We start from the raw sequence: 57671 nt of genomic DNA on the forward strand, positions 1-57671 counted from the left end.
ATCCAGTGCAATGGCATCTGCAATTAATTCAGGAATTAGTGATATCACTAACCCATCTAATAGTGCTGAAGCTACTAGTACATTTGCTAATCTGGATTCTGCAATCGTTAGCAGCATTAACGGTATTTCTTCATCTGCCAGTTCTTATTCAACGATTTTAAATAATAATCTGTTTAACGCTAGTAATACTAGTTATCCAATCGTTGCTAGTAGCGTCGTTAATATTTACAGTAGCGCTGACAGCTATCAAAATAGTTTAAACTCAGTTATTAGTTCGATTAATACTAGCAAGGCCTCAAATACAGGTTCTTCTGCATCTTCAGCTAATGCTATTGCATCGAATGCTTCTAATGAAGCTAACTCTGCTAATAGTGCCGCTGCATCGATTGCTTCTAAATTCCCTAATAATGCATCGATTAATAGCTCAGCTGCATCCATCGCTTCAATTGCTAGTGCTGCTAATTCCGATGCTAGCGCTGCATCAAGTGCCGCTAGTGCTGCTAGTTCCTTGGCATCTCAAGCAGCTAGTGCAGCTTCTGCTGGTAATAATTCATCTGCTAGCAGCATGAATTCAGAAGCATCAATTGCTGCCAGTACTGCTAGCTCTGCCGCTAACGACGCAAGCAGCAAAGCCAATGCTGCATCAGCAGCAAATAACTCATTAGCTTCACTTGCTTCTTCTGCCGCATCCGTTGCTTCTAAGACTAGCTCTGATGCCAATTCAGCAGTTTCATCGGCTGATAGTGCTTCAGCAGCTGCTTCGAGTGCAGCTACTGGATCGGAAAACGGCGCATCCGATGCATCGAATGTCGCTTCACGGGCTAGCTCCGTTAGTTCAGATGCATCTTCAGTTGCATCTAATCGTTCTGCTGCTAGTTCAGCCGCTTCTTCAGCTAATCAAGATGCTAGTGCAGTTAGTTCAATGGCATCTAAAAATCCAGATAATTCAGCTGTGAAGAGTGCGAACTCAGCTGCTAGTTCGGCTGCTTCCGTTGCTAATTCCGCTGCTTCTGATGCAGCCAGTGCTAATAATGATGCTTCAAATGCCAACAGTGTTGCTAGTTCAGCCAAAAGTGCGGCTAGTTCGGCAGCTGCTGTGGCCAGTTCTGCTGATATCGTTGCTCATTCAGCATCTGCTGCTGCTAGTGCTGCTGCTGCTAGTGGGGATTCATCAGCTGCTTCTGCTGCAATCAGTTCTGCTCAATCAGCTGCTTCTGTTGCTAGTTCTGCTGCTTCCGTTGCATCCAATGCTAATGATTCTGCTGCCTCCGCTGCTTCTGCCGCCAATTCAGCTTCCACGAGAGCTTCAAATGATTCTGTCGTTGCCTCGAGTGCTAATTCTGTTGCATCAAGCGCTGCTTCTGCTGCATCCAGTGCCCTCTCATCAGGAATTTCTAGTGCCAATAGTGCGGTTAGTTCTGCAGGATCAGTTGTCTCATCCGCTTCGAGTGCAGCTTCAAGTGCTGCTAATGGTGCTAATGGTGACAGTCAATCAGCAAGCGCTACATCATCTCAAGCCAGTTCTGATAGCTCTACGGCAAGCGCTGCTGCTAATAGTGCCGCTAACGATAGTTCTGCAGCCGCTTCAATCGCATCTAAGTATCCAAACAATTCATCAATTGCCTCTGAGGCTAGCGCTGCTTCCAGTGCCGCTTCAGTTGCATCATCAGCAGCTAAGGTAGCTAGCTCGGCTTCTGACGTTGCATCCAGTGCATCATCAGCTGCTGCCAGTGCTAGTGCTGTTGCATCTAGTGCCAACGCTGATGCTAGTTCCGCAAAAAATGACTTTTCATCCGCTGCTTCTGCTGAATCATCCGCAGCTCAGGCAAATGATAGTTCTGCTGCTAGTTCTGCCGCCAGTGCTGCTTCATCAGCTGCTAATCGTGCTAGTTCTGATGCCTCTGTAGCAAACTCAGCATCTGCTGATGCTAGCGCTGCAAATAGTGCTGGTAATTCAGCTGCTTCAATTGCATCTAGTGCTAATAGCGTTGCTAGTGACGCAGCTAGTGTTGCTAGTTCTGCTGCCAGTGCTGCCAATAATTCGAACAGTGTATCATCATCTGAAGCTGCTTCTAACGCTAGCTCAGGGAATAGTGCCGCATCCAGTGCTAGCGCCGCTACTTCATCAGCATCGAGTGCAATTGTGCCATCAAGTGCAGTTAGCGCGAATGCTTCCAGTGCTGATAGCTACGCTAAGGTTGCCAGTTCCGCTAATAGTGGGGCCAATTCTTCCACCAGCCTTGCAGATAGTAAGACTGATGTATTGAATAGCTATGCATCTCAATTCCCAGCTAACTCATCGATCGCTAGTCAAGTCGCTGTTGCCAGTTCTGCTGATTCAATTGCTCAATCTGCTAATTCAGTTGCCGCTAGTGCTAACAGTGATGCTCAATCAGCTAAATCAGTTGCTGATTCGGCAGCTAATGAAGTTAGTCAACAAGATTCAGTCGTTTCATCCGCTGCGTCCGTTGCTAACTCTGCATCTAGCGCTGCTTCATCATACTACGCGGCTGGTAACACTAGTTCTGGAAACTCTGCTGCTGCTGTTGCTACTAAGGCTGCCAGTGATGCTAGTTCTGCTGTTGTTAAGGCTCAATCAGATTCAGCAAGTGCTAATTCTGCCGTTTCAGCTGCATCGATTGCTGCTTCAAATGCTGAGTCAGCATCTTCCGTTGCTGCCAGCGCTGAATCAGTTATCGATACAGCATTATCAAGTGTTGCAAGTGCTGCTAATAGTGCTAACAGTGCTGCCAACTCTGCATCGGCAGCTAATTCAGCTGCTTCCAGTGCTAATAGTGTTGCTAGTTCTGCTAACTCCACTGCTCAAAGTGCTAGTTCAGGAGCTACGAATGATTCTTCATCCGCTAATAGTGCTTCATCACAAGCAGCTTCAAACAATAGTGCTGCCAGTCAAGCGGCCTCTGCTGCATCGACCGCTAGTTCAATTGCATCTAGTGCTGGTAAGCCAGACTCATCGATCGCAAGCGATGCTTCAACCGCATCCAGTGCCGCTAGCGTTGCATCCAGTGCCGCTTCTGAAGCAAGTAAGCAAAGTGCATCTGCATCATCAGCCAGCGCTGCCGCATCTAATGATGCTTCGACTGCATCGAGCGCAGCTAGTCAGGCTAGCGCAGATAGTTCAACTGCTTCTAGCGCTGCCAGCGTTGCCTCCAGTGCGGCTGCCAACGGTGATAGCTCAACTGCATCTGCCGCAAATAGCGCTGCTTCGAGTGCTGCCAGTGATGCATCTAAGGCTGCTTCAACCGCTAGTTCGGCTGCTTCGGCTGCTAAATCTGATTCAGCAAATGCCTCCAGCGCTGCCAGTGCTGCTCAATCTGCTAACTCAGTTGCTAGTTCAGCCAACAGTACCGCTAGTTCCGCAGCTTCAGATGCTCAATCCAAGGCTGCCAGCTTAGTTCCATCTAATAATACTTTGAATCCAGATCGCGCATCGAGTGCTGCTGCTGATGCGAGTGCTCATGCTAATAATGCTGGAAGTTATGCTTCGGTTGCAACATCTGCTAATAATGGTGCTCAATCCAATAGTGACAAGACTAATTCAGCAAGTGCTGCTGCTAATTCTGCAGCTTCGACCACTAGTTCGATCGTTAGTCACTATCCAAACAATTCCGCAATTAACAGCTTGAACAGTAGTGCCCAAAGTGCTAGTGCTGTTGCTTCATCAGCAAGTTCTGATGCAGCAGCTGCTGGGGCTTTAGCAAGTTCTGCTGCTTCTGTAGCCCACTCTGCTGCATCAGTTGCAAGTAGCGCCGCTAGCGTCGCTAATTCCGCAAACGCAGTTGCCCAATCAGCAAAGAGTGCGCAACCTTACGATTCCGCTGCTGCTGAATCCGCTGCCAATTCTGCTGCCAGTGCTGATAGCAATGCCGCCAGTGCTGAAAGTGCTGCTAGTGCCGCTGCCTCAGCTGCCATCTCTGCTTCCAATCGGGCTAATAGTGATTCAGAAGTTGCCAGTTCCGCTGCTTCCGTAGCTAGTTCTGCTGCCTCAGCAGCTACTTCGATTGCAAATGCTAACTCCTCAGCAAATGCATCAGCTAATTCAGCTGCATCAAATGCCGCTAATTCAGCTAATAGCAATGCATCAAGTGCTTCAAGTGCTGCATCAGGAGCTTCAAATGATGCCTCAAAGGCTTCGAGTGAAGCTAGTGATGCCTCAGCAGCTGCATCTAAGGCAGCAAGCATGGCAAGCAACGTTCCAGGAGCTCAATCTGGTGCAAGCACAGCATCTAGCGCAGCAAGTGCAGCTAACTCAGCTGCTAGTGCTGCAAGTAGCAATGCAAGTAAGGCATCCAGTGCTGCTAGTGAAGCTAGTGCCGCTGCCAGTGATGCATCCAGTGCCGCTAGTGAAGCTAGTTCAGCATCTGCTGCTGGCGATAGCTCCGCTGCAAGCAGTGCTGCCTCAAAGGCTGCAAGCGATGCAAGCAAGGCAAGCAGTGCCAATAGTACCGCTAATTCAGCATCTAGTGCTGCAGCGAGTGCTGCATCAGAAGCATCTAATGATGCCTCAATTGCCTCGAGTGCGGCTAATTCAATTGCATCTAGCGGGGCAAATAACCCTGGTAGTGCTTCGAGTGCCGCTAGCTCCGCTTCTGCAGATGCTAGTTCCGCAGCAAACGACGCTTCTAAGGCTAATAGTGATGCTTCCAGTGCCGATAATGACGCTAATAATGCTTCATCAGCAGCATCTAAAGCATCTAGCATGGCAAATAATGTGCCAGGAGCTAGTTCAACGGCAAGTATTGCATCCAGCGCTGCTTCGACTGCTAGTTCTGCAGCCAGTGCTGCAAATAGTAACGCTAGTGTTGCCTCGAGTGCTGCTAGTGCTGCTAGTGCTGCTGCCAATGATGCAAGTAATGCTGCCAGTGAGGCTAGTTCAGCTTCCGCTGCTGGCGATAGTGCTGCAACTAGTTCAGCTGAGTCTAGGGCTGCTAGTGCTGCATCGAATGCCGCTAGTGATTCAAACAATGCTAAGTCAGCTGCTAACGCTGCATCTAGTGATGCCTCGATCGCCTCGAGTGCTGCTTCAACTGCCTCGAGTGCCGCTAGTTCGATCGCATCCAGTGCTGCATTGAATCCTGGGAGCGCAAGTAGCACGGCTAGTTCAGCATCTGCTGATGCTAGCTCCGCTGCTAATAACTCTAATAATGCTTCTAATGCTGCTAAAAGTGCTTCAAACGATGCAAGTGGTGCATCCAGCGATGCATCCAAGGCTGCGAGTGCTGCTAGTCATAACCCAGATGCTAGTTCAAATGCATCTAAGGCCTCGAGTGCTGCAAGTGCCGCTAGTTCGGCCGCTAGTGCTGCAAATAGCGATGCCTCTCAAGCATCTAGCGCTGCATCAACTGCTAGCTCCGCTGCTAGTGATGCAAGTAAGCATGCCAGTGAAGCTAGTTCAGCATCTGCCGCTGGCGATAGCTCTGCAGCTAGTGCTGCTGCATCATCTGCAGCCAACGATGCAAGCAAGGCTGCTAGTGCTTCAAACGATGCAAGCAAGGCCGCAAGTGCTGCATCTAGTGAGGCATCCAATGCAGCCAGTGCTTCTAATGCAGCTAGTTCAGCTGCTAGTGCTGCCATTGCCAGTGATCCAAATAGTAGAGCTAGTGTTGCCAATGTTAATATTAGCAACTACGCTTCAGTTGCGAATGCAGCTAGTGTTGCTGCTAGTCAATACGCTAGTGCTGCTAATAATGATGCCAGCTTTGTTAACAGTGTTGCGAGTGCTAATCCAGTTTCATCAGCATTGTCCCTAGCTAATGTTGCTAACACGGCTTCAGCGGCTGCAAATAATGCTAATAATGCTGCAAGAAGTGCTGCTGCGGTTGCTAATAGTATTTATAGTTCGGCTGTGAATGAATCGCAGGCTGCTAGTTCAGAAGAGTCCCTTGCTAATTCTGCATACAGTGCTGGAAACAGCAGTGCTGGAAGTTCATACATGGCTTTAGCCGCTTCATATGCTAAGAATGCAGAATCGCTTGCTAGTGTTGCTTCTAGTGCTACTTCCGTTGCTGAAATTAATTCATTTAATGCAAGTAACGCAGAAAGTACTGCTTCATCAGCAGCTAATGCTGCCAAGGCCTTCATTGTTAGCTCAGGTACTAATAATGGTGGTTACGTTCCATCTGGTTCAACTGGTAGTTCAGCCGCTAGTGGTAGTGCTAGTTCATCAACATCTAGTTCAAACACCAGCAGCGCTCCTGCTAGTGCTGATTCATCAGATGCAAGCACTGCATCATCTGCTGCTAGCATGGCATCATCTGCTGCTTCTTCTGCACAGAACAACCCACAGGATTCATCTGCAGCTAGTGCAGCTGCTAGTTATGCTAGTCAAGCTGCAAGTGCTGCTAGTCAGGCTGAAGCTGCAGCAAGTGCTGCTAAGAGTGCCGCCAGTGCAGCCGTTAACCAGATGAATAGTGGGAACTCCACAGCTGCTAGTTACTTTGCTAACATCGTTAATTCAGCTAATGGGCAAGAGAGTTTCTTTGCCTCAATGGCTGCCAGTTATGCAAGTTTAGCTATTAGTGCTGCTAATAAGGCGCAGGGGAGTTCAGCTAGTTCTACCGTGGCTAGTTCTAGTGCAGATAGTTCTAGTGCAGCCGATTCCAATGCTGAATACGAAGCTGGTTTGAAGGCTGGATATGCTACTACCTCTGTTTCACGGAGTAATCTTCGTGGTAAGTCTGAAGCATATCGGAGAGGTTATGTACAAGGATTCGATAATCGTTTGAAGAATAAGCCACTTCATATCCAAGTTACCAATACGATCTATAAACACAGCAAGGATGTCTTTACCACGGGCAATCGAGGTAAAAAGCTTGCACGTAAGGTTCGTGAAAAACAACAACAGTTTAAGGTCCTTGGAATTTCGGTTAATAAAAACGGCTTAGTTCGTTACATTGTTAAGGGTGGATATGTAACTGCAAATCCAAAATTCGTAATGAATGCTTATTACCAAGAATCAGATCTTAATGATGCTAAAACGATTAAGGTCAGAGTAATTAACTCAAAGGGTGTCTACACTTATAAGACCCTTAAGTTTACTAAAAATGCACGGATAAATTATCTTAGAAAGAGTAAAGTTAATTACAGTATTTCTAAGGTAGTTCCTTATCAATCAATTACTCGTTTTAAAACTAGTGCGGGTCATTACCTAACAACTAACAAACGATTTATTGAATTTGATAATGAAAAATAATGCTTCTAAATAAAAACCAGATAGGGTCTAGACTTTATCAGAATGTGTTTTAGGTGAAGGGCTGTCGGAATTAATCCGATTGCCTTTCACCTTTTTTGTTTAATGTGAAATAAAAAAACTTCTTTAATATTATTAAAGAAGTTTTGAATTTCATATGATCATTGAAACCTCATAAAACATTAGGCACTAATCAATATGATTATAGTATTCAATTGAGGGGTGATTATCCTTAACGACCATTTTGGTAATACTACCATTCAGAATTGGTTTTGAAATATCAAAGTCACTATATTGTTCGGTGACCCAACGAATGATACTACCATGAGCCGTAACTAAGACGTTATCACCATCACTAGCATGCTCTAAAATTCGTTTTAAGCCAGGTTGAAAGCGTGCTCGAATCATATCATCGTCTTCAGCTTGGTTATATGGATCAGCCTTGCGAATAAGGGTTGCGGTCCCCCCCATTCCTAGCTTTTTAAGCATTTCACTAAAATCATTAAAACCTTCTGGTCCACCAATAACGTGCCATGCTTGACCGCTATCGTTTCCTTCAAAGTAACCAAAGTTTTCCTCACGAAAAGCCTTGTCCAATAATGGTTCTTTTACATCACTTGGGTTTTTAGCTAAAATATGACGACCTGTATTAGCAGCTCTTGGTAGGTCACTTGAATATGCGGCATTAAAATTAATATTTTTAAGCCGTTCACCAGCATTATCAGCATCTGCAATTCCCTTTTTAGTTAATGGGGCATCAATAATTCCTTGAATGCGATTATAATAGTTTAAATAAGTTTGACCATGACGAACAAAATATATGTTTACGGTTGTCATAAATATCCTCCTCAGTAATGCTAATTAATACCTTAATTTTATCATATTTAATGATGAAAGTTATTAATTGTGATTTTACAGCGTTTTAGTTTGTTATTAGCTGAAATTGTGCTAAAATATTTATTCAAGTTTTGAAGTTAGGAGATAAAAAAATGGCTGACTCGATTAAAGAATATGAACAGCATCACTTAGATATAGTAGAAGATGAAATCAGAACCCAAAAGCACAAATTTGAGATTAGTGCTAAAAAAGCAGAAAACGATGAAACGGCGATTCAGGATAACTTTTATAATGACGTCCGCGTTAATACGGGGACCTATAGTGGCTTAATGGATACCTCTATTTCGATTAGACAACAACAACAGTTATTAGACGAACGGCAAAATAGTTGGAATAATGCCACTTTCCAAATCGAAAAATTAAAACGGCTCCAAGAACGTCCATACTTTGCGCGACTTGATATTCGCGAGAATGGTGAAGATCACGATGAAACCATCTACATTGGCCTAGCATCGTTATCAGACGCTCCTGATCATTACTTGATTTATGATTGGCGGGCACCCATCTCCAGTATTTACTATGAAAACAAGTTGGGAGAAGTGCAGTATGTAGCTCCTGATGGTGAACAAACTGTTGATGTAAAGCTCAAACGGCAATTCCAAATTGAAAATGGTAAAATTAAAACGATTTTTGATACCGATGCAGCAATTGGTGATCAGCTTTTGTTAAATAACTTGAGCAATCAGTCCAGCACTAAGATGAAGAGTATTGTTACTACGATTCAAAGGGAACAAAATCAAATCATTCGTGACACTAAGTCTAATTTACTATTTGTTCAGGGGGCTGCAGGTTCTGGAAAAACGGCTGCGGTCTTACAACGAATTGCGTTTTTACTATATCGTTATCGGGGAAAACTTAATTCTTCACAAGTAATTTTATTTTCACCAAATCAACTGTTCAATGATTATATTAACCAGGTCCTCCCTGAATTAGGGGAACAAAACATGGTTCAGATGACTTATTACCAATACGCCAGCCATCGGTTACCCCATTTAGCAGTGGAAAACCTTTCCCAACGCTTTTTAGAAGATAATTCTGGGGCCACCCATAAACGTAAAATTAATGATTTTAAAAGTAGTCTGCCTTATTTTGAGGCGGTCACCAAGTATGCTGAGGCATTGAATCATTCTGGAATGCGCTTTAGAAACATTAAATTTCGTGGTGAAATTTTGTTCAGCAAAGAGATGATCCGCGACATTTATTATGGTTTTAACAATTATTATAACCTACGAAACCGCATTGATGGGACCCGCGAAGCCTTAGTGAAGCGGTTGAACAACCGCATTAAGTCTGAAATTAAGACCAAGTGGGTGGAAAATGCGATTCAAGACCTAAGCGATGAACAAATCAGGACCCTGCGGATGGGCCACCCAGATGACTTTGCCGACCATAATGCAGAGTATCGGTTCTTAGCAAAGCATATTGTAATTGGTGCGTTTAAAAAGATCCATAAACAAATCATTCATAATCGTTTTTTGAGTATTAACCAACAAACGGTTGATATGCTAAGAAAAATCCCTAAATTAATCGATTTAAGCAAGAATAATATTAACGAGGCAGAATGGAAGGCGGGCATTAATTCAACGATTAAGGGCCTTAAGAATGGCCAAATTTCAATGGCTGACGTATCACCATACTTGTACCTATATGATAAGATGACTGGTCGCCACGTTAATCGTGATATTCGATACTTCTTTATTGATGAAGTCCAAGACTACACGCCGTTCCAGATTGCGTTTTTAAAGTATAACTTCCCACGGGCTAAGTTCACGTTGCTAGGTGACTTGAACCAAGCTATTTTTACCCATGAAAATAGCCGCAGCATGATGAAGGACTTAGCAATTATGTTCGATCCTGAAACAACACGGGTGATCGAATTAAATAAATCATATCGTTCAACGGAACAGATTACTGACTTTAGCAAGTACCTTTTAGGTAATGATACAAAGATTGAATCATTTGCACGACAGGGTGCATTACCAACAATTAAGGTTGCTAAAAATAATACTGCTGCTTTGGATGCCTTGGAATCTGTTATCCAGGCTGAATCAGGAGAAACGATTGCGGTGATTGGCAAGACCCTTGCTGATTGTGAATCCCTTAGTGCACAATTAAATGAACGGGGAATTAAAAATAATTTATTGCGCACCGAAAACCAACGACTTACCAATGGGGTATTAGTAATTCCATCGTATCTTGCAAAGGGGCTAGAATTTGACTCTGTTGTAATGTGGGATGCTTCTAAAAAGCAATATCCTGGTAAGGATGATAGTCAACTCGTTTACACAATTTGTACGCGGGCAATGCATGATCTCACTGTGATTTCAAATGGGGAATTATCACCGCTATTTGCTGCAGTCCCAAGCCAACGCTACCAGTTAAGTTAGGAGCGACCCATGAGTAAACCGATTAACTACTATTCATTTACCAAGGAACGGTGGAGTGAATTTTACTCCGCTCAATCGTTGCCAGTGACTAAAAAGGGCCTCAAACGGGTCAAGGCGTTCAATGATGAGATTTCATTGAAGGACGTTCGGGATGTCTATATCCCACTGGTCCATCTGTTAAAATTAAGAACTGATAGTTTTAACCAGTGGCAGGCAACGCGAGCGGACTTTTTACAACAACCCCACCGTAAGATCCCGTTCATTATTGGGATTTCAGGGAGTGTAGCAGTCGGCAAGTCAACGACTGCACGTTTATTAGAGCTGCTACTATCTTATTTTTTGAATGACCGTAAGATTCAATTGATCACGACGGATGGATTCTTGTATCCCACCGCGGAGCTACAACGACGGCATTTAATGGATCGTAAGGGCTTTCCGGAAAGTTATGACATGGCGCGGCTGATCTATTTTTTAGATCAGGTCAAGGATGGCCAAAAAGACGTGAAGGCACCCGTTTATTCACATGATGTTTACGATATTATTCCAAATCGTTATGATATTATCGACCGTCCTGATATCTTGATCATTGAAGGAATCAACACCTTACAGCTGCCTAGTAATCAACAAATCTACGTTAGTGATTTTACTGACTTTTCGATCTATATTGATGCTGATCCGAAGTTGATCGAGAGTTGGTATTTAGACCGCTTTGCAAAACTAATGGATACGGCCTTTATGAATCCCTCTAATTATTATTATGATTATGCGACCGGTGATCGGGATGAAGCGATGAAAATGGCAAAACGGGTGTGGCGTGACATTGATATGCCGAACCTAACTGATAACATTCTCCCCACTAGAAGTCGGGCCAATATGATTATTCATAAAGCAAAACATCACATTATTGATGAGCTATTGTTGCGGAAATACTAGAATTTAATTTGACCTTGACCTAGTTTATCGATTATCATTATTGATATAAAAATAATTTGTTTGAATTATGTGAAAGGGTGTAACGGCTTGGCTAATATTGATTTATCTGCATTCGATAAGATTTTGGTATTAGATTTTGGGAGTCAATACAATCAATTGATTACCCGTCGAATCCGAGATTTGGGTGTTTACTCAGAATTAAAACCCCATACGATGACTGCTGAAGAAGTTAAAGAATGGGGACCAAAGGGAATTATCTTCTCTGGTGGTCCTAATAGTGTGTACGATAAGGACTCATTAAGTGTCGATCCTAAGATTTTTGAGTTGGGAATTCCAATTTTGGGAATTTGTTATGGGATGCAATTAATGGCATACACCCTTGGTGGTGGTGAAGTTAAGTCTTCCAACGGTCAATACGGCCATGCTGATATTGACGTGACCGAACAGGATAAACCAACCCTCTTTACTGGCCTTCCAGAAAAACAACCAGTTTGGATGAGTCATGGGGACTTAGTGACCAAGGTTCCCGATGGTTTTGAAAGTGTTGCAACGACTGAAGAATGCCCAATCACTGCAATGCAAGATACTGCCCGCAAGTTCTACGGGGTGCAATTCCATGCCGAAGTTCGCAATACCAAGTATGGAAATGACATCTTGAAGAACTTCGCATTTAAGGTCTGTGGAGCAAAAGCCAACTGGACGATGGATGATTTCATCGACTTACAAGTAAACTCAATCCGCCAAGAAGTTGGCGACCAAAAGGTCATCTTGGCCCTTTCTGGTGGGGTGGACTCCAGTGTCGTTGCCGCATTATTGAACCGTGCAATTGGTGATCAATTGACTTGTATCTTCGTTGACCATGGTTTGATGCGTAAAGACGAACCAGAACAAGTGATGAAGGCCTTAAACGAAGATCTCGGGGTTAACATCATTAAGGTGGATGCGCAAAAACGGTTCTTAGATAAATTAGCCGGCGTTTCAGACCCAGAACAAAAGCGTAAGATCATCGGAAATGAATTCATTCAAGTGTTCAACGATGAAGCAGCTAAGCTCAAGGATATTAAGTTCTTAGCTCAAGGGACGCTTTACACCGACGTGATCGAAAGTGGGACTGATACTGCTCAGACAATCAAGTCACACCACAACGTTGGTGGATTACCAGAAGACATGCAATTTAAGTTGATCGAACCACTCCGCTCACTCTTTAAGGATGAAGTGCGAGTGTTAGGTAAGAAGCTTGGGATTGCTGACGACCTTGTTTGGCGGCAACCATTCCCAGGGCCTGGTCTTGGGATTCGGGTGATCGGTGCGATTACCGAAGAAAAACTCCACTTGGTTCGTGAAACCGATGCAATCTTACGTGATGAAATCGCAAAGGCGGGGCTCCAACGCGAAGTATGGCAATACTTCACCGTTCTGCCTGGCTTTAAGAGTGTCGGGGTCATGGGTGATGGCCGAACTTACGAATACACGATTGCGATTCGGGCTGTTTCATCAATTGATGGAATGACGGCTGACTTTTCACAAATTCCATGGGATGTCTTATCCAAGATCTCCACTCGGATGGTTAACAGTGTGAAGGGAATCAACCGAATTGTGTACGACATTACGAGCAAGCCACCTTCGACAATTGAATGGGAATAATTAATAATAATAACTTGAAGCTGAATGGTTGATTTAACAGCATTTTAAGTTGTTGCAAAGCGGATTAATTTGGAGAATTAAACAAGGTTCCCCATCCAAAACCCCACCTAGATTTTAAATCTAAGTGGGGTTTTATTTTACATATTTTTATTAACCGTCTTATTATAGATTTTAGGATTGAATAAATGTTATAATTAAATTAAGATATTTTTAATTTTATTTATAGAAGGAGATTACATATTAATGGATAAAAGAGTCAATCGTGCACTCTTAACTGCTGGGATTGCTGCTGCATTTTTTGGTGCTGGAGCAACCGCTGCCCATGCTGATACGGTTAATCCAGCACCGCAAGCTACTAATTACCAGAATGCCACTGCTAATGCTAATAAGGCTCAGCAGTCAGTTGATTACACTCAGCAATTGATCAATAGCAATCAGTCTGCCATCGCTAGTGCTCAATCTGAATTAGCTACCCAGAGTAGTGCTTTAAGTGATAAGCAGTCACAGTTGGCAGCTGCACAGAGTAGCAGCACTAGCAATATTACTCCTGCCCAGGCTCAAGCGAACGTTAACGCTAAGCAAACTGACTTGAACAATTGGCAAGCTCAATATGATGCCGCCAACGCTAAGTATGCCCAATTGACCGCTAACCAAGTCCCACAAATCACATTACCAAGTGGCACGAACGCTAGTGGGATGACCATGGATGCATGGAGCAATGACCAATGGGCCCAATGGGCCAGTCAAGTCCAAGTCCCCGCTTATCAAGACAATCAAGCCGCGATGAACGAACACGTTGACTTGAACCATTTGACCAGTGACCAAAATGCGCAAATGCAAGCCTTCTTTGGCCAACTCGAAAATAGCGTCTTACAACAAGCCGGCCAACCATTGGCTTACTTTGGCGCTAACGGAACGCAAAACATTATGAACCAAATCACCGCTGGTTACAGTCAAGACAATTGGAGTATTTACTACAAAGATGGTCATGATGATAATGTGTTAATTTCCGCTACGAACAACAACGGAATCGCGGGAAGTTGGCGCGAAAACTTTTCATCAGGATTCAACACCAGTGGCGACTTTGGGATTCCGGCTCAATATATGCCCGCACCATATAATCCCAGCATGACGATGAACGATGTTTATAAGATTATTTATCGTGACTATGTTAATATGCTCACCCAAGATAGCGTTAGTAACTGGGGCCATACGCGTAATTTCTTGCAGACCAATCAATCATCTGATTTACCACTGAGTTACTGGAGCGTCGGCTTCGATACGCTTGGCCAAGCCCACTTCTTTAGTGCGATGATGCAACAACCCGGGGACCCAATGTATGTAACGCGGCATCTGGATGACACCAACGCCTACGTTGCCCAACCAGTCCAAGTCGACACGAATGCCATCAACCAGGCAAAAGCCAATGTCGCCAGTCTGCAAACCCAAGTGACCTTGAGCAAGCGGAGTTTAGCCTATGCCCAAGCCGAACTCGGGAACACGAACAATAGCAACAAACAAGCGTTAATCAGTAGTTTGCAAAATGATATCCAGGGCTTGACCGATACGATTAGTCAATTGCGAAGTCAAATCAACACTCGGAGTCAAACCGTCAATAGCTTGACCCAACAATTGAGTCAACTCAAACAACAAGCTACTGCCGCCGTGAATGCAGCGCAGGCTTATCAACCCGTCGTAACGCCGGGTAATTCCAGCAGTACAAATGCAGGCCAAACTGTTAATAATACCGCTGGATCTAGTACTAATGTTAACCAGGTTACCCCAAATAGTGGTTCCAGTACCACTAATAATTCATCAAGTGATATTGATTCTAATGATGATAATACTGGAACTACTGGTACCAGTAGCACAACGAGCAATCATAAGAAGCATAAGCAAGTTAAAAAGCACGTTAAAAAGGCTAAACATAAGAAGGCCAAGGCTAAAAAGAAGGTTAAGAAATCTAAGCGGCATGTCAAGAAAGCAAAAAAGCATGTCAAAAAGTCCAAGAAACACACAACTAAAAGAAGATAGGGAAGCGATTTACAATGAAATTTAATAAGCTGATTTTAGGATTGGCCGTTACTGCTGGACTAAGTTTTACATTTAGTAATATTAATGTAAATGCATCGACTTGGCATAAGGGGACTCCAAAGGTATTGAGAGGCAAGTATAAATCACATAAATATGGTGCTGATTTAATGTCCACTTTAAATATTACAAAGACAAAAATGATTTATTGGACTTCTGGGATTCCAGTTCAAAATGGATATAATCTTAGTTATAAGATTAACGGTAATCACAAGTACGTCTTAAGATACAGCATTAAATCAAGTGGGATTCTACATGGTGGGAAAAATTTAAAATTCACTATGAAGAAAATAGGCAAGAATATTAAAATTGGCAATGATTCCCATTTGCTATATAAGTATTAATTATGACGATAAAAGAGCGATCAAGATTAAAATGTCTTGACCGCTCTTTTATTGTCTAAGTTCCCTTTTAGTTTGGATAATTTATCAACCATTAAAAAAATTGCAAACTTATGGTTAAATTTTAATAGGATTCGTTGTTAAAGTTGCTTTCGAATGCCTCTTTAAAATCATTGTTTAACTTTTTTGATCCTGTTTATATCATCATAGCGTCTTCAAGCTATTAAGTCATGGATGGTGTTTTATCATTACTTTCTGGTCTGTCCATCCCCGTTGATTACATACTTATACGAAGTTAAGGCTTCCAATCCCATTGGTCCACGGGCATGTAATTTTTGGGTGGAGATTCCGATTTCAGCTCCAAACCCAAATTCAAATCCATCAGTGAAGCGCGAAGAGGCGTTCACGTAAACACAAGCAGCATCAACTTGTTTTTGAAATTGGACTCCCGCTTGGTAGTTGTCAGAAACGATTACCTCGGAATGGTGGGTCCCATAATGGTTGATCCATTCGATGGCCGCAGCTTCTGAATCGACCACCTTAATGGCAATGATCAACGCATTGTATTCAGTTTGCCAATCTTCATTGGTTGCTGGAATCACGCCTGGCACGATCATGCGGGTTTGTTCATCCCCCCGCACCTCGACGTTGGCGTTAGTGAGTTCACTCACGATCTTAGGCAGCATTTTAGCTGCGACATCTTTGTGAATTAGGATCTTTTCGGTTGAGTTACATACGGAAGGACGTTGGACCTTACCATTAATAATGATATCAACGGCCATTTTCAGCTCTGCATCCTTGTCAACGTAGATATGACAATTACCAGCACCGGTTTCAATCACGGGGACGCTAGCGTGTTTTACTACGGCTTGAATCAACCTGGCACTCCCGCGGGGAATTAAAACGTCAACATAGTCGGTTAGTTCCATGAATTGTTGGGCAAGCTCATGTGCAGAATCATCGATGATTTGAACGATGTTTGGGTCTAACTTATGGCTTTTTAAGACGGCGCGCAGAATCGATGCTAAAGCGAGGTTAGAATGCATTGCTTCCTTGCCACCTCGTAAGATGACAGCGTTACCTGCCTTAAAGCATAGTCCTGCAGCATCAATGGTCACGTTGGGGCGGGCTTCATAGATCATTCCAATTACGCCCAAGGGAACGCGTTGTTTGATTACCCGCAGTCCATTTTCAGTTTCCCAACCGCCATCAATTGAGGCAATCGGGTCCTTTAGTTCGACTAGTTTGCGCAGCCCAGTTGCCATGTTGGCAATGCGTGAATCATCTAGTTTTAGCCGATCTAAAAAGCGGGGTTCGATATTCGGATTTGCTAAATCCTTTTGATTAGCATTTAAAATGGTGGGGGTGGCCTGTTCTATTGCATCAGCGAATGCGAGCAAGATATCATTTTTTTGTTTCGTACCTAAGTTACTGGCGGTAAAGCTAGCATGCTTGGCGTTTTTACCCAATTGAATTAAATCATCCTTATTCATTATTACGACCCTCCGGTTTCTTAGTACTGAAGTAGGTGCCGACATTGGCACCTGAGATTAGTTGTTCAATAATTGCTGGATCTTGACCATTTAAAATGGCCATTTCTTTGTGGTGTTCAAGGATTAACCGAGCGGCGTTTAGCTTGGTGGCCATTCCACCAGTTCCGAATTGAGAACCGTGGCCGCCAGCGACTTTCATCAAGTTATCGTTGACCTCTGGAATCCATTGCAATAACTTTGCGTCGGGATTGTTTTTAGGGTTGGCATCATAAAGGCCATTAATATCGGACAGGATGATTAATAGGTCAGCATCAACGAAGTTAGTCACGATGGCGGCTAGTTGATCATTTTCACCAAAGGTAGTTTGATGATTAAATTCATCGACCGAAACGGCATCGTTTTCGTTGATGATCGGGATGACATTGTTTTTCAAGAGGGTGTTAATGGTTTGCAAAACGTTTTGGCGACTTTTAGGATAGTCAACAACGTCCCTGGTTAGTAACAGTTGGGCAACGGTTTGATCGGATGCTTTAAATTGATCAGAGTAAATGTCCATTAACTCACTTTGGCCAATTGCGGATAGGGCTTGTAATTCGGCGATTTGTTCTGGTCGATTTTTGATTCCAACCGTGTTCATGCCGACCCCGACTGCCCCAGACGTCACTAGGATGACCTCAAATTGCTGTTTGCGTAATGTACTCAATACTGCGGTCAATGTTTTAATTACTGGTAGTTTAACGTTACTGTCGGAATCAATAATGGAACTAGTCCCGATTTTGACAACAATGCGTTGGTTTTTATTTTTCATATTGTTTATCCCTTCATTCTTTAAATCTAGTTTACTTTAATTGAGCGTTTCTAACAATTAAATTAGATTTATAATCATCAAAATAATTATGTTACATTTAACTCAAAACTATTGATTGAATTCATATTCATCATTATAATTGATGTTATGTTAGTATATTGATGGCTCAACTTTGCTATATCGCAGTGAGCTGGCACTCAATTAAATATTACCAACTAAATGATTAAAAAAGTTAAATCAGTTAATATTTTTTACGTATTTATTCATTAGATAATCTTAAATAAGTTATTTGGTTTATTTTAATTAAATTGTACAAGATGTTATAATGAATTATTCATAATTATGAAAGGATTGATTAAATGAGTTCATGCATGTACCGAACCGCTGAAGACAGTGCGTTCAATAACGTTTGCTCTGATGTCCGAAACCGATTGGATCGCGGTTTAGAAAAAGCTAGCTTTATTTATGACACTAGCTATCGGCGTTTAATTGGTTGGCTAAAGAGCTATCACCCGGAAATAAAGGTTGATTATTCTCATTTAGCTGGGATTCACGTTGAAGAACGGGATAACCGATTAATGGCAATGGATAATCAATCCGAGTGGCACCCATTCGGGGCGACTGACTTCGATCATATTGCTAGGTATATTAAAGATAATTTCGTTAAACAGGGTGTTATTGTAAAATAGTTACTCTGAAAAGACTGCCAACAGCGGTCTTTTTTTGTTATGATATTAATCAAGAACGTTACTAAGGGGGCTTGGACCATTAAACTAGAGTGGCAATATCAAAACCAAACTGGGAACACACTAAAAAGTTTTTTAAAGCAACACGGAATTAGTCATCGGATGTTCTTATCGCTTAGGAATACCGGTGATTTTAAGGTCAATGGCAAGTCCATTACTGGCAACGTTGCTTTGCGGCCTAACGATGTCGTGCAAGTTATTTTACCGCCTGAGACTAGCGACCCTAACGTTGAACCAAGTGATCAGCCAATTGACATTATTTATGAAGATGCTAACTGGCTGGTAGTCAATAAACCTGCTGGATTAACCTCCGTCCCAGGCCCTAGTAATCGTCATGATACACTGGTTAATCGAATCAAAGGTCACTTGATCGCCCAGAAAAGTCAGGACCTAAGACCGCACTTGATAACGCGCTTGGATCGTTTTACTAGTGGAGTGGTATTAGTTGCCAAACACCGGATTGCGAATAGTTTTGCTAATCAACAGGTCATGAACCATGCGATCGACAAACGCTACTTAGCGTTAGTGAAGGGTCGATTAGATCGTTCTCATGGCATAATTGATTTTCCGATCGGTAAATTAGAATCGGAGGTCAAGCGGCACCGAATGGCAGATGGCCAAGCCGCACGAACTGAGTATTGGGTGTTAAATGAATTTGCTAGCTTTACCGAACTGCGGATTAAATTGCATACGGGGCGGACCCATCAAATTCGGGTTCACCTTAGTGAAACGGGGCATCCCTTGCTAGGTGATCAACTATATGGGGGGCCATTACACCTGGGGATTGAACGCCAGGCACTGCATGCAAGCGATATTAAATTTTATGATCCATTTAAGGGACGGTTCGTTGAATATCAAGCCCCAGTCCCAGCTGACATGGAATCATTAATCAAGGGAGATGAATAGCCCCATGGCTGATTTAAAAACTGATAAATGCATTGTAGATGGGAAGATTTTTCCGATTGAATCGGGGATGTACCTATACGAACTAGAAAAGCCACTTTATAACCAGATCAAAAATGAACACCATCAAGCCACCCCGCAAAGTTTTATTTGTGAGCACCATTTGTTAGACTATAGAATTGGGCGGATTGACCAGATGATTCATTCAGATGATCTACATAACCAGCGAATCAACCGTCGTTTGACGAAGGCATTACAAGATGATAATTATGAAGTGACCGATGTGAACAAAATTTTGAAGGATCAACAAACCTTTGGTGAAAAAGTTGCTGACGGGGTTGCCAGGTTCGGTGGTAGTTGGACGTTCATTTTAATCTTCATTGCCATTTTATCAATCTGGATGTTCTTCAATGTGACCCACTTGTTCGGGGTTAAATTTGATCCATACCCATTTATCCTTTTGAACCTATTTTTAAGTTGTATTGCTGCGGTTCAAGCTCCGATCATTATGATGAGTCAAAATCGATCTGCTGATCGTGATCGAATGGATGCAGAAAACGATTTTCACGTTAATCTAAAGTCAGAACACGAATTAAGGATTTTACATGCTAAGTTGGATCATTTGAACCAAAGCCAATTGCCGCATTCATTGGAAGTTTCACGCCTCCAATTAGAAATGTTAGGTGAAATTAGAGGCGAAATTGAGCGGTTGCGAATTGAGCATAATCGCTTAAATCAATCAAAGGAGAACTCGCAAGATGGAAGATAATATTAAACTGGGTGATGCGGTTTTTAATAAGATGTTATTTGTGTTGGAAAAGCCCATCACAAAAGCTAATCATAAATATTACAAGTTTGATAATGAAGAGATGCAAGAAATTGCTGATGGCGTTTGGTCAATGCCTGCCTATATGAAGGAAGATGATGAATATAGCCTGTTCTTTATCTTTACCCAAATTGAATCGGGTGAAACAGTAGTTGCCTTTTCTGAGGGTCAATTAGATGGGACTAAATTTAGTTTGGGGACACCATTGATTTCTGGTGAAGGGCTCAATCACTTAGCAGTTCATGATCAAGAAACTGCTGGGCGGATCCTGCATTTTTTAAATCAAATTTCTAAGGCTGCCGAGGGAAATTGGCGCATGGTGGAATAATAATGGGATGCTTGTGAATAACAAGCATCCTTTTTTTGGTTTGTGGTTTACATTTAAATACTTATGCACGTATAATTATAAGTGTATATGAAGAAAAGGAGGAACATATTAATGGCAGAAAATCATCATGATCACAACCATGCCGATGCACTAAGCGGCGGTAAATTTTTGTTCGTTACCGTCTTGAACGCTTTAATTACATTAGTAGAATTTTTAGGCGGTATCTTTGCCGGTAGTTTATCTTTAATCTCTGATGGATTTCATAATTTAGGAGATTCATTATCGGTAATATTGAGTTATTACGCCCATCGAATTAGTGGACGCCAACAAACCAGTCGGAATACCTATGGTTTTAGGCGGGCGCAAATTATCTCTGCATTTATTAATTCCGTATTTTTAATTGTTGTTTCTGGATTTTTGATCATTGAAGCAGTGCAAAAATTGTTGAAGCCCGAACATGTAGACGGTGATTTAATGTTCATCGTTGCCATTATTGGGACAATTGCTAATTTTATTTCAGCTGTCATGTTGAGCCGTGGTTCAAAGGGCAACTTAAATATTCGGGCAACTTATTTACACTTCTTGAGTGATTCACTATCTTCGGTCGGAATTATTATTGCAGGGATTTTGATCAAGTTCTTTGGTTGGTATTTTATGGATCCATTGGTCACGATTATCGTTGCAATCTATATTATTTTTGAAACGTGGCCCATCATTAAAAAAACAATTTATATTTTAATGCAGGGAGCACCGAACGTTGATTGCGCAATGTTGAAAAGAGACATTATGAATGTACATGGCGTTACTAATGTTCACCATGTCCATCTTTGGTCGATCGATGAAAATAGTATTATTTTTTCGGCCCATGTCAATATGGACGATATGATGATTAGTGAGGCTGAGAAAATTTATCAACCGATTGCTGATCTATTAAAGCGTAAGTATCATATTGATCACGTTACAATTCAAGCGGAAGTTGAGCGTGGTAAACAAGAGGAATTCTTTTTTGACCAGGGAAATGACATCAAATAAAAAATGGTTTCAATCGTCTTTGATTGCGATTGAAACCATTTTTTTAAAGGCCGCGTTGAACATCAGCATATTTATCTTCGTACCAATTATCCCAACTCTTTTCGGGATTACCGTTATCGAAGTACTTTTGATCAATGTTTTTTAATAAGTGCGCATACTTAGTGAACCGTTCTGAAATTGAATCATTGATAATGGTTGATTCCAGATTGAAGCGGTTGATGTATAAATCACGATTGATATCTTGAACAACACCGTCAATATCGTAGTTAGCGATTAATTCCATGTTGTTATTTTCATATTGATGCACATAAAAGATTGCAAAATCCTTTACCGCAGTGTGTTGAGCTTGATCACTAAGCTCACTAAAACTGAACAATTTATCACTCATATAATAACTCTCCTAACTAACTAACAAAACCTAACCATTTATTTAGGCTTTGATTTGCTGTATAATTTAATTATATATTGTATTGTTATTTTCGTAAAATAAAACAGAGTATTTTATATGTGTTTTTTTACGAAGTGATATGAAAATAGGTGAAATCAATGAGTCCAATGAAGGAAGACTATCTTAAGATCATTTTCGAACTTGGTGGCACGACTAAAAAAGTCTCCAACAAAAGAATCTCGATTGGACTAAATATCGCCGCAGGTTCTGTCACTGAGATGGTTAATAAGCTAGTTGAAGAGGGGTTAGTTTCACATGAACCCTACTCTGGAGTTTCTTTGACCCCAGCGGGGGTTAAACTAGCTGAGGGGCTGGTTCGGAAGCATCGAATCTGGGAAACTTTCTTAGTGAAAGAATTAAATTATGACTTACCTGATGTTCATAATGAGGCGGAACAATTAGAACATGTTACTAGTCCACGGTTATTGAACGCATTAGATGATAAGTTAGGCCATCCGACCCACTGTCCACATGGTGGAGTAATTCCAACAGCCAGTGGAAAGTATTCCGAGGATAGTCATACGTTATTAAATGATGCAGAAGATGGATCAACGGTCGTTGTTGATCGGTTTATTGATAACCATGATTTATTAACTTATCTGGGGGATATTCAATTGGATATTGGTGATAAGCTTAAGGTCATCGAACATGCTCCATTCGAGGGTCCAATGAAGGTAATTAATATTACTGATAATCAAGAGATCTCAATTAGTTATAAGGCTTCTCACTATGTCTTTGTTAAGCCAGTTGAATAGAATGATTTTAAAAAGGGCGCCCTTTGGGAGCTCTTTTAATACATATTAATAAAATTAAGGGTGGTGTTAGAATTGCCAAAACCACGAACTAAAAAAGATGTGTTAGTTGTGGAAACCTGCTTACTAGCGGGAAAAATAATGATTGAAAACGGTTCAGAAATGAGTCGGGTGACAGATACGATTTATCGAATTGCTGAAAATGCACAGGCCTATCAAGCCAGAGCATACGTTACCCTAACTGGGATTATGATGTCGCCCAGTAGTAAGATTGGGGCCCAAATTGCCGTAATTGAAAAACGGACGTTTAATTTGGAAAAGGTGTCATTGGTAAATGATTATTCTCGACAGTTTGCAGAGCATCGAATCACGCTGAAAGAATTTCACTATCGCCTGTCTTTGATCGAAAAAAATGTGAAGGACTTTCCGTTTTGGCTACAAACACTATCTGCAGCAGTGATTAGTGGGACTTTGGAAGTGGTATTTAGAAATAATTTACCTGATTTTTGGGCAGCTTGTTTTGTCGGGATGTTGGGTTGGATCGCATACTTTATGATCAACAAGTATATTGCAGTTCAATTCATTAGTGAGTTCTTGGCAGCGTTCGTGGTGGCATTGGCATCAATTATTATCATTAAGCTACATATTGCGACTAGCATTGATGATTTAATTATTGGTGGCATCATGCCGCTGGTGCCAGGGGTGCCAATTACGAACGCTGTGCGGGATGCACTGTCTGGAAATTTAGTCAGTGGTCCTGCACGTGGGATTGAGGCATTAATGATTGCCTGTGCACTTGGATTTGGGGTTGCGTTAGCAATAACACTATTCAAATAGGGAGTTTTCCAATGTTTATTTTAAATATCTGCTTTGTCTACATTGCAACAGTTTGCTTTGGGATTTTAGTTAACGTTCCCCACCGCGCATTGAATTTAGATGGAATCGTCGGGGTTCTTGGTTGGTTGGTATATTATCTATACGTTAATTATATTGGTGGTTATATTGGCGGTAACTTTTTTGGTACTTTTACGATTGGGATGGCTGGGATTTTAGCATCTCGTTATAAAAGATTGCCGGTGATCATCTTTAATATTCCAGGCTTAGTGCCATTAGTTCCTGGGGGACAAGCCTATCAAGTCATGCGGGACATGGCATTGAATCAATACGGATTAGCTAAGTATAATCTGTTGCAAGTGGCATTTATCGCTGGATCAATTTCAGCAGGATTCTTAGTGGCTGAAGTAATCAATCAATTGCTTTTTAAAGCCCGTCACTACCGTTCTCCTCGTCATTATCATCGTGATAAATTAGAACGAATCGAAAAAAGTCGTCATCGTTAGTAGGGACCCTATAATTGTTAGACAAAATCTAACGATTATAGAGCCCTTCAGTTGCTAACGTGACGACTTTTATTATGCTTGTGATATTCCGATGAAGAAACTAATGATTAATACGATGAGGACGAACGTAGTAATGTAAACGTATAGCATATCGTGTTCTTTGAAGAATGAATAGATTGATACTACGACCCTTAACACCGGTGTTAAGATCAAACAAAAAATGCCAAACATCATGATGGCATACGGTTTGAGGGCGAAAATACCAGCCATGATTTCATGAAACGATGTTGGATGAAAATCACCAGAGTAGCCTGATTTACCCGTAATGACCAGTAACAGCCAGCCAATGATCATGATCGTAGCTGAGATAATGACTCCGATACGCAGGATCTTACCGATTATCAACTCAATGCTATTCATTTCCTGATCTAGTTTTTCATTTGGTTGATTTTGCATTATAATTTCACCCCAAATCCTTGAAATAGCATGTTAGCGCCAATATATAGTAATATCGGAATGAATACGATACGAATTAATTTAGTAGGCAGGACCTGCATAACTCGTGATCCAATGACTGCACCACCTAAAATACCAATGGCGAGCGGAACAGCAATGTTAGGGAGGATGGTACCGTTAAAAAAGTAAACCGTGGCACTTGCAGCTGCGGTGACCCCCATCATTAGATTACTGGTGGCACTAGAAGGTTTTAACGGCATTTTCATGAAGGTATCCATTGCAATCACTTTAAATGCACCAGACCCAATCCCAAGTAACCCACTAGCAAGTCCAGCACCGAACATAACTGACATCCCACTTGGGACGTTGGTAACTTGATAGTCAATTGTTTTTTTAAGGTTCTTATCATAGTAACTACCATTTAATTCCAACTTTTTGGCTAACGAATCTTCTTTACCAGATCGGTAGTCATCAGGTTTCATTTTTAGCTTTCTGAACATGTTGAATCCAGAAAAAATAAGTAATAATCCAAATAGAACATATAGGTATTTCGGATCTAAAACTCCTGTTAACAATGATCCGGCAACCGCACCAATGGTGGTCGCAATTTCCAAAAACATTGCGACCCTGAGGTTCAAGACCTCATCTTTTAAATAAGCAATTGTGGAGCCAGAGCTAGTGGCAATGACCACGATAATGCTTGCACCAATTGCATATTTAATATTCAGGCCAAATCCTAATGTTAAAATGGGGGTAACAATAATTCCACCACCCAGGCCTAAGATTGCACCAGCGATTCCAGCGAAAACACCAAGTGCCATCATAATAAGAGCAGTCTCAAGCATGATAATCCTCCTAATAGTTTAGATATTATAATACGTTATCAATTATATGCTTATTTTTAAATAATTGTAAATTTTTAATGGAAGCGTTGTAGTTATTGCTATGTTATAATTGGTAAATACAGAGTTATATTCTAGGGGATGAATTTAAAGGTGTTAATTAATAAGGATATAAACCGCATGTATCGGTTTATTTTATCACTCGTGCTGACGATTATAGTTACGGGCGGGGTGATGATTAGTACGGGATCTGATTCTGGGTATCTATCATTTTTAGATTCGATCGTAACTAGTGCAGTGCAAGGACGTGAACAATTTTATAAGCAATTGATTTATGGATTTGTTTCGTTTTTGGCTAGTCCTAAGATGGACATTTTATGGATTTTGATCATTGCGTTCTTTCTTTGGACGATTAAATATCGAATCCCGGCTGTCTGGGCGATTTTTACGTTGCTAAGCGGAAATGTGATCGGAGCAATTTTGAAAAACATAATCCAAAGACCACGGCCATTACTACACTCAGCATCTGATACTGGTTTTAGTTACCCCAGCGGGCATGTTCTAGGCACGGTATTAGTGATCAGCGTTGTTTGGGTAATGGTGATTCCGTTACTGAATACGCAAAAAGCACAAATGATCGCGAAGACGATTGCAGTGATTTATGTAATTCTAGTGATGTTATCGCGGGTATTCTTAAATGCCCATTTTCCTTCTGATACCATTGGAGCATTTTTAGTAGGGTATACTTGGTTTCAATTTTGTGAGTGGCTTTACTATCATTATGCAGGAAAATTAAAGAAGTACCATCCATTCCAAAAATCTGTTTATTAAAAAAGCATTGCGCAAGCAATGCTTTTTTGTTTGTTAAATTTGATTGAGCCATTCGATTGCTAGGGGGAACCAATTAGCAACGTGTGGATCGTTACTTGCCTCATTCCACGCAGTCAGTTGATTGGCCATTGCTAGTCCGTGGCTACCGTGGTGGAAAACATGTAATTCATAGTCGATGCCATGGTCAGCCAATGCTTCTGCATATTTTAATGCATTGATCGATGGGACAAAGGGATCGTCTGCAGTATGCCAAATAAAAGTAGGAACGTTCGTATCCGTAACCCCGTTTTCAGTTCCAGTTAGTTGATTATCAGTTTCCCAATCGGCAATTTTATCCTTGTCTGGGGGGAAACCAAGGTTTAAATCGATCACTGGGTAGCTTAGAATGGTAGCTTTTGGTTTTAAGTTGGTTTGTGGTTGTACCAGTTTTAATAATTTATCATCGTCATAACGATTATTGAATGAACTGACCACGAACCCACCAATTGAGAAACCACAAATTACAATGTTATTAGGATCGATATTAAGGCTAATTGCATTGGTTTTTAAATAATCAACTGATTTAGCTAATTCAATCAATGGATGGGGCATCAATGGATGCTTTTCATTTTCAAAGCTATATCTGAGATAAAAGCTTTGGTACCCCTGAGCTGCAAAACTAAGTGCAAAACTTTCTGCTTGTTGTTCTGAAATGTGGGTAAATGATCCCCCTGGCACGATAATAACTGCTGGAAATTTAAAATGTTGAGCATCAGTGTCTGATTCCCTAACATAGCCCTTTAAGAAGGCGTTTGATTGCGGAAATAATGATTGCTTGATTATTTTCATTGTGAACCCCCTGTTGTTTTAATTAAGTATATTGTAACTCATTTGATGGCGGGGGAGGTGAAATATGGTGGGGCAAAATGGTTACATTTTCTGCTTTCCAATGGCCTTTTTAGTTTATTGATAGCACCATCTTGGAACTGGCCAATCATAAATAAAGATTGTAAATAAATCTTAAAAAAGATATAATAATGTCCGATATCAAAATTTCATATGAAGAGGTGCGGAAATCATTAGTAGTTACTGTGAGTCGAAAAAGCGATTGGGACCAGTAGTGAAAGGGATGACTGCCGAAGTTTGAAATAGCTTTTTCTATTTTTAACTGGGGCTGGGTTTAAGAGACCCTGAACTGTCGTGTTTTACACGGGGTGCTTCCAATATTCATAATGGCTTAAATGCAATTATAATTCCCTCTTCTTTTTTATAAAGAAGGGGGCTTTTTAATTGGGAACTCCTCTGACTTCTTCAACTTAAATTTTAGGAGGATATTGATATGAGTACGGAAAATCAATCTGGCGGGGTTAAGAGAAAGCTTAAGACCCGCCATGTTTCAATGATTTCACTTGGTGGATCGATTGGGACTGGTTTATTTGTTACAAGTGGTTCCACCGTTTCGCAAGCGGGTCCTGGTGGTGCATTGCTAGCATATGTTTTAATGGGGCTAATGGTATTTTTCCTAATGACTAGTTTGGGTGAAATGGCCACGAACACACCGGTCAGTGGATCATTTGCTGAGTATGCTGGTAAGTATGTCGATCCTGCATTGGGGTTTGCCATGGGCTGGAACTACTGGTTTAACTGGGCAATTACCGTTGCTGTGGATATTAGTACCGCTGCGTTGGTAATGAAGTTTTGGATGCCAAACGTTCCTAGCTGGATCTTTAGTGGAGGCGTATTAATTTTAATCTTTTTAATTAACGCCGCTTCAGTTGGTGCATTCGGAGAAATTGAATACTGGTTATCATTGATTAAGGTGGCCACTATCATCATCTTCTTGATCGTTGGAGTATTAACGATTGTTGGAATTATGGGTGGTGGTAATTCAGTTGGCTTGAGTAATTTCACTTATAAACAAGCACCATTTGTGGGTGGGATTCCCGCAATGCTATCAGTATTCGTCGTTGCCGGATTTTCCTTTCAAGGAACTGAGTTAGTTGGAATTACCGCTGGTGAATCTGATGATCCAAAACACAGTGTCCCAAAGGCAATTAGTGAAGTATTTTGGAGAATTATTTTATTCTACATTTTAGCAATTTTTGTAATTGCTGCTTTAATTCCTTACACTAGCCCTAATTTGTTAGGCTCTAGCGCTAGTGATATTGCGATCAGTCCATTTACCTTGGTATTTAAACGGGCGGGGCTAGCTGCTGCTGCTGGAATTATGAATGCCGTGATCTTGGTTTCGGTGATTTCTTCTGCTAACTCTGGAATGTATGCATCTACTCGGATGCTATATTCAATGTCAAATGGAATCTATGCACCAAAAGCATTTGGTAAAACTGACAGACGGGGGATTCCAGTATTGTCGTTAGTCGTTACGACCGTAATTGCACTGGCTACTTTCATTACTAGTTTTGCTGGTCCAGAAATTTACCTGTGGTTAGTTGCTGCATCCGGATTAACTGGATTTATTGCGTGGGTCGGAATTGCGATTTCACACTTTAGATTTAGACGAGCATTTATTAAGCAGGGTCATTCAATCAACGAACTTGCTTACCATGCTAAGTGGTTCCCATTTGGACCTGTCTTGACTTTGATTCTATGTATTTTAATTATTATTGGGCAAGATTTATCTGCTTTTTCTAATTTTAATTGGAAGGAAATTGGAATTACTTACATTAGTGTTCCATTGGTTCTTATTTTGTACGTTGTTTACAAGCTCAAGAATCATACTAAGTTGATTCCGTTGGATAAGGTTGACGTTAGTCCTGTTTCTAAGGAAACGATTGACAAGGAAAAATAGTTTTTAAAGGTGATTAATTATGATCACCTTTTTTAATACAAAAATATTGCTAATTTTGAATGGATATAATATTATTATTATGAATAGGATTTAGATTATAACACGATGTATGTTTCTTAAGTAGACTTTTAGAGATGTAGTGGTTGGTGAAAACTACAAGTCGAAAATTCCGACATATTTATGAGTGGGCAGGTAATGCTGCACGGTTGGTGGCCGTTATCACAGATGAGTTGTCCGATTTAATCGGGAACTTGGGTGGTACCGCGAAAAGCAGGCTTTCGTCCCAATGACGAAGCCTGCTTTTTATATTTTTAGGAGGGATTTTCCATGTTAGACATGAAGTTGATTAGAAACAACGAACAATGGTTTAAGGATAAGATGGCCACTAGAGGGATCGATGAAAAACAAATTGACGAACTCTTGGCACTTGATCAAAACCGTCGTGACATCTTAGTTAAGGTTGAAAACTTAAAGGCTGAAAGAAATAAAGTTTCAGATGACATCGCTAAGATGAAGCGGGCTAAAGAAGATGCTACTGGTCCGATTAATCGAATGAAAGAAGTCGGGGCTGAAATTAAGGAATTAGATGAACAAGAACAAGCAGTTTCAGCTAAGCAACATGATTTAGCAGCTCACCTACCAAACATTCCAAATGATGATGACCCAATCAGTTTAACTGAAGAAGGTTCAAAGGAACTGCGGAAGGTTGGGACTCCTCGTGAATTCACTGATTTTAAGCCTAAGAACCACTGGGAAATCGGTGAAGACCTTGGCATCTTAAACTTCGAAAGAAGTGCTAAGGTAGCAGGAAGTCGTTTCGTATACTACGTTGGTGCTGGTTCATTACTCGAACGGGCCATCTACAACTTCTTCTTGGATCAAAATACAAATGCTGGTTATGAAGAAATTATTCCACCATACATGGTTAATTCAGAATCAATGTATGGGACCGGCCAATTCCCTAAGTTCTTGGAAAAGAAGGCTGGGTTTGAAATTGCTGATAGTGATCTAACAATGATTCCAACCGCAGAAGTACCATTAGTGAACTACTATCGTGGCGAAGTTATCCCAGAAGACAAGTTACCAGTTAAGTTCACCGCTTTAAGTCCTGCCTTCCGTTCTGAAGCAGGGAGTGCTGGTCGTGATACCAGAGGTTTGATCAGATTACACCAATTTAACAAAGTTGAAATGGTTCAATTTACAAAGCCAGAGGAATCATGGGCAGCCTTGGATGAAATTACTCACCAAGCTGAAAGTTTGCTTAAGTTATTGAAGATTCCATATCACGTTATTACTTTAACCACTAGTGACATGAGTTTCACTGCTGCGATGACTCACGATATCGAAGTTTGGATGCCAGCCCAAAATTGTTATCGGGAAATCTCAAGTTGTTCTAATACAACTGATTTCCAAGCACGACGGGCTAAGATTCAATATCGTGATGAAAGTGGCAAACTACAATTTGTTCATACTTTAAATGGTTCTGGATTAGCAGTTGGTCGGACGGTTGCTGCAATTTTGGAAAACTTCCAAAATGAAGATGGAACTGTAAATATTCCAGAAGTTCTTCAACCATATATGCACGGAATGAAAAAAATTGAAAAGCAAGATTTATTCTAAATTGCGATAATATCAATGATTATTAAATAGGAATCGGATTTTTAATCCCGATTCTTATTTTTTTTGAAAAAGGGGGTAGCTTTTTGGGTGGATTTATTATATACTAGTTTTTGTTGATTTTTAGTAATTGCTTTTCAGCTGAAAGGCGAAAATAAAAAATTAAAAAAACTGTTGACATTAAGTTAACTAAGTAGTATGATTAAATAGTTGCTTAAGTTAATAAGCATTGAGACCTCGGAGGATTAGCTCAGTTGGGAGAGCATCTGCCTTACAAGCAGGAGGTCACAGGTTCGAGCCCTGTATCCTCCATTTTTTTATTTTCACGAGCCGTTAGCTCAGCCGGTAGAGCATCTGACTTTTAATCAGAGGGTCGGGAGTTCGAACCTCCCACGGCTCATTTTCATATTAATATGCGGGCGTGGCGGAACTGGCAGACGCGCTAGATTTAGGTTCTAGTGTCCTTTGGACATGGGGGTTCGAGTCCCTTCGCCCGCACTTACCAATTTGCCGACTTAGCTCAGTTGGTTAGAGCGCATCACTAGTAATGATGAGGTCGGGCGTTCGAATCGTCTAGTCGGCATTTTTGTGCGGAAGTAGTTCAGTGGTAGAACATCACCTTGCCATGGTGGGGGTCGCGGGTTCGAATCCCGTCTTCCGCTTTTTATTTTATAAAAATAAATAGCCTGCCGGGGTGGCGGAATTGGCAGACGCACAGGACTTAAAATCCTGCGGTTAGTGATAACCGTACCGGTTCGATCCCGGTCCTCGGCATTTTAATTTTAATAATATTTTGCACCCATAGCGCAACTGGATAGAGTGTCTGACTACGAATCAGAAGGTTGTAGGTTCGACTCCTACTGGGTGCATTTTTTATTTCTTCTATTATATATAGTAGTAAGAGATAAGTTTCGGGAAGTAGCTCAGCTTGGTAGAGCACTTGGTTTGGGACCAAGGGGTCGCAGGTTCGAATCCTGTCTTCCCGATCAAGTTCTAATTACAGTTAAATAAAACGAGAAACATCGGGAAATAGCTCAGCTTGGTAGAGCGCTGCGTTCGGGACGCAGAGGTCGCAAGTTCGAATCTTGTTTTCCCGATTTTTTTGTCCTAAAATTTAATAAACAAAATACTTTTATTTCGCTAATGAATTTCTTATAATATTAGTCAAGATTAGTCAGAGATGAGATGAAGATATGCAATCAAAAAATGTTTCAGATATTATTGAAAGATATTTAAAGCAGATTTTAGCTGATGCTAGTCATGTTGAAATTCGACGTTCAGAGGTTGCTAATCTTTTTCATGTTGTCCCTTCACAGATTAACTATGTTATTAAGACTCGATTCACAATTCAAAACGGCTACGTTGTTGAAAGTAAACGTGGTGGTGGAGGATATATTAGAATCGAAAAAGTAAAGTTGCTAGATAATATAGAAGTATTAGATTCGTTACTTGATATTATCGGCTCTAGTATTTCCGAAAGGGACGGTGGTTCAATTGTTAAAACATTGTATCATAGTCAATTGCTTACCAGTAAAGAGGCTAGGATTATTTTAGCTGCAATTGATAAGGATAGTTTGGTGATTCATAATGATATAGAAACAGCAAATCGTTTAAGATCACAAATCCTATCTTCTGTATTGAATCATTTAAGATTCGAAGATTAGAAACAGAAAGCGAGGCATTTTATGGATAATTTATTTACTCCCAGCGCACGCAATGTATTAGTACTTGCACAAGGACAAGCGAAAAATTTTAGACACCAAGCGGTTGGAACAGAACATTTACTATTAGCATTGGCCTTAGAATCTAACGGAATTGCTTATAGTGTTTTGAGACAATTTCAAATTAATGATGAAGACATTAGAAGTGAAATCGAACGAGTAACAGGGTTTGGAAATGTAGAGGGCTTGGATAGTTCTTCTTACCTTCCATATTCACCAAAGGCAAAGGATATTCTTGCTTTAGCCGGAACGATTGCTCGTAAATATGGCTCTAATAAAGTTGGAACTGAACATTTGTTATTAGCCCTAATAAGTGATGATGCCATTTTATCATCCAGAATTTTTATTACCCTAGGTGCTGCTCCAAAGGCAATTAGAATGGCTACCCTCAGAAAGATGGGCGTTAGCTCGGTTTCTGGTAAAAAAGGTTCCTTTGCTGGCCAAAAGAGTCGAAACGAACCCAAGGGAAGTACCCCTACGCTAGATTCTTTAGCTACTGATTTAACCGAAGTAGCTAGAGAAGATCGTCTTGATCCGACTGTTGGTCGTGATAAAGAAGTTAAACGGGTAATCCAAATCCTTAGTCGGCGTACTAAGAATAACCCCGTATTGATTGGTGAACCAGGGGTTGGTAAAACTGCAATTGCTGAAGGCTTAGCACAAAAAATCATTCAGGGCAAAGTGCCTGATGATATGGCCGAAAAACGTTTAATGATGCTTGATATGGGTTCGCTAGTTGCTGGCACTAAATATCGTGGTGAATTTGAAAGTCGGCTTAAAAAGGTCATCAAAGAAATTAAAGATAGTGGCAATATCATCTTATTCGTTGATGAATTGCATACGTTAGTTGGTGCTGGTGGAGCTGAGGGAGCAATTGATGCTTCTAACATCTTGAAGCCATCATTAGCACGTGGTGAACTGCAAATGATCGGGGCAACCACGCTTAATGAATATCAAAAATACATTGAATCTGACACGGCCTTAGAAAGACGGTTCGCAACGGTTCAAGTTGAAGAACCTTCTCCTGAAGAAGCGGTTCAAATCCTAATGGGGATTCGTCCTAAATATGAAGCTCACCACCATGTGAAAATTACTGATGAAGCAATCGAAAAGGCAGTAGAGCTTTCGAGCCGTTACATTCAAAGTCGTTTCTTACCAGATAAGGCGATCGATTTGATGGATGAAGCTGCTGCTAAGGTGAGAATCAATGATCAACCAACGAACGCTTCAGCAAATCGGGTTAAGTTAAATCAACTAGATGAAGAAAAAGAACAAGCAATTGAAAATCAAGATTTTGATCGGGCTGTTTTAATTAGACAACAAGCTAAAGCCATTGCAGTGAAGGTGGAAGCTGAAGAAGCTGAGAAACGGGCATCAAATAAAGACAATGGTTATGAGCTAGAAGAAACCGGTCAAGATGTTGCTGAAGTTGTAGCACAATGGACTGGCATTCCAGTTACTCAATTGAAGAAAACAGATGCTGATCGTTTGATTAACTTAGAAGATGTTCTTCATAAGCGCGTTGTTGGTCAAGATGAAGCTGTTTCTGCAGTTGCGAGAGCAATTAGACGGGCCCGTAGCGGACTAAAGGATCCTAACAAACCAATCGGTTCATTTATGTTCTTGGGACCAACTGGAGTTGGGAAAACTGAATTAGCTAAGGACTTGGCTGAGGCAATGTTTGGTTCTGAAAATGATATGATTAGAGTAGACATGTCTGAATACATGGAAAAGTATTCAACAAGTCGTTTGATTGGTTCAGCTCCTGGTTATGTTGGTTATGATGAAGGTGGTCAATTAACTGAAAAGGTTAGACAACACCCTTACTCAGTAGTTTTACTTGATGAAGTTGAAAAAGCTCATCCAGATGTCTTTAACTTGTTACTTCAAGTGCTTGATGATGGATACCTAACTGACTCAAAGGGACGGAAGGTCGACTTTAGAAATACGGTCATCATTATGACTTCTAACTTAGGTGCAACGACACTTAAGTACAAGAAGACCGTTGGTTTCGGTGCTGAAAAAGCTGATGCTGATGACTATAAAGCAATGTCTGCAACCATCAAGGATCAACTAAAGAAACATTTCAGACCAGAATTCTTGAACCGAATTGATGAAGTAGTGATCTTCCATTCACTTAATAAACCACAGTTGCACTCAATCGTTAAATTGATGGCACAGAATTTACTTGATCGGATTAAGGAACAGGGGATTAATGTTAAATTAACTCCTGCTGCAATTGACGTAGTGGCGGAAGCTGGTTTTGACCCTCAATACGGGGCTCGGCCAATTAGACGGGCACTACAGACTAAGGTTGAAGATCAACTGAGTGAAACGATGCTTTCTGGGCAAGTTGCCACAGGAGATTCAATCACAATCGGTGCGAGTCATGGTAAGATTAAGATTAATGTAAAAAGTGTTAATCAAAAATCGACTAATTAGTTGAATTAATTTAACAAAAAAAGAGGAATTATTTCCTCTTTTTTTTTGAGCTTTATATGTTGACATTGATCAGTAAAATGAGTATTATATCATTATATAACTACGAATTGAAATGAGTTCTTGCGATCTATTGTCCGTAAGAGCTCCTATATCCCCCAAAGTTGAGATTATTGAATCTGTTTTGGGGATTTTTTTTGCCCAAATTAGGTAAAAAAATGGGAAAAATACAATTTGTAATCAAATTGTAACATTTCTTTTCGTAGAAATAATTAGGAGAGGTGAATAACTTGGCAGGACATTTAGTTAAATATGGAAAGCACCGTATTCGTAGAAGTTACGCTCGGATCAAGGAAGTTCTTGATTTACCTAACTTGATTGAAATCCAAACGAATTCATACCAATGGTTCTTGGATGATGGATTACGGGAAATGTTTAATGACATTATGCCAATTGATGACTTTAAGGGGAATTTATCTTTAGAGTTCGTTGATTATCAATTATTAGAACCAAAGTATACAGTAGAAGAAGCACGTGCGCATGAGGCAAATTATTCAGCTCCATTACACGTTACGCTTAAGTTAACGAACCATGATACTGGTGAAATTAAGACCCAAGATGTTTTCTTTGGCGATTTTCCATTGATGACTGACCAAGGGACCTTCATTATTAATGGTGCCGAACGGGTTATCGTTTCACAATTGGTTCGTTCTCCTGGGGTATTTTTCCATAAGGACATTAATAAGAATGGCCGAACTGTATTTGGTTCCACCATTATCCCTAACCGTGGGGCTTGGATGGAGTTTGAAACGGATGCTAAAAACGTTTCATATGTCAGAATTGACCGAACACGGAAGTTGCCAATTACCGAACTTGTTAGAGCACTTGGTTTTGGTGATGATAGCGAAATTAGTGAAATCCTCGGTTCTAATGATAGCCTATCATTAACATTAGAAAAGGATGTTCATAAAAACGCTGATGATTCTCGTGTTGAAGAAGCATTAAAGGATATTTATGAACGACTACGTCCTGGTGAACCTAAGACGGCCGATTCATCAAGAAGTCTTTTGACTGCTCGTTTCTTTGATCCAAAGCGTTATGACATGGCACCAGTTGGTCGTTTCAAGACTAACAATAAATTAACACTTAAAAATAGATTACTAGGATTGACCCTAGCAGAAACTTTGGCTGATCCTGATACTGGTGAAATCATTGCTAATAAGGATGACGTAATTAGCCGTGAACTATTAGAAAAATTAAAGCCATATCTTGATCGCCAAGATTTCAAGGCTTATACTTTCGAACCTTCTGACCAAGCCGTTGTGACTGAACCAATGACGATTCAAGTTATCAAGGTTTACTCAAAGAACGAGCCAGATCGAATCGTTCCAGTAATTGGTAACGATAATATTCCATTGGACTTCAAGCACATTACCCCAGCTGATATTATTTCATCCATCAATTACTTCTTTAACTTACAAGAAGGAATTGGTGAACCTGATGATATCGATCACTTGGGTAACCGTCGGATTCGTTCAGTTGGTGAATTATTACAAAATCAATTCAGAATTGGTTTAGCACGGATGGAAAGAGTAGTTAGAGAACGGATGTCAATCCAAGACGCTGCTACTGTTACTCCACAACAATTGATTAATATCAGACCAGTGGTGGCTTCCGTTAAGGAATTCTTTGGTTCCTCACAACTTTCACAATTCATGGATCAAACGAATCCACTTGGTGAATTAACTCATAAACGGCGTTTATCTGCCTTAGGACCTGGTGGTTTGACTCGTGATCGGGCCGGATATGAAGTGCGGGACGTTCACTATACTCACTATGGTCGGATTTGTCCGATTGAAACTCCAGAAGGACCAAATATCGGGTTGATCAATAGTCTTTCTAGTTATGCACGGGTTAATAAGTATGGTTTTGTTGAAACTCCATACCGTCGTGTGTCCTGGAAGGATCACAAGGTTACCGATAAGATCGATTATTTGAGTGCGGACGAAGAAGATAAGTACGTGGTTGCACAAGCTAACTCTAAATTAAACGACGATGGTTCATTTGCAGAACCAACTGTTTTAGCACGTCACCGTTCAGATAATATCGTTGCTAACATCGAAGACGTTGATTACATGGATGTTTCGCCTAAGCAAGTAGTTTCGGTTGCGACTGCATGTATTCCTTTCTTGGAAAATGATGACTCCAACCGTGCTTTGATGGGTGCAAATATGCAACGACAAGCAGTTCCTTTGGTAAATCCACACGCTCCACTTGTTGGAACTGGGATGGAATATCGGGCTGCCCATGATTCTGGAGTTGCTTTAATTTGTAAACACGAAGGAAACGTTGAATACGTTGATTCACGTGAGGTTCGGGTTCGTCGTGATGATGGGGCCTTAGATACCTACAGATTAATGAAATTCCAACGTTCCAATGGTGGTAAGAACTACAACCAACGGCCAATCGTTAAGGTCAATGACCATGTTGACGCTAATGAAGTGCTTGCCGATGGACCTTCAATGGAAAACGGTGAACTTGCATTAGGACAAAACCCAGTTGTTGCCTTTATGACTTGGCAAGGTTATAACTTCGAAGATGCGATCGCTATTAACGAACGGTTAGTTCGTGATGATGTTTATACTTCAATTCATATTGAAGAATATGAATCAGAAGCTCGTGATACGAAGTTAGGACCTGAAGAAATGACTCGTGAAATCCCTAACGTTGGGGAAGATGCACTTAAGAACCTTGATGAAAACGGGGTTGTTAGAATTGGTGCTGAAGTTCACGATGGTGATATCTTAGTTGGTAAGGTTACTCCTAAGGGTGTGACTGAACTATCTGCTGAAGAACGTCTGCTTCATGCGATCTTTGGTGAAAAGGCACGTGAAGTTCGTGATACTTCCCTTAAGGTACCTCATGGTGCTGGAGGAATTATTCAAGACATTAAGGTCTTCAGTCGTGAAAATGGTGATGAACTTGCACCAGGTGTTAACCAAATGGTTCGAGTTTACATTGCACAAAAACGGAAGATTCAAGTTGGGGATAAGATGTCTGGTCGTCATGGTAACAAGGGGACCGTTTCCATCGTTATTCCAGAAGAAGATATGCCATACTTGCCAGATGGGACTCCAATCGACATTATGTTGAGTCCAATGGGTGTGCCTTCTCGGATGAATATTGGTCAATTGCTTGAATTGCATTTAGGAATGGCCGCTCGTAAATTAGGAATTCACGTTACTACCCCTGTTTTCGATGGTGCTAGTGATGATGATATTGATGACATCGTTAAGGAAGCTGGAATGGCTCCTGATACTAAGTCAGTAGTTTATGACGGACGGACTGGTGAACCATTTGATAAGCGAATTGCTGTTGGTGTTATGCACTACTTGAAGCTCGCTCACATGGTTGATGATAAAATTCATGCTCGTGCAATCGGACCTTACTCATTAGTTACCCAACAACCACTTGGTGGTAAAGCTCAATTTGGGGGCCAACGGTTTGGTGAAATGGAAGTTTGGGCTCTTGAAGCTTATGGGGCTGCTTATACCCTTCAAGAAATCCTAACTTACAAGTCTGATGACGTGGTTGGTCGGGTTAAGACCTACGAAGCCATTGTTAAGGGCGAACCAATTCCAAAGCCAGGGGTTCCTGAATCATTCCGAGTACTTGTTAAAGAACTGCAAGCCTTAGGACTTGATATGAAGGTTCTTAACAAGGATCACAAGGAAGTTGAACTAAGAGATATGGACAATGAAGATGGCGATGTTGTTAATGTTGATGCTTTGAGCAAGTTAGCTAAAGAACAAGAAGCTAAGAAAAATGCTGAAAAAGCAGAACAAGAAGGCAGCGAATCTGAAAAATCCAATACAAATACTACTAACACAAATTCTAATGATTAAATAAGGAGGCCGCTCAATTGGTCGATGTTAATAAATTCGAAAGCATGCAAATTGGCCTAGCATCTTCTGATAAAATCCGTAGTTGGTCATATGGTGAAGTTCAAAAACCTGAAACCATTAACTACCGGACTTTAAAGCCTGAAAAAGAAGGTTTATTCGATGAACGAATTTTCGGGCCTACTAAAGACTGGGAATGTGCTTGTGGTAAATATAAGCGTATTCGTTACCGCGGAATTGTCTGTGATCGTTGTGGAGTTGAAGTTACGCGCTCTAAGGTTAGAAGAGAACGGATGGGTCATATTGAATTGGCTGCACCCGTTACCCATATTTGGTACTTCAAGGGAATTCCAAGTAGAATGGGACTTGTTTTAGACATGAGCCCTCGTGCATTGGAAGAAATTATTTATTTTGCTTCCTACGTTGTTACTGATGGTGGGGATACACCACTTGAAAACAAACAATTACTATCAGAACATGACTATCGTGAAAAGAAGTTAGAATACGGTAATCGATTCAAGGCTGATATTGGTGCAGAAGCCATTAAGACGTTACTTGAAAATGTTGATGTTCAAAAAGAAACAGATGAATTAAAAGAAGAATTAAAGAAGGCTACTGGTCAAAAGAGAACGCGTGCCGTTCGTCGATTAGACATTTTGGAAGCATTCTTAACTTCTGAAAATGACTTAGATTGGATGGTAATGGATGCAATTCCTGTTATCCCACCTGATCTTCGTCCAATGGTTCAATTGGAAGGTGGCCGTTTTGCCACTTCAGATTTAAACGATCTTTATCGGCGGGTGATTAACCGTAACAACCGACTTAAGAGATTGTTAGATTTGCATGCTCCTGGAATCATTGTGCAAAATGAAAAGCGGATGCTTCAAGAAGCCGTTGATGCTTTGATTGATAACGGTCGTCGTGGTCGTCCAGTTGCCGGTCCAGGTAATCGTCCATTGAAGTCACTATCACACATGCTTAAGGGTAAGCAAGGTCGGTTCAGACAAAACTTACTTGGAAAGCGGGTTGACTACTCAGGCCGTTCAGTTATTGATGTTGGACCATTCCTTAAGTTCAACCAAATGGGGCTACCAGTACCAATGGCAATGGAATTATTCAAACCTTTCATTATGAAAGAATTGGTTAAGCGAGGCATTGCTTCTAACATCAAGAATGCTAAGCGCCAAATTGATCGTCAAGAAGATGAAGTGTTTGATGTCTTAGAAGATGTAATTAAGGAACACCCAGTGTTGCTTAATCGGGCTCCTACGCTTCACCGTTTGGGAATTCAAGCCTTCGAACCAGTGTTAGTAAGTGGGAAGTCAATGCGTTTACATCCATTGGCCTGTGAAGCTTACAACGCCGATTTTGATGGTGACCAAATGGCCATTCACGTTCCACTTTCAGACGAAGCCCAAGCTGAATCTAGAATCCTAATGCTTGCTGCCAGTCATATCCTTGCACCTCGTGATGGGAAGCCAATCGTTACTCCATCACAAGATATGGTTATCGGTAACTATTACCTCACTATGGAAGAAGCTGGTCGTGAAGGTGAAGGATCAATCTTCAATGATTATGACGAAGCAATTCTTTCATACCAAAATGGAACGACCCACTGGCATACTAGAGTTGGTATTCGTGTATCATCAATGCCTGATAAGCCATTTACAGATGATCAAAGGGATAAGATTTTGGTTACGACTACTGGTAAGATTATTTTCAACCATATTTTACCAAAGGCATTTACCTACCTAAATGAACCTACTGATACTAACGTTCATGGTCATATTCCTGATAAGTACTTCCTCGAACCAGGTGAAAACATTTTTGATCATTTGAAGGATGCACCAGTTGTGCCACCATTCAAAAAAGGGTTCTTAAGTGATGTGATTGCCGAAGTATACAACCAATACAAGGTTACAATTACTTCCAAGTTACTTGATAAAATTAAGGATATTGGTTACGATAAATCTACCAAGTCTGGTTTAACGGTTGGGATTACCGATGTTATTGAACTAAAGGAAAAACCTTCAGTAATTGAAGAAGCTCATGAAAAAGTGGATGGCGTTACCAAGCAATTCCGTCATGGTTTGATTACTGATCATGAACGTTATGAAAAGGTTATTCAAATCTGGACTGATGCTAGGGATAAGATTCAAGAACTATTGGCGCATAACTTTGATCCTCAAAACCCAATCTTTATGATGAGTGATTCTGGAGCTCGTGGTAACATTTCAAACTTTACTCAATTAGCCGGAATGCGTGGGTTGATGGCTTCCCCTAGTGGGGACATCATGGAATTGCCAATCACTTCTAACTTCCGTGAAGGATTAACTGTTTTGGAAATGTTTATTTCTACTCATGGTGCTCGTAAAGGGATGACCGATACGGCCTTGAAGACTGCCAACTCTGGTTATTTAACTAGACGACTTGTTGACGTTGCTCAAGATGTTATTATTCGTGAAGAAGATTGTGGGACTGATCGTGGCTTAATTGTTAGAGCATTGTACAATGATGATGATAAGCAAATTTCTGAACCACTTTCTGACAGAATTATTGGTAGAAATGCAATGAAGACCGTTGTTAATCCTGCTAATGGTGAAGTAATCGTTAAGAAGAATCAAATTATTAACGAAGCAGAAGCTCAAGCAATTGAAGATGCTGGAATCAAGGAAGTTGAAATTCGTTCAGCATTTACTTGTAACAGTGTTCACGGGGTTTGTTCAAAGTGTTATGGACGTAACCTTGCAACTGGTGATCCAGTTGAAGTTGGTGAAGCTGTCGGAACTGTTGCAGCCCAAGCCATTGGGGAACCTGGTACTCAATTAACGATGCGTAACTTCCATACTGGTGGGGTTGCCGGAAATTCAGATATTACCCGAGGACTTCCTCGGATTCAAGAAATTGTTGAAGCTAGAAATCCAAAAGGGAAAGCTGAAATTACTGAAGTTACTGGGACTGTTGAAACAATTGAAGAAAATCCAGCTGATAGAACTCAAGAAATTACAATTAAGGGTGACACGGATACAAGAACCTACAGTGTCCCAATTAACTCTAAATTGCAAGTTGCTGAAGGTGACTTTATCAGACGTGGTTCTAAGTTGAACAATGGTTCAATTGATCCTAAGGAATTAATCAAGGTTAGAGATACAATCTCAACTGAAGTTTACTTGCTTAGTGAAGTTCAAACTGTTTACCGTGGTCAAGGGGTGGAATTAAGTGATAAGCATGCCGAAATCATGATTAGACAAATGCTTCGTAAGGTTAGAATCATGGATCCTGGTGATACTGAATTACTTCCTGGGACTTTAATGGATATTAATGACTTTAAGGAAAGTAATCGTGATGCCGTTATCTCTGGTAAGATTCCTGCTACTTCACGTCCCGTATTGCTTGGAATTACGAAGGCTGCGCTTGAAACTAACAGTTTCTTATCCGCTGCTTCATTCCAAGAAACAACTCGTGTCTTAACTGACGCTGCTATTCGGGGCAAGAACGATCCATTAATCGGATTGAAAGAAAATGTTATTATTGGTAAGCTAATTCCTGCAGGTACTGGTATGCACACTTATGGTGACATTAAGCCAAAGGAAATTGGTGCATCTAGTACTGATGGTGTTTATTCAATTAGTCAATTAGAAGAAAAGATTAAAAAAGAAGAAGACGCTAAAAACTAGTTAATACCATAAAATAAGAACTCTCATTTATTGAGGGTTCTTATTTTTTTACATAGCTAATAATGTGATAATATATCCAACGCTTAAGAATGGAATGAATGCAATTTGATTGCGTTTAGCAAAAATAATTGAATACGTTAGTGCAATTATTGTAGCAATGATAATTAATGGTGGGATTCCCTTAATCCCGACCACTAACATAAGAATAAAAATAATGTCTATATCGCCACTTCCAATTTTTAAAGTAAAGTAATTGATAAATTGAACGACTAAATATGCACCAATTAAGAGTACAAAGTATATAATATTGCCATTATTAAATATAAAATAGTAAAATACGTTATTGATTAATAACAATATGATCAATTTAGTGGGGACCATTAGTTTCTCTGCGTCAATGATCGATAATATTATTAACATTATTAATGAAATAAAAATTAAGATGTGGAATTTATAATATGATTGAAGTACGACAACAATTCCCATCACTAATTCAGTAACCAAAATGTTTTTATTGATTGGAGCTTGACAATTTCTGCAGCGTCCCTTTAATATTAGGTAGCTAATAATTGGAATTAAATCCAGACAACTAATGGTTGTTTTACAGCTATCACAATGGGAACGGGGAGTTACGATTGATTCATTGCGTTCATTGCGTTGAATTATTAATAAAATAAAAGATCCTAATGCGGCACCGATAAAGAATAAAAAAATTATGTTCATTTTTAACACCTCTGGAATTAAATTACGCAAAAAATACCACGGACTATTTTTAAAATTCATTGACAGCATATATGGTGAGTGATAAGATAATAAGGTGCTTGCTATTGCAAAGGTTTATTTTCTTTGCACTATGTACAATTTTGTACGTAAACGGCGGTTCTTTTTTTAAAAATAAAAATGAACCACCTGGATGTGTGGACTTATATATTATATTAAAATTATGAAAGGAGGAATTTTTAGATGCCTACTATTAACCAATTAGTTCGTAACGGACGTAAATCTAAAAGTTCTAAATCAAAATCCCCTGCTTTAAACCATGGGTACAACAGTTACAAGAAAGTTCAAACCAACAACCCAGCTCCTCAAAAACGTGGAGTTGCTACCCGTGTTGGTACCATGACTCCAAAGAAGCCTAACTCTGCATTACGTAAGTATGCCCGTGTTAGATTATCAAACTTAATCGAAGTTACTGCTTACATCCCAGGAATTGGACACAACCTTCAAGAACATAGTGTTGTTTTAATTCGTGGTGGTCGTGTTAAGGATTTACCTGGGGTTCGTTACCACATTATTCGTGGTGCTTTAGATACTGCCGGTGTTGATGACCGTCGTCAAGGTCGTTCTAAGTACGGTACTAAGAAGCCTAAGGAATAATCGATTAAAATTAAAACCGAGGAGGATATTTAAATGCCAAGAAAAGGACATGTTGCGGATCGCGAAGTACTTCCTGATCCAATTTACAATTCAAAGTTGGTTACCAGCTTAATTAACCATTTAATGTTAGATGGTAAGAGAGGAACTGCATCAAAGATTTTATACGGTGCATTCGACATGATTAAAGAAGAAACTGGAAATGACCCAGTTGAAGTATTCGAAGAAGCAATGAAGAACGTTATGCCAGTACTTGAAGTTAAGGCTCGTCGTGTTGGTGGGGCTAACTACCAAGTGCCAATCGAAGTTCGTCCAGGTCGTCGGACTACTTTAGGTCTTCGTTGGATCACTAACTACTCACGTTTACGTGGGGAACACACGATGACTGAACGTTTAGGTCGCGAAATCATGGATGCCGCTAACAATACTGGTGCTTCCGTTAAGAAACGTGAAGACACTCATAAGATGGCTGAAGCTAACCGTGCATTTGCACATTACCGTTGGTAATTAGCGTTTAGTTATTCTTATAATTTGTTATAATAGAAAGTGGCTAGTTGATTTTCAATAGCCACTTTTATTTGAAACTGAACTGTTTTGAGAGGAGAAACAATTACACATGGCTAACAAACGTGAATTCCCACTAGAAAAGACTCGTAATATCGGTATTACTGCCCATATTGATGCTGGTAAGACTACCGCTACTGAACGGATCTTGTACTACACTGGAATTACCCACAAAATTGGTGAAACCCATGATGGTGCTTCACAAATGGACTGGATGGAACAAGAACAAGAACGTGGTATTACTATCACTTCTGCTGCAACTACTGCACAATGGAAGGGATACCGAGTAAATATTATTGATACCCCAGGACACGTGGACTTTACTGCCGAAGTTGAACGTTCACTACGGGTTCTTGATGGTTCAATTACTATTTTGGATGCTGCTGCTGGGGTTGAACCTCAAACTGAAACTGTTTGGCGTCAAGCATCTGAATACAATGTTCCTAGAATTGTTTTCGCTAACAAGATGGATAAGTTAGGTGCTGACTTTGATATGTCAGTTAAGTCACTTCACGAACGTTTGGATGCTAATGCTCATGCAATTCAAATGCCAATTGGTGCTGAAGATGACTTCGAAGGTATGGTTGATTTAATTGAAATGAAGGCATACCTATATGATGAAGATAAGTTAGGTTCAGAATGGGATACTGTTGAAATTCCTGATAACTTGAAGGAAGAATCACAAAAGCGTCATGATGAATTAGTTGAAGCCGTTGCTGACGTTGATGAAGACATCATGAACAAGTATCTTGAAGGTGAAGAAATCACCAAGGATGAATTAAAGGCTGCAATTCGTAAGGCAACTTTAAATCTTGAATTTTACCCAGTATTAGCTGGTTCAGCATTCAAGAACAAGGGTGTTCAAATGATGCTTGATGCAGTTATCGATTATCTTCCATCACCACTTGATGTTCGTCCATACAATGCAACTGATCCTGATACTGGTGAAGAAGTTGAATTGAAGGCTGATGACAGCAAGCCATTTGCTGCCTTAGCATTCAAGATTATGACTGATCCATTCGTTGGACGTTTAACATTTATTCGTGTTTACCGTGGTAGTTTGGAATCAGGTTCATATGTATTGAACGCTACTAAGGACAAGCGTGAACGTGTTGGTCGTTTACTACAAATGCACTCTAACCACCGTAAAGAAATTCCTGAAGTATTCTCTGGTGATATCGCTGCTGCGATTGGTTTAAAGAACACTACTACTGGTGATTCATTAACTGATCCTAAGCACCCATTACATCTTGAATCAATGGAATTCCCTGACCCAGTTATTAGTGTTTCTGTTGAACCTAAGACTAAGGCTGACCAAGATAAGATGAACAACGCTTTACAAAAGCTTGCTGAAGAAGATCCTACTTTCAAGGCTGAAACTAACCCTGAAACTGGTGAAACGATTATCTCTGGAATGGGTGAACTTCACTTAAACATTATCGTTGACCGTATGAAGCGTGAATTCAAGGTTGAAGCAACTATCGGTGCTCCTCAAGTTGCTTACCGTGAAGCATTTACTAAGGCTACTAAGGCTCAAGGTAAGTTCATTCGTCAATCTGGTGGTAAAGGTCAATACGGGGACGTTTGGATTGAATTTACTCCAAATGAAGCTGGTAAAGGATTCGAATTCGAAGATGCTATCGTTGGTGGGGTTGTTCCTCGTGAATTTATCCCTTCAGTAGAACAAGGTTTGAAGGAATCAATGGCTAACGGTGTGCTTGCTGGATACCCATTGATTGACGTTAAGGCTAAGTTATACGATGGTAGTTACCATGATGTCGATTCTAGTGAAGCTGCATTTAAGATTGCTGCTTCAATTGCATTGAGAAATGCTGCTAAGACTGCTGACCCAGTGATCCTAGAACCAATCATGAAGGTTGATATTGTTGTTCCTGAAGAAAACATGGGTGATGTTATGGGTCAAGTAACTTCACGTCGTGGGAATGTTGATGGAATGGAAACTCGTTCAAAGGCTCAATTAATTCATGCTTTTGTTCCACTTTCTGAAATGTTTGGTTACGCAACTACATTGCGTTCTGCAACTCAAGGTCGTGGTACGTTCTCAATGAGTTTTGATCACTACGCTCCAGTTCCAAAGGCAATTCAAGAAGACATTATCAAGAAGAACGGTGGAAACGCTGAATAATAAAATATTTTAATTTTATTATTGAAGGAGACTGAAATTTTCAGTCTCCTTTTTTCTATCTATAATAATAGGAAGTTAAATCAAAAATAATTTTAAAACCGCAAATTATTTTTTAGAAACTCTTGCAACCCAGCTTTAAATCGGGTATTATAGTTAAGTACTGATTTTTGAGGGGTTGTTATACCCTAAACAGGACAGATGATAGCATTGATGTGAGAGATTGCGACACACCCGGATGCATTGCCACGGAGGTGCGTTGGTAACTTTCACGGAGTTAGTCTTATTTTTAAAATAGACGAAGGAGGGAATACAATGGCAAAACAAAAAATTCGTATTCGATTAAAGGCTTATGAACACCGCATTCTAGACCAATCTGCAGAAAAGATTGTTGCTACGGCGCAAAGAACTGGTGCCAAGATTTCAGGTCCAATTCCATTGCCTACTGATCGTACTGTTTACACTCTTTTAGCTTCACCACATAAGTTTAAGAAGTCACGTGAACAATTCGAAATGTTAACTCACAAACGTTTAATCGACATCTTGAATCCAACACCAAAAACTGTTGATTCATTGATGAAACTTGATCTACCAAGTGGTGTAGATATCGAAATCAAATTATAATTTTTAGAAATACAATCATATCGGAGGTGTACTCATGACCAAAAAAGGAATCTTAGGTAAAAAAGTAGGAATGACTCAAGTATTCAGTGAAAATGGTGAATTAACACCAGTTACTGTTATTGATGTTACTCCTAATGTTGTTTTGCAAAAGAAAACTGTTGAAAATGACGGTTACGAAGCAATTCAAGTTGGTTTTGACGACAAAAAAGCTGTTCGTTCAAACAAACCAGAAAAAGGTCATGCAGCAAAAGCAAAGACTAATCCTAAGCGCTTCATTAAAGAAATTCGAGATGTTGAGCTTGGCGATTATAATGTAGCAGATGAAGTAAAGGCAGATGTCTTCGAAGCAGGTGACATCGTTGATGTTACAGGTATCTCAAAGGGTCATGGATACCAAGGTAACATCCATAAGGATGGTCAATCACGTGGACCAGAAACTCATGGTTCTAGATACCACCGTCGTCCTGGTTCATTAGGTTCAATCATTAACCGAGTTGTTAAGGGTATGAAGCTTCCAGGTCGGATGGGTAACAAGACTGTTACTATTCAAAACCTTGAAATCGTTAAGGCTGACACTGAAAACAACGTTCTTCTTGTTAAGGGTAACGTTCCAGGTGCCAACAAATCATTATTAGTAGTTAGATCTGCAGCACGCGGATCTCAAAAATAAGAAAGGAGGAACAATAAATGACAAGCGTAGCATTATACAAACAAGATGGTAGTAAAAATGGAAACATCGACTTAAATGATGCCATTTTTAACATCGAACCAAACGATAGTGTTGTATTCGATACAATCACTATGCAACGCGCATCACAACGTCAAGGTACTCATGCTGTTAAAAACAGAAGTGCCGTACGTGGTGGTGGTAAGAAGCCATGGCGTCAAAAGGGTACTGGTCGTGCTCGTCAAGGTTCCATTCGTTCACCACAATGGCGTGGTGGTGGAATTGTCTTCGGACCAACTCCTCGTTCATACGCATACCACCTTCCAAAGAAAGTTACTCGTTTAGCTGTTAAATCTGTTCTTTCTGAAAAGGTTGCTAACGACGACTTTGTTGTTGTTGATTCATTAGCATTTAGTGCTCCTAAAACTAAGGAATTTAACAACGTATTAAAGAATTTAGATGTTACTACTAAGACTTTAGTTGTCTTAGAAGATGACAATGATAACGTTGCTTTATCAGCACGTAACTTAAAGAATGTTACTGTTATCAATGCTAAGAGTGTTAACACTCTTGATGTTGTTCACAGCGACAAGATTGTTATTACTAAGGCTGCTCTTTCTCAAGTAGAGGAGGTGCTCGCATAATGGAATCACGCGATATCATTTTACGTCCAGTTATCACTGAAGCAACTACTGCTTTGATGGATGACAAGCGTTACACATTTGATGTAGACGTACGGGCAACTAAGACTCAAGTTAAAAAAGCAATTGAAGACATCTTTGATGTTAAGGTTGTTAAAGTAAACATTATGAATCTTAAGGGTAAGAAGAAGCGTCAAGGATCATTCGAAGGTTACACTAAGAAGCGTCGTAAGGCAATCGTTACCTTATCCGCAGATTCAAACGAAATTCAATTATTTAGCGAAAAATAAAATATTAAAATAGGAGGGGAATACTTTGGCACTTAAAAAGTACAAACCAACCAGTAATGGTCGTCGTAACATGACTAGCCTTAACTATAAGGAAGTTATTACGACTCAAAAGCCTGAAAAGTCTTTATTGGCTGCTAAGAAGCACCAAGCTGGTCGTAACAACTCAGGCCGCATGACTGTTCGTCATCGTGGTGGTGGTAACAAGAACCAATACCGTATCATTGACTTTAAGCGTAACAAAGATGATGTTATGGCTACTGTTCAATCAATCCAATATGACCCAAACCGTACTGCTAACATTGCATTGTTAGTATACGCTGATGGTGTTAAATCATACATCCTTGCCCCTAAGGGACTTAAGGTTGGAGATAAAGTTGAATCAGGTGTAAATGCTGATATCAAAGTTGGTAATGCATTACCATTGAATAAAATCCCAGTTGGGAGTATCATTCATAACGTTGAATTAAAACCTGGTAAGGGTGGTCAATTAGTACGTTCTGCTGGTGCCTCAGCTCAATTATTAGGTAACGAAGGCAAATACGCACTAGTTAAATTATCATCTGGTGAAGTTCGGATGATTCTTTCTGTAAACCGTGCTACTATCGGTAGTGTTGGTAACGAAGAACACGGATTAGTTAACGTTGGTAAAGCTGGTCGTACTCGTTACAAGGGTCAACGTCCACACGTTCGTGGTTCCGTAATGAACCCTAATGATCATCCACATGGTGGTGGGGAAGGTAAAGCACCAGTTGGTTACCCATCTCCATTATCACCATGGCACAAGAAGACTGTTGGTAAGAAGACTCGTTCTAAGAGTGCTCGTTCTAACAAGATGATTGTTCGTCGTCGTAAGGGTTCAAAGATGTAATATAAATTCATCAATGATGAAATTGTAAGGGAGGTTTTATAATGAGTCGTAGTTTAAAGAAGGGACCTTTCGCTGATGCCAGTCTTTTAAAGAAGATTGATGCTCAAAAGGATTCTGAAAAGAAGTCAGTTATTAAGACTTGGTCTCGTCGATCAACTATTTTTCCAAGTTTCATTGGATACACTATCGCTGTTTATAATGGAAGAAGACATGTTCCCGTTTATGTTCAAGAAGATATGGTAGGACATAAGCTTGGTGAATTCGTACCAACCCGTACTTTCCATGGTCACGCTAAGGGTGACGATAAGAAAACTGTTTAAACAAGGAGGATTAATAAATGGCTGAACAAGTTACATCAGCAAAAGCTACTGCAAGAACTGTTCGTATTGCCGCTCGTAAGGTCCGCCTTGTAGTTGATCTTATTAGAGGTAAAAGCGTGGCAGAAGCCAGTGCAATCTTGAAATTCACTCCTCGGGGTGCTTCTCCAGTTGTATCAAAGGTTCTTATGTCAGCTGTAGCTAATGCAGAAAATAATTTTGATTTAGATCGTGAAGACTTAGTTGTAAGTGAAGCATATGTAAATGAAGGACCAACTCTTAAGCGTTTTCGTCCTCGTGCAAAAGGTTCAGCTTCACCAATTAACAAGAGAACTAGTCACATCACTGTCGTAGTTTCTGAAAAGTAGGAGGTATAACGCGTGGGTCAAAAAGTAAATCCAAACGGATTTCGTGTAGGGATCATTCGCGATTGGGAAGCAAAATGGTATGCTGAAAAAGATTTTGCTGCTAATCTTAAAGAAGATCTACAAATCCGTAAATATATCGCAGAAAGACTTTCTGATGCTTCTGTTTCTACTGTAGAAATTGAACGTGCTGCAAAGCGTGTTAACGTTTCTATCCACACTGCAAAACCAGGTATGGTTATCGGTAAAGGTGGATCCGAAGTTGAAAGTCTTCGTAAACAATTAAATTCATTAACTGGTAAGCGTGTTCACATCAACATCATCGAAATCAAGAAACCTGATTTAGATGCAATTCTTGTTGGTGAAAACATTGCTGCTCAATTAGAAGGTCGTGTGGCTTTCCGTCGTGCAATGCGTCAAGCTATGCAACGTAGTGTTCGTTCAGGAGCTAAGGGTATTAAAACTCAAGTTGCTGGTCGTTTGAATGGTGCTGATATGGCTCGGATCGAATCATATGCAGAAGGTACTGTTCCATTGCATACTTTACGTGCTGATATTGATTACTCATGGGAAGAAGCACACACAACTTATGGTGCTATTGGTGTTAAAACTTGGATTTACCGTGGTGAAGTATTACCAGGCCAAGCTGCTGTGAACAATGATGTTCCTGCAAATAACAACAATCGTCGTAATAATCGTCGTAATAATAATCGTAAAGGAGGGGAATAAACATGCTAGTACCAAAACGTGTAAAACACCGTCGTGAACATCGTGGTAAATTACGTGGACAAGCAAAGGGTGGAAAATCAGTTGCTTTCGGTAGTTACGGATTACAAGCTTTAGATTCTCACTGGATTACTAACAGACAAATCGAAGCTTGTCGTGTTGCTATCACTCGTTACATGAAGCGTGGTGGGAAAGTTTGGATTAAGATTTTCCCTCACAAATCATATACTGAAAAAGGTGTCGGAGTTCGTATGGGTAATGGTAAAGGGGCTCCTGCTGGATGGGTTGCTCCCGTTAAGCGCGGTAAAGTTTTATTCGAAGTAGGAGATACTACTGACGAAATCGCAAAAGAAGCTTTACGTTTAGCTTCAATGAAGCTTCCTGTACGGACTAAGATTGTTAAAAAGGAAGTAGGTGGCGAATCAAATGAAGGCTAAAGAAATTAATGAATTAACCACTGATCAAATGCACGAAAAAGAACAAGGTTACAAGGCAGAATTGTTTAACCTTCGTTTTCAATTGGCTACTGGACAATTGGAAAATACTGCAAGATTAAAACAAGTTCGTAAGAACATTGCACGTATTAAAACTGCACTTCGTCAAAAAGAATTAAACAAGTAAGAATACGATAAAAGGAGGTTTATACATGAGCGAAGAACGTAATGAACGCAAGGTATACCGTGGTCGCGTTGTTTCTGACAAGATGGATAAGACTATTTCTGTAATTGTTGAAACCACTAAGACTCATCCAACTTACGGTAAGCGGGTTAAGTATTCAAAGAAATACAAAGCACATGATGAAAATAATGAAGCTAAAATGGGCGACATTGTTGAAATTATGGAAACTCGGCCATTATCAGCTACTAAGCATTTCCGTTTAGTTAAGATTGTTAAGAAAGCTGTTATTATCTAATCATTTTATCGTATTCTAAATGATCCAACTATGAAGGGAGGATTTTACCGTGATTCAACAAGAAAGTCGTTTAAAAGTTGCCGATAACTCAGGTGCTCGTGAAATTTTAACCATTAAGGTTTTAGGTGGATCAAGCAGACGTTATGCAGGAATCGGTGACATCATCGTTGCTACTGTAAAACAAGCAACACCAGGTGGCGTTGTCAAAAAGGGTGACGTTGTGAAAGCCGTTATCGTTAGAACTAAGTCTGTTTCCCGTCGTAAGGACGGTTCATACATTCGTTTCGACGAAAACGCTGCCGTTATCGTTAATGATGACAAGAGCCCTCGCGGAACTCGTATCTTTGGACCAGTTGCACGTGAATTACGTGACAACAACTTCATGAAGATCGTTTCACTAGCTCCTGAAACACTATAATAACTACTAAACGCCAAGGAGGTGCCGTAAAATGTTAATTAAAACTGGTGACAAAGTTCGTGTAATCAGTGGTAAAGACAAGGGTAAAGAAGGAACTGTTACTAAGACTATTGCCTCAAAAGATCGCGTAGTAGTTGAAGGTGTGAACATCGTTAAGAAGCATCAAAAAGCTTCACAAAGCAATCCACAAGGTGGAATTAATGATGTTGAAGCACCAATTCATGTTTCTAACGTTATGATTATTGACCCTTCTAACAATGAACCAACTAAGATTGGTATCAGAGAAGACAACGGAAAGAAAGTTCGTTTCTCAAAGAAGACAAACACATCACTCGATTAAAATTTGACGAAGGGAGGATATCTCATTTATGCCAAGTCGCTTACAAGACAAATACACTAATGAAATTTCAAAAGCATTAGTTGAAAAATTTAACTACTCATCAATCATGCAAGCTCCTAAGCTTGATAAGATTGTTTTGAACATGGGTGTTGGTGACGCTGTTACCAACGCTAAGAATTTAGACGAAGCCGTTGCTGAATTAGCTTTGATCTCAGGTCAAAAGCCTTTAGTTACTAAGGCTAAGAAATCAATTGCCGGTTTCAGATTACGTGAAGGTATGTCAATCGGTGCTAAGGTTACTTTACGTGGCCAACGCATGTACGAATTCTTAGACAAATTAATCAATGTTTCACTTCCACGTGTTCGTGATTTCCATGGTGTTAGCAAGAAATCATTTGATGGCCGTGGTAACTACACTTTAGGTGTACGTGAACAATTAATTTTCCCAGAAATCAACTACGATAACGTTAACCGCGTTCGTGGATTAGATATTGTTATTGTTACTACTGCTAATAGTGATGAAGAATCACGTGAATTATTAGCACAGTTCGGAATGCCATTCACTAAGTAGTGAATCAATAGGGAGGCTTTATATTGGCTAGAAAAGCATTAGTTTTAAAAGCAAATCGTCCTGCAAAGTTCTCAACTCAAGCATACACAAGATGTGAACGCTGTGGACGTCCTCACTCTGTTTACAGAAAATTCCATCTATGCCGTCTTTGTATTCGTGATTTAGCCCACAAGGGTCAAATTCCTGGTATGAAGAAGGCCAGTTGGTAAAATATAAAAAATAAAGGGAGGCTTATCGTTTATGTCTATGACAGATCCAATTGCAGATTTCTTAACTCGCATTCGTAATGCCAACATGGCTCGTCACGAATCAGTTGAAGCACCTGCATCCAAAATTAAACGTGCCATTGCTGAAATCCTTAAACGTGAAGGATTCGTTCGCGATGTTGAATACATCGAAGACGACAAGCAAGGTGTTATCCGCGTATTCTTAAAGTACGGTAAGGATAACGATGGTAGAAACAACCGTCGTGTTATTACTGGTTTGAAGCGTATTTCAAAGCCAGGTTTACGTTCATACGTTGATTCTCAATCTGTTCCTAAGGTTTTAAATGGTTTAGGAATTGCGATTATTTCAACTTCTGAAGGTGTTATTACTGATAAGGAAGCTCGTGCCAAGAAGATTGGTGGAGAAGTATTAGCTTACATTTGGTAAAATTTTAAAAGTATTGGAGGTGTAATTTTGAGTCGTATTGGTTATAAAAAGGTTGAATTACCTGAAAAGGTTGAATTCAGTCAAGATAATGACAAGTTAACTGTTAAGGGACCAAAGGGTACTTTATCAACTATCCTTTCTCCTGAAATTTCAGTTAAAGTTGAAGACAACGTAGTAAGTTTCGAACCTAACGTTCGTTACACTAACAAAGTTCGTGCAATGCACGGTACTATGCGTGCTAACTTTAACAACATCGTTGAAGGTGTTAGCAACGGTTTCAAGAAAACCCTTAAGCTTATCGGGGTTGGATACCGTACTCAACTAAAGGGTAAGACTTTAATTCTTAACGTTGGTTACTCAAACCCAGTTGAAATTGAAGTTCCTGAAGATCTTGAACTTGAAGTTCCTGATAACACTACTATCAACATTAATGGAATCAACAAACAACACGTTGGTGATTTCGCAGCTAAGGTTCGTGCCGTTCGTTCACCTGAACCATATAAGGGTAAGGGTATTCGTTACGAAGACGAATATGTACGTCGTAAAGAAGGTAAAACTGGTAAGTAATATTATTATTACTTATTATTTTGCTACTATATTAAATTAGAGGTGACTATTTTGATTACAAAACCAGATAAGAACAAGACACGTCAACGTCGTCATTTACGTGTCCGTAATAAGATCTCTGGTACTGCCGAGTGCCCACGCTTGAACGTTTTCCGTTCTAACAAAAACATCTACGCTCAAATTATTGATGACGTAGAGGGTGTGACGCTTGCTAGTGCCTCAACTCTTGATAGCGAAGCTAGTGAAGGTAACAAAACTGATCAAGCTAAACTTGTAGGTAAGTTAGTTGCTGAACGCGCAGCTAAGAAAAATGTTAAAAATGTTGTATTTGATCGTGGGGGTTACTTATACCATGGCCGTGTTCAAGCCTTGGCTGAAGCCGCTCGTGAAAATGGACTAGAATTCTAAAAAAGGAGGAATTGATAACACATGGCTAAAAAAATTCGTCCGAACCAAATTGACGCAAGTAAATTAGAACTTGAAGATAATGTTGTTGCTATTAATCGAATTACCAAGGTTGTTAAGGGTGGACGTCGTCTACGTTTTGCTGCTTTAGTAGTTGTTGGTGACAAGAATGGACATGTTGGTTTCGGTACTGGTAAAGCTCAAGAAGTTCCAGAAGCTATTCGTAAAGCTGTTGAAGACGCTCGTAAGAACTTAATTGAAGTACCAATCGTTGGAACTACTATCCCTCACGAAGTTGTTGGTATCTTCGGTGGTGGAAAGATCATGTTGAAGCCAGCCGTTGAAGGTTCTGGAGTTGCCGCTGGTGGTGCTGTTCGTGCCGTTATGGAATTAGCTGGTATCGATGATGTTACTAGTAAGCGTTTAGGTTCAGACACACCAATTAATTCAGTTCGTGCAACTTTTGAAGGCTTAATTTCATTGAAGAGTGCAGAAGAAGTTTCTGCTTTACGTGGTGTTTCTGCTCAACACTTAGCAGAATAAGGAGGAGTTTAGAGATGGCTCAATTAAAAATTACTTTAGCTCATAGTGCAACGCACCGTCTCCCTAAGCAACGTAAAATCGTTGAAGCACTTGGTTTACATCGTGTTAACAGCACTGTTGTAAGACCAGACAACGAAGCTGTTCGTGGTGCATTATTCAAAATTGCACATTTAGTTAAAGTTGAACAAGTTAAGTAATTTATCTATTTAATAAGGAGGTGTACTTTTAATGAAGTTAAATGAATTAAAAGCTGCTGAAGGCTCACGTTCATCAAGATCAAGAATTGGTCGTGGTCGCGGAAGTAAAGGTAAGACCGCTGGTCGTGGACAAAAAGGTCAAAAAGCTCGTAGCAAGACTCGTTTAGGTTTTGAAGGGGGTCAAATGCCTCTTTACCGTCAAATGCCAAAACGTGGTTTCTCTAACATTAACCGTAAAGAATATGCAGTTGTTAACTTAGCATCATTAAATCAATTTGATGATGGTGCTGATGTAACTCCTGAAAAGCTTGCGGAAGCTGGTTTAGTTAAAAACGTTAAGTTCGGAATTAAGGTCCTTGGCGAAGGCGATTTAACTAAGAAATTGACTGTTAAGGCTAACAAGTTTTCTAAGTCAGCCCAATCAGCAATTGAAAACGCTGGCGGTAAAATTGAGGTGATCTAATGCTATCAACCATAACGAACGCTTTTAAGATAAAGGATATTAGAAATAAAATTCTCTTTACTTTAGGAGTACTAATTGTTTTTAGACTTGGTTCATTTATTACTGTTCCTGGTATAAACGCGAAGGCACTTCAAAGCGTTTCTTCTTCTGGATTGGTTAGCATTTTAAACACCTTTAGTGGTGGTGGATTAACAAACTACTCCATCTTCGCTATGGGTGTTTCACCGTATATTACTGCTCAGATTGTTGTTCAACTGCTCCAAATGGACATCGTTCCTAAATTTGTGGAATGGGGAAAACAAGGGGAAGTTGGACGACGTAAATTAAATCAGGTTACTAGAATTATGACCGTTGTTCTTGCATTCATCCAATCTGTTGGGATTACTGCAGGTTTTAATACTTTAAGTAGTTTAAATCTTGTTAAAAACCCAGGAATTGCGACATATGTAAGTATCGGTATTATTCTAACCGGTGGTTCAATGTTAACAACCTGGATGGGAGACATGATTACTGATCGAGGAATTGGTCAGGGTGTTTCCATGATTATCTTTGCAGGTATTGTTGCAAGAATTCCAGTTGGAATCCAACAACTATATACTGATTATATTTTGGGTGAAAGTGGATCTGGTTTATGGCAAGGAATTGCATTCTTAGCTGTAATTCTTGTTGCTGTTTTAATTATTGTTACTTTTGTTACCTGGGTTCAACAGGCTGAACGAAGAATTCCGATCCAATATACCAGACGGGTTTCTAGTTCAAATGATAGTAGTTATCTACCATTAAAAGTTAACGTTGCTGGGGTTATCCCAGTTATCTTTGCCAGTTCGTTTATTTCGACTCCGCAAACAATTTTGATTTACTTTGCGAATAACCATCAAAACGATACTTGGTATCAGATTATGTCACAAATATTTAATATGCAATCAATTTATGGTTCCATATTATATACACTTCTAATCGTTATCTTTACTTTCTTCTATGCTTTCGTTCAGGTCAACCCAGAAAAACTTTCTGAGAATTTAACAAAGCAAGGAAGTTATATTCCAGGAGTTTGGCCAGGTAATGAAACTCAAACCTATATTTCTAAATTATTAATGCGTTTGAGTGTTGTTGGTTCTGTTTTCTTAGGAATCGTTGCATTAATTCCACTTATTGCTCAAAACGTTTGGAACTTGAGTGAATCAGTTGGTTTAGGTGGTACTAGTTTGTTGATTATTGTTGGTGTTGCAATCGAAGCAATTAGACAAATTAAGGGATTGATGATGAAGCGTGAATACGTTGGATTCATTAAGAACCCAAGACCAACTGATTTATAAAATCAAAGGGGATAAATAGCTATGTCAATGAATCTTATTTTAATGGGCCTTCCAGGTGCTGGTAAAGGTACTCAAGCAGAATATATTGTTGAAAAGTATGGAATTCCTCATATTTCAACTGGTGACATCTTTCGTGCTGCGATTAAAAATCAAACTCCAATGGGAGTTGAAGCTAAGAAGTACATTGATAAAGGTGATTTAGTTCCAGATGAAGTTACATCTGGAATCGTTAAGGATCGTTTATCAAAAGATG

The 57671-nt window shown here is 40.2% G+C and carries 55 protein-coding genes, 9 tRNA genes and 1 riboswitch (2 of these 65 cut by a window edge); of the genes, 56 read left to right on the forward strand and 8 right to left on the reverse strand.

The features are described 5' to 3' along the window. Positions 1–7213 carry the 3' portion of a DUF5776 domain-containing protein gene (locus tag ACSVI6_RS02750; protein ID WP_491720919.1) on the forward strand. Its footprint begins 1487 nt before the window's first position, so only the last 7213 of its 8700 coding nucleotides appear in the window; its start codon lies off the left edge, out of view; the stop codon is at positions 7211–7213. A gap of 186 nt (positions 7214–7399) precedes the next feature. Here the strand turns inward: ACSVI6_RS02750 and ACSVI6_RS02755 are convergent, their stop codons facing one another. Continuing rightward, a complete protein-coding gene (locus tag ACSVI6_RS02755; protein WP_491720038.1) occupies positions 7400–8047 on the reverse strand; it encodes a histidine phosphatase family protein in 648 nt (215 codons plus the stop codon). Between the two features lie 152 nt (positions 8048–8199). Here ACSVI6_RS02755 and helD point away from each other — a divergent pair, with 152 nt between their 5' ends. From helD to ACSVI6_RS02780, 5 genes are all read left to right on the forward strand, one after another. Further along, a complete protein-coding gene (gene helD, locus ACSVI6_RS02760; RefSeq protein WP_491720920.1) occupies positions 8200–10494 on the forward strand; it encodes an RNA polymerase recycling motor HelD in 2295 nt (764 codons plus the stop codon). A gap of 9 nt (positions 10495–10503) precedes the next feature. Beyond that, positions 10504–11427 (forward strand): type I pantothenate kinase, encoded by a 924-nt coding sequence (coaA, locus tag ACSVI6_RS02765; protein WP_491717198.1) that lies wholly within the window; start codon positions 10504–10506, stop codon positions 11425–11427. A gap of 87 nt (positions 11428–11514) precedes the next feature. After that, positions 11515–13071, forward strand: a complete 1557-nt coding sequence (guaA, locus tag ACSVI6_RS02770; protein WP_491720921.1) for a glutamine-hydrolyzing GMP synthase — start codon at positions 11515–11517, stop codon at positions 13069–13071. Positions 13072–13314: 243 nt separating this feature from the next. Beyond that, positions 13315–15105 (forward strand): SEC10/PgrA surface exclusion domain-containing protein, encoded by a 1791-nt coding sequence (locus ACSVI6_RS02775; RefSeq protein WP_491720922.1) that lies wholly within the window; start codon positions 13315–13317, stop codon positions 15103–15105. A 14-nt stretch (positions 15106–15119) separates the two neighbouring features. Further along, complete coding sequence (locus ACSVI6_RS02780; RefSeq protein WP_491720923.1) at positions 15120–15506, forward strand: hypothetical protein; 387 nt, start codon at positions 15120–15122, stop codon at positions 15504–15506. Positions 15507–15751: 245 nt separating this feature from the next. On the opposite strand, the gene ACSVI6_RS02785 is transcribed toward ACSVI6_RS02780, so the two are convergent. Beyond that, on the reverse strand, positions 15752–16996 hold the full coding sequence (locus ACSVI6_RS02785; protein WP_491720042.1) for a glutamate-5-semialdehyde dehydrogenase: 1245 nt from the start codon (positions 16994–16996) through the stop codon (positions 15752–15754). Beyond that, positions 16989–17804, reverse strand: coding sequence for a glutamate 5-kinase (gene proB / locus ACSVI6_RS02790; RefSeq protein ID WP_491717202.1), 816 nt, complete (start codon positions 17802–17804; stop codon positions 16989–16991). The genes ACSVI6_RS02785 and proB overlap by 8 nt, the downstream gene beginning before the upstream one ends. A gap of 359 nt (positions 17805–18163) precedes the next feature. On the opposite strand from proB, the gene ACSVI6_RS02795 reads away from it, so the two are divergent. The 5 genes from ACSVI6_RS02795 to ACSVI6_RS02815 all read left to right on the forward strand — a co-directional run bounded on the left by ACSVI6_RS02795 (position 18164) and on the right by ACSVI6_RS02815 (position 21639). Next, a complete protein-coding gene (locus ACSVI6_RS02795) occupies positions 18164–18493 on the forward strand; it encodes a hypothetical protein (protein ID WP_491717203.1) in 330 nt (109 codons plus the stop codon). Positions 18494–18532: 39 nt separating this feature from the next. Further along, positions 18533–19456 carry an RluA family pseudouridine synthase gene (locus tag ACSVI6_RS02800; protein ID WP_491720043.1) on the forward strand — a complete coding sequence of 308 codons (924 nt, stop codon included), beginning with the start codon at positions 18533–18535 and terminating at the stop codon, positions 19454–19456. 4 nt (positions 19457–19460) lie between these two features. Further along, the gene (locus ACSVI6_RS02805) at positions 19461–20222 is read left to right on the forward strand and encodes a DUF1003 domain-containing protein (protein WP_491720044.1); all 762 of its coding nucleotides are present in this window, start codon (positions 19461–19463) and stop codon (positions 20220–20222) included. Then, on the forward strand, positions 20212–20607 hold the full coding sequence (locus ACSVI6_RS02810) for a hypothetical protein (protein WP_491720045.1): 396 nt from the start codon (positions 20212–20214) through the stop codon (positions 20605–20607). The genes ACSVI6_RS02805 and ACSVI6_RS02810 overlap by 11 nt, the downstream gene beginning before the upstream one ends. A gap of 111 nt (positions 20608–20718) precedes the next feature. After that, a complete protein-coding gene (locus tag ACSVI6_RS02815) occupies positions 20719–21639 on the forward strand; it encodes a cation diffusion facilitator family transporter (RefSeq protein WP_491717206.1) in 921 nt (306 codons plus the stop codon). A gap of 43 nt (positions 21640–21682) precedes the next feature. Here ACSVI6_RS02815 and ACSVI6_RS02820 read toward each other — a convergent pair whose 3' ends face one another. Then, the gene (locus ACSVI6_RS02820; RefSeq protein WP_491717207.1) at positions 21683–22027 is read right to left on the reverse strand and encodes a hypothetical protein; all 345 of its coding nucleotides are present in this window, start codon (positions 22025–22027) and stop codon (positions 21683–21685) included. Between the two features lie 158 nt (positions 22028–22185). Here ACSVI6_RS02820 and ACSVI6_RS02825 point away from each other — a divergent pair, with 158 nt between their 5' ends. The 3 genes from ACSVI6_RS02825 (at position 22186) to ACSVI6_RS02835 (ending at position 24179) form a co-directional block, all read left to right on the forward strand. Next, entirely contained in the window at positions 22186–22842 is a 657-nt protein-coding gene (locus tag ACSVI6_RS02825; protein WP_491717208.1) for a metal-dependent transcriptional regulator, read from the forward strand. A 63-nt stretch (positions 22843–22905) separates the two neighbouring features. Continuing rightward, positions 22906–23676 (forward strand): threonine/serine exporter family protein, encoded by a 771-nt coding sequence (locus tag ACSVI6_RS02830; RefSeq protein WP_491720924.1) that lies wholly within the window; start codon positions 22906–22908, stop codon positions 23674–23676. Between the two features lie 11 nt (positions 23677–23687). After that, the gene (locus tag ACSVI6_RS02835) at positions 23688–24179 is read left to right on the forward strand and encodes a threonine/serine exporter family protein (RefSeq protein ID WP_491717210.1); all 492 of its coding nucleotides are present in this window, start codon (positions 23688–23690) and stop codon (positions 24177–24179) included. A gap of 72 nt (positions 24180–24251) precedes the next feature. On the opposite strand, the gene ACSVI6_RS02840 is transcribed toward ACSVI6_RS02835, so the two are convergent. Both ACSVI6_RS02840 and ACSVI6_RS02845 read right to left on the reverse strand, forming a co-directional pair. After that, entirely contained in the window at positions 24252–24635 is a 384-nt protein-coding gene (locus ACSVI6_RS02840; protein ID WP_491717211.1) for a DUF1634 domain-containing protein, read from the reverse strand. Beyond that, the gene (locus ACSVI6_RS02845; protein WP_491717212.1) at positions 24635–25480 is read right to left on the reverse strand and encodes a sulfite exporter TauE/SafE family protein; all 846 of its coding nucleotides are present in this window, start codon (positions 25478–25480) and stop codon (positions 24635–24637) included. The genes ACSVI6_RS02840 and ACSVI6_RS02845 overlap by 1 nt, the downstream gene beginning before the upstream one ends. A gap of 150 nt (positions 25481–25630) precedes the next feature. Here ACSVI6_RS02845 and ACSVI6_RS02850 point away from each other — a divergent pair, with 150 nt between their 5' ends. Then, on the forward strand, positions 25631–26308 hold the full coding sequence (locus tag ACSVI6_RS02850) for a phosphatase PAP2 family protein (RefSeq protein WP_491717213.1): 678 nt from the start codon (positions 25631–25633) through the stop codon (positions 26306–26308). A 33-nt stretch (positions 26309–26341) separates the two neighbouring features. On the opposite strand, the gene ACSVI6_RS02855 is transcribed toward ACSVI6_RS02850, so the two are convergent. Further along, a complete protein-coding gene (locus ACSVI6_RS02855) occupies positions 26342–27136 on the reverse strand; it encodes a lp_1002 family arylesterase (RefSeq protein WP_491720047.1) in 795 nt (264 codons plus the stop codon). Positions 27137–27341: 205 nt separating this feature from the next. Beyond that, positions 27342–27515, forward strand: a riboswitch (Lysine riboswitch). A gap of 111 nt (positions 27516–27626) precedes the next feature. Here ACSVI6_RS02855 and ACSVI6_RS02860 point away from each other — a divergent pair. The 15 genes from ACSVI6_RS02860 to rpoC all read left to right on the forward strand — a co-directional run bounded on the left by ACSVI6_RS02860 (position 27627) and on the right by rpoC (position 42452). Then, on the forward strand, positions 27627–29096 hold the full coding sequence (locus ACSVI6_RS02860; RefSeq protein WP_491717215.1) for an amino acid permease: 1470 nt from the start codon (positions 27627–27629) through the stop codon (positions 29094–29096). 327 nt (positions 29097–29423) lie between these two features. Then, positions 29424–30716, forward strand: coding sequence for a serine--tRNA ligase (gene serS, locus ACSVI6_RS02865; protein WP_491717216.1), 1293 nt, complete (start codon positions 29424–29426; stop codon positions 30714–30716). A 236-nt stretch (positions 30717–30952) separates the two neighbouring features. Beyond that, positions 30953–31025: transfer RNA gene (locus tag ACSVI6_RS02870), tRNA-Val, on the forward strand. A 15-nt stretch (positions 31026–31040) separates the two neighbouring features. Next, positions 31041–31113: transfer RNA gene (locus tag ACSVI6_RS02875), tRNA-Lys, on the forward strand. Positions 31114–31128: 15 nt separating this feature from the next. Further along, positions 31129–31211 (forward strand) — tRNA-Leu (locus ACSVI6_RS02880). Between the two features lie 11 nt (positions 31212–31222). After that, a tRNA-Thr gene (locus tag ACSVI6_RS02885) sits at positions 31223–31296 on the forward strand. Positions 31297–31303: 7 nt separating this feature from the next. Further along, positions 31304–31375: transfer RNA gene (locus tag ACSVI6_RS02890), tRNA-Gly, on the forward strand. A 26-nt stretch (positions 31376–31401) separates the two neighbouring features. Beyond that, a tRNA-Leu gene (locus tag ACSVI6_RS02895) sits at positions 31402–31487 on the forward strand. A 21-nt stretch (positions 31488–31508) separates the two neighbouring features. Next, positions 31509–31582 (forward strand) — tRNA-Arg (locus ACSVI6_RS02900). Positions 31583–31625: 43 nt separating this feature from the next. Further along, a tRNA-Pro gene (locus ACSVI6_RS02905) sits at positions 31626–31699 on the forward strand. Positions 31700–31736: 37 nt separating this feature from the next. After that, a tRNA-Pro gene (locus tag ACSVI6_RS02910) sits at positions 31737–31810 on the forward strand. Between the two features lie 96 nt (positions 31811–31906). Further along, entirely contained in the window at positions 31907–32377 is a 471-nt protein-coding gene (locus ACSVI6_RS02915; RefSeq protein ID WP_491720925.1) for a CtsR family transcriptional regulator, read from the forward strand. A 21-nt stretch (positions 32378–32398) separates the two neighbouring features. Next, positions 32399–34876 (forward strand): ATP-dependent Clp protease ATP-binding subunit, encoded by a 2478-nt coding sequence (locus ACSVI6_RS02920; protein ID WP_491720926.1) that lies wholly within the window; start codon positions 32399–32401, stop codon positions 34874–34876. A 278-nt stretch (positions 34877–35154) separates the two neighbouring features. Next, positions 35155–38778 (forward strand): DNA-directed RNA polymerase subunit beta, encoded by a 3624-nt coding sequence (gene rpoB, locus ACSVI6_RS02925; protein ID WP_491720927.1) that lies wholly within the window; start codon positions 35155–35157, stop codon positions 38776–38778. 17 nt (positions 38779–38795) lie between these two features. Then, positions 38796–42452 carry a DNA-directed RNA polymerase subunit beta' gene (gene rpoC / locus ACSVI6_RS02930; RefSeq protein WP_491717220.1) on the forward strand — a complete coding sequence of 1219 codons (3657 nt, stop codon included), beginning with the start codon at positions 38796–38798 and terminating at the stop codon, positions 42450–42452. Positions 42453–42500: 48 nt separating this feature from the next. On the opposite strand, the gene ACSVI6_RS02935 is transcribed toward rpoC, so the two are convergent. Next, positions 42501–43205 (reverse strand): prepilin peptidase, encoded by a 705-nt coding sequence (locus tag ACSVI6_RS02935; protein WP_491720928.1) that lies wholly within the window; start codon positions 43203–43205, stop codon positions 42501–42503. 210 nt (positions 43206–43415) lie between these two features. Here ACSVI6_RS02935 and rpsL point away from each other — a divergent pair, with 210 nt between their 5' ends. The 26 genes from rpsL to ACSVI6_RS03065 all read left to right on the forward strand — a co-directional run. Continuing rightward, positions 43416–43829, forward strand: a complete 414-nt coding sequence (gene rpsL, locus ACSVI6_RS02940; protein WP_219054193.1) for a 30S ribosomal protein S12 — start codon at positions 43416–43418, stop codon at positions 43827–43829. Between the two features lie 33 nt (positions 43830–43862). Next, positions 43863–44333, forward strand: coding sequence for a 30S ribosomal protein S7 (gene rpsG, locus ACSVI6_RS02945; protein WP_219054194.1), 471 nt, complete (start codon positions 43863–43865; stop codon positions 44331–44333). A gap of 109 nt (positions 44334–44442) precedes the next feature. Beyond that, positions 44443–46536, forward strand: coding sequence for an elongation factor G (gene fusA / locus ACSVI6_RS02950; RefSeq protein ID WP_491717222.1), 2094 nt, complete (start codon positions 44443–44445; stop codon positions 46534–46536). 312 nt (positions 46537–46848) lie between these two features. Further along, positions 46849–47157, forward strand: a complete 309-nt coding sequence (gene rpsJ / locus ACSVI6_RS02955) for a 30S ribosomal protein S10 (RefSeq protein WP_219054196.1) — start codon at positions 46849–46851, stop codon at positions 47155–47157. Positions 47158–47191: 34 nt separating this feature from the next. After that, positions 47192–47827, forward strand: coding sequence for a 50S ribosomal protein L3 (rplC, locus tag ACSVI6_RS02960; protein WP_491717223.1), 636 nt, complete (start codon positions 47192–47194; stop codon positions 47825–47827). A gap of 17 nt (positions 47828–47844) precedes the next feature. Then, positions 47845–48468 (forward strand): 50S ribosomal protein L4, encoded by a 624-nt coding sequence (gene rplD / locus ACSVI6_RS02965; protein WP_491717224.1) that lies wholly within the window; start codon positions 47845–47847, stop codon positions 48466–48468. Further along, positions 48468–48755: a 50S ribosomal protein L23 gene (gene rplW, locus ACSVI6_RS02970; RefSeq protein WP_491720051.1), complete on the forward strand. Its 288-nt coding sequence runs from the start codon at positions 48468–48470 to the stop codon at positions 48753–48755. Before rplD ends, rplW begins: the two co-directional genes overlap by 1 nt. Positions 48756–48780: 25 nt before the next feature. Then, entirely contained in the window at positions 48781–49623 is an 843-nt protein-coding gene (gene rplB, locus ACSVI6_RS02975) for a 50S ribosomal protein L2 (protein WP_491717226.1), read from the forward strand. A gap of 41 nt (positions 49624–49664) precedes the next feature. Then, on the forward strand, positions 49665–49943 hold the full coding sequence (gene rpsS, locus ACSVI6_RS02980; RefSeq protein WP_219054201.1) for a 30S ribosomal protein S19: 279 nt from the start codon (positions 49665–49667) through the stop codon (positions 49941–49943). A gap of 17 nt (positions 49944–49960) precedes the next feature. Next, positions 49961–50308 carry a 50S ribosomal protein L22 gene (rplV, locus tag ACSVI6_RS02985; RefSeq protein ID WP_219054202.1) on the forward strand — a complete coding sequence of 116 codons (348 nt, stop codon included), beginning with the start codon at positions 49961–49963 and terminating at the stop codon, positions 50306–50308. Between the two features lie 12 nt (positions 50309–50320). Then, on the forward strand, positions 50321–51034 hold the full coding sequence (gene rpsC / locus ACSVI6_RS02990) for a 30S ribosomal protein S3 (RefSeq protein ID WP_491717227.1): 714 nt from the start codon (positions 50321–50323) through the stop codon (positions 51032–51034). Positions 51035–51036: 2 nt separating this feature from the next. Next, on the forward strand, positions 51037–51468 hold the full coding sequence (rplP, locus tag ACSVI6_RS02995; RefSeq protein WP_491717228.1) for a 50S ribosomal protein L16: 432 nt from the start codon (positions 51037–51039) through the stop codon (positions 51466–51468). Then, the gene (rpmC, locus tag ACSVI6_RS03000) at positions 51458–51652 is read left to right on the forward strand and encodes a 50S ribosomal protein L29 (protein ID WP_491717229.1); all 195 of its coding nucleotides are present in this window, start codon (positions 51458–51460) and stop codon (positions 51650–51652) included. The genes rplP and rpmC overlap by 11 nt, the downstream gene beginning before the upstream one ends. 25 nt (positions 51653–51677) lie before the next feature. Continuing rightward, positions 51678–51944: a 30S ribosomal protein S17 gene (gene rpsQ, locus ACSVI6_RS03005; protein WP_491717230.1), complete on the forward strand. Its 267-nt coding sequence runs from the start codon at positions 51678–51680 to the stop codon at positions 51942–51944. Positions 51945–51993: 49 nt separating this feature from the next. Continuing rightward, positions 51994–52362, forward strand: coding sequence for a 50S ribosomal protein L14 (gene rplN / locus ACSVI6_RS03010; RefSeq protein ID WP_219054207.1), 369 nt, complete (start codon positions 51994–51996; stop codon positions 52360–52362). A 31-nt stretch (positions 52363–52393) separates the two neighbouring features. After that, positions 52394–52702, forward strand: coding sequence for a 50S ribosomal protein L24 (gene rplX / locus ACSVI6_RS03015; RefSeq protein WP_491717231.1), 309 nt, complete (start codon positions 52394–52396; stop codon positions 52700–52702). Between the two features lie 28 nt (positions 52703–52730). Then, positions 52731–53273: a 50S ribosomal protein L5 gene (gene rplE, locus ACSVI6_RS03020; protein ID WP_491717232.1), complete on the forward strand. Its 543-nt coding sequence runs from the start codon at positions 52731–52733 to the stop codon at positions 53271–53273. A 23-nt stretch (positions 53274–53296) separates the two neighbouring features. Further along, a complete protein-coding gene (locus tag ACSVI6_RS03025; RefSeq protein WP_491717233.1) occupies positions 53297–53482 on the forward strand; it encodes a type Z 30S ribosomal protein S14 in 186 nt (61 codons plus the stop codon). A gap of 31 nt (positions 53483–53513) precedes the next feature. Continuing rightward, positions 53514–53927, forward strand: a complete 414-nt coding sequence (gene rpsH, locus ACSVI6_RS03030) for a 30S ribosomal protein S8 (RefSeq protein ID WP_491717234.1) — start codon at positions 53514–53516, stop codon at positions 53925–53927. A gap of 27 nt (positions 53928–53954) precedes the next feature. Continuing rightward, positions 53955–54494, forward strand: a complete 540-nt coding sequence (gene rplF / locus ACSVI6_RS03035; RefSeq protein ID WP_491717235.1) for a 50S ribosomal protein L6 — start codon at positions 53955–53957, stop codon at positions 54492–54494. 51 nt (positions 54495–54545) lie between these two features. Then, positions 54546–54902, forward strand: a complete 357-nt coding sequence (gene rplR / locus ACSVI6_RS03040) for a 50S ribosomal protein L18 (protein ID WP_491717236.1) — start codon at positions 54546–54548, stop codon at positions 54900–54902. Between the two features lie 21 nt (positions 54903–54923). Further along, positions 54924–55442, forward strand: coding sequence for a 30S ribosomal protein S5 (rpsE, locus tag ACSVI6_RS03045; RefSeq protein WP_219054214.1), 519 nt, complete (start codon positions 54924–54926; stop codon positions 55440–55442). 14 nt (positions 55443–55456) lie between these two features. Further along, positions 55457–55639 carry a 50S ribosomal protein L30 gene (gene rpmD / locus ACSVI6_RS03050; RefSeq protein WP_491717237.1) on the forward strand — a complete coding sequence of 61 codons (183 nt, stop codon included), beginning with the start codon at positions 55457–55459 and terminating at the stop codon, positions 55637–55639. Positions 55640–55670: 31 nt separating this feature from the next. Beyond that, a complete protein-coding gene (gene rplO, locus ACSVI6_RS03055) occupies positions 55671–56102 on the forward strand; it encodes a 50S ribosomal protein L15 (RefSeq protein ID WP_491717238.1) in 432 nt (143 codons plus the stop codon). Further along, positions 56102–57418 carry a preprotein translocase subunit SecY gene (gene secY / locus ACSVI6_RS03060; protein ID WP_491717239.1) on the forward strand — a complete coding sequence of 439 codons (1317 nt, stop codon included), beginning with the start codon at positions 56102–56104 and terminating at the stop codon, positions 57416–57418. The genes rplO and secY overlap by 1 nt, the downstream gene beginning before the upstream one ends. 27 nt (positions 57419–57445) lie before the next feature. Next, on the forward strand, positions 57446–57671 hold the beginning of the coding sequence (locus ACSVI6_RS03065; protein WP_491717285.1) for an adenylate kinase. Its footprint extends 431 nt past the window's final position; the window shows 226 of its 657 coding nt (coding positions 1–226); the start codon lies at positions 57446–57448; the stop codon falls past the right edge of the window.

It is taken from the genome of Nicoliella sp. ESL1106 (genome assembly GCF_058509965.1).

What these genes read in the sequence shown, in the direction of transcription:
- rpsS (WP_219054201.1), top strand. Translation starts at nt 49,665, where the DNA reads ATGAGTCGTAGTTTAAAGAAGGGACCTTTCGCTGATGCCAGTCTTTTA.
- rpsE (WP_219054214.1), top strand. Translation starts at nt 54,924, where the DNA reads ATGGCTAAAAAAATTCGTCCGAACCAAATTGACGCAAGTAAATTAGAA.
- ACSVI6_RS02795 (WP_491717203.1), top strand. Translation starts at nt 18,164, where the DNA reads ATGAGTTCATGCATGTACCGAACCGCTGAAGACAGTGCGTTCAATAAC.
- rpsL (WP_219054193.1), top strand. Translation starts at nt 43,416, where the DNA reads ATGCCTACTATTAACCAATTAGTTCGTAACGGACGTAAATCTAAAAGT.
- ACSVI6_RS02855 (WP_491720047.1), bottom strand. Translation starts at nt 27,136, where the DNA reads ATGAAAATAATCAAGCAATCATTATTTCCGCAATCAAACGCCTTCTTA.
- rplX (WP_491717231.1), top strand. Translation starts at nt 52,394, where the DNA reads ATGTTAATTAAAACTGGTGACAAAGTTCGTGTAATCAGTGGTAAAGAC.
- rpmD (WP_491717237.1), top strand. Translation starts at nt 55,457, where the DNA reads ATGGCTCAATTAAAAATTACTTTAGCTCATAGTGCAACGCACCGTCTC.
- ACSVI6_RS02810 (WP_491720045.1), top strand. Translation starts at nt 20,212, where the DNA reads ATGGAAGATAATATTAAACTGGGTGATGCGGTTTTTAATAAGATGTTA.
- ACSVI6_RS02815 (WP_491717206.1), top strand. Translation starts at nt 20,719, where the DNA reads ATGGCAGAAAATCATCATGATCACAACCATGCCGATGCACTAAGCGGC.
- fusA (WP_491717222.1), top strand. Translation starts at nt 44,443, where the DNA reads ATGGCTAACAAACGTGAATTCCCACTAGAAAAGACTCGTAATATCGGT.
- secY (WP_491717239.1), top strand. Translation starts at nt 56,102, where the DNA reads ATGCTATCAACCATAACGAACGCTTTTAAGATAAAGGATATTAGAAAT.
- rplW (WP_491720051.1), top strand. Translation starts at nt 48,468, where the DNA reads ATGGAATCACGCGATATCATTTTACGTCCAGTTATCACTGAAGCAACT.
- ACSVI6_RS02780 (WP_491720923.1), top strand. Translation starts at nt 15,120, where the DNA reads ATGAAATTTAATAAGCTGATTTTAGGATTGGCCGTTACTGCTGGACTA.
- ACSVI6_RS02915 (WP_491720925.1), top strand. Translation starts at nt 31,907, where the DNA reads ATGCAATCAAAAAATGTTTCAGATATTATTGAAAGATATTTAAAGCAG.
- coaA (WP_491717198.1), top strand. Translation starts at nt 10,504, where the DNA reads ATGAGTAAACCGATTAACTACTATTCATTTACCAAGGAACGGTGGAGT.
- rplP (WP_491717228.1), top strand. Translation starts at nt 51,037, where the DNA reads ATGCTAGTACCAAAACGTGTAAAACACCGTCGTGAACATCGTGGTAAA.
- rplC (WP_491717223.1), top strand. Translation starts at nt 47,192, where the DNA reads ATGACCAAAAAAGGAATCTTAGGTAAAAAAGTAGGAATGACTCAAGTA.
- rpsG (WP_219054194.1), top strand. Translation starts at nt 43,863, where the DNA reads ATGCCAAGAAAAGGACATGTTGCGGATCGCGAAGTACTTCCTGATCCA.
- ACSVI6_RS02775 (WP_491720922.1), top strand. Translation starts at nt 13,315, where the DNA reads ATGGATAAAAGAGTCAATCGTGCACTCTTAACTGCTGGGATTGCTGCT.
- rpmC (WP_491717229.1), top strand. Translation starts at nt 51,458, where the DNA reads ATGAAGGCTAAAGAAATTAATGAATTAACCACTGATCAAATGCACGAA.
- ACSVI6_RS02920 (WP_491720926.1), top strand. Translation starts at nt 32,399, where the DNA reads ATGGATAATTTATTTACTCCCAGCGCACGCAATGTATTAGTACTTGCA.
- ACSVI6_RS02835 (WP_491717210.1), top strand. Translation starts at nt 23,688, where the DNA reads ATGTTTATTTTAAATATCTGCTTTGTCTACATTGCAACAGTTTGCTTT.
- rplE (WP_491717232.1), top strand. Translation starts at nt 52,731, where the DNA reads ATGCCAAGTCGCTTACAAGACAAATACACTAATGAAATTTCAAAAGCA.
- ACSVI6_RS02840 (WP_491717211.1), bottom strand. Translation starts at nt 24,635, where the DNA reads ATGCAAAATCAACCAAATGAAAAACTAGATCAGGAAATGAATAGCATT.
- rpsJ (WP_219054196.1), top strand. Translation starts at nt 46,849, where the DNA reads ATGGCAAAACAAAAAATTCGTATTCGATTAAAGGCTTATGAACACCGC.
- ACSVI6_RS02845 (WP_491717212.1), bottom strand. Translation starts at nt 25,480, where the DNA reads ATGCTTGAGACTGCTCTTATTATGATGGCACTTGGTGTTTTCGCTGGA.
- ACSVI6_RS02755 (WP_491720038.1), bottom strand. Translation starts at nt 8,047, where the DNA reads ATGACAACCGTAAACATATATTTTGTTCGTCATGGTCAAACTTATTTA.
- ACSVI6_RS02805 (WP_491720044.1), top strand. Translation starts at nt 19,461, where the DNA reads ATGGCTGATTTAAAAACTGATAAATGCATTGTAGATGGGAAGATTTTT.
- rplV (WP_219054202.1), top strand. Translation starts at nt 49,961, where the DNA reads ATGGCTGAACAAGTTACATCAGCAAAAGCTACTGCAAGAACTGTTCGT.
- helD (WP_491720920.1), top strand. Translation starts at nt 8,200, where the DNA reads ATGGCTGACTCGATTAAAGAATATGAACAGCATCACTTAGATATAGTA.
- proB (WP_491717202.1), bottom strand. Translation starts at nt 17,804, where the DNA reads ATGAAAAATAAAAACCAACGCATTGTTGTCAAAATCGGGACTAGTTCC.
- serS (WP_491717216.1), top strand. Translation starts at nt 29,424, where the DNA reads ATGTTAGACATGAAGTTGATTAGAAACAACGAACAATGGTTTAAGGAT.
- rpsH (WP_491717234.1), top strand. Translation starts at nt 53,514, where the DNA reads ATGTCTATGACAGATCCAATTGCAGATTTCTTAACTCGCATTCGTAAT.
- rplO (WP_491717238.1), top strand. Translation starts at nt 55,671, where the DNA reads ATGAAGTTAAATGAATTAAAAGCTGCTGAAGGCTCACGTTCATCAAGA.
- ACSVI6_RS02800 (WP_491720043.1), top strand. Translation starts at nt 18,533, where the DNA reads ATGATATTAATCAAGAACGTTACTAAGGGGGCTTGGACCATTAAACTA.
- ACSVI6_RS02860 (WP_491717215.1), top strand. Translation starts at nt 27,627, where the DNA reads ATGAGTACGGAAAATCAATCTGGCGGGGTTAAGAGAAAGCTTAAGACC.
- ACSVI6_RS02825 (WP_491717208.1), top strand. Translation starts at nt 22,186, where the DNA reads ATGAGTCCAATGAAGGAAGACTATCTTAAGATCATTTTCGAACTTGGT.
- rpsQ (WP_491717230.1), top strand. Translation starts at nt 51,678, where the DNA reads ATGAGCGAAGAACGTAATGAACGCAAGGTATACCGTGGTCGCGTTGTT.
- rplD (WP_491717224.1), top strand. Translation starts at nt 47,845, where the DNA reads ATGACAAGCGTAGCATTATACAAACAAGATGGTAGTAAAAATGGAAAC.
- ACSVI6_RS02785 (WP_491720042.1), bottom strand. Translation starts at nt 16,996, where the DNA reads ATGAATAAGGATGATTTAATTCAATTGGGTAAAAACGCCAAGCATGCT.
- ACSVI6_RS02820 (WP_491717207.1), bottom strand. Translation starts at nt 22,027, where the DNA reads ATGAGTGATAAATTGTTCAGTTTTAGTGAGCTTAGTGATCAAGCTCAA.